Origin of the sequence: Mycobacterium sp. NS-7484, from assembly GCF_001953975.1 — a bacterium.
Lineage (GTDB): Bacteria > Actinomycetota > Actinomycetes > Mycobacteriales > Mycobacteriaceae > Mycobacterium.
Window position 1 is genome coordinate 1 of sequence record NZ_MBEJ01000088.1, and the last position, 55802, is coordinate 55802.

Here is a 55802-nt window from a genome sequence, read left to right on the forward strand (position 1 = left end):
CGGTGGTCCTGGCCTCGGCGTCGGCGTCGGCGTGGGCCGGGGGGTGGGCTGAGAGGTGCCTGCGCCTGGCTCACTGGTTGTCATATCCGCTCCTCGTACTCCGCGCGGTCGGCCCGCGCATCTGCCGCGCGACGCGGCGCCCGATGCTGTCGCTTTGACCGCTATTCAAGCAGGTCGTCCTGTGCCGTGCCCATGGCTTTAGGCTCAATGCCCCGACAAACTCGAACGACGGCGACGGAGGCGGCGATGGATCGAGCGGATCTGGCGGTCCTGCTGGCCCTCGGTGCCGCGCTTTTCATCGCCGTCGGCGACGTCATCCACCAGCATTCCGCGCAGCGGGTCACCGAGGAACCGGTCGGTTCGGTGGGCCTGTTCGCCCGCCTGCTGCGCGACCGTCGGTGGTGGCTGGGCAGCCTGGTGGCAGCGGCCGGTTTCGGCCTGCAGGCGGCCGCGCTCGGGTTGGGATCGGTCCTGCTGGTCCAGGCGCTGCTGGTCACCTCGCTGCTGTTCGCCTTGCCGCTCAACGCGTGGCTGACGCACCGGCGGCTCACCCGGTGGGAGTGGCTGTGGGCCGCGCTGCTGGCCGGTGCCGTCGCAGTCATCGTCACCATCGGCAATCCCACGGCGGGCCATGCCCGGGCACCGCTGGAGGCCTGGGCCTTGGTGACCGCCGTGCTCGTGCCCGCCCTGATCCTGTGCCTGGCGGGCGCGCGGCGCTGGCGCGGGCCCGGCGGCGCGATGCTGCTGGCCGTGGTGTCGGGCACGTTGTGGGGTGTGTTCGCCGTCCTCACCAAAGGGGTCGTCGACCGGCTCGGCGCCGGGTTCTGGCCACTGCTGGCTTCCCCGGAGCTGTATGTGTGGGCCGCGATCGCCGTGGCCGGCACCGCGGTGCAACAGTCGTCATTCCACGCCGGGGCGCTCACCGCGTCGCTGCCCACGATGACCGTCACCGAACCGGTCGTGGCCTCGGTGCTGGGCATCGTGGTGCTCGGCGAATCCATGCGGCCCGGCGACCTCGGTTGGCTTTTCCTGATCGTCGCGGTCGCCGCGATGGCGGTGGCCACGGTGGCGCTGGCCCGCGGTGAAGCCGCCGACGACCAAGCGTTGTCCGCGGCGCACTAGTTTGGTGGCGTGCTGAGCGCCATCGCGATCGTCCCCGCCACACCGGTGCTGGTGCCCGAACTGGTAGGCGCAGCTGCTGCCGAGGTGGCCGGGTTACGCGACGCGGTCATCGCCGCGGCAGGCGCGTTACCGCCGCGCTGGCTGGCGGTCGGCGTCGGCGCCGACGACGCGGTGTACGGACCCGATCGCACCGGCACCTTCGCCGGTTACGGCGTCGACGTGCCGGTGGCCCTGGGGCCAGGTCCCGCGGGCGAGGCGGCCGAATTGCCGCTGTGCGCGCTGATGGTCGGATGGATTCGCGGGCAGGCCGCCCCCGAGGCGTCGGCCGAGGTCCACGTCTATGCCGCGTCCCACCCGGTCAGCGCGGCGTTGGCCCACGGTCGCGCGCTGCGGGCCCGGATCGACGGCACCCCGGATCCCGTCGGCGTGCTCGTCGTCGCCGACGGCCTGCACACCCTGACCGCCTCGGCGCCCGGTGGCCACGTACCCGAGTCCGTGGCCACCCAGCAGGACCTCGACGACGCGTTGGCCACGGCAGACCTCGCGGCGCTGGTCGAGTTGCCCGAGGCCGTGCTCGGCCGCGTGGCCTACCAGGTGCTGGCCGGGATGACCGGACCCGAGCCCGGCTCGGCCCGCGAGCTCTACCGCGGCGCGCCGTACGGCGTCGGCTACTTCGTCGGCGAATGGTTGCCATGATCCGGCCGATCGCGATCATCGGGCCGACCGGCACCGGGAAATCGGCGTTGGCGCTGGCGGTGGCCGAGCAGCTCGGTGGAGAGATCGTGAACGCCGACGCGATGCAGCTCTACCGCGGCATGGACATCGGCACCGCGAAGCTGCCCGTCGCCGAGCGCCGCGGCATCCCGCATCATCAGCTCGATGTCCTGGAGGTCACCGAAACCGCCACGGTGGCCCGCTATCAGCAGGACGCTGCGGCCGATGTGGAGGCCATCGCGGCCCGAGGCGCGGTGCCGCTGATCGTCGGCGGGTCCATGCTCTACATCCAATCTCTGCTCGACGACTGGATGTTCCCGGCCACAGATCCCACGGTGCGAGCCCGCTGGGAAGCCCGGCTGGCCGAGGTGGGCGTCGCGGCCTTGCACGCCGAGTTGAGCCGGGTGGACCCGGCTGCCGGGGCGTCGATCCTGCCCAGCGACGGTCGGCGGATCGTGCGGGCGCTGGAGGTCGTGGAGCTCACCGGTCAACCGTTCGCAGCCAGCGCGCCGAGCATCGGCACACCGCGCTGGGACACCGCCATCATCGGATTGGATTGGGAGACCGCCGTTCTCGATGACCGTCTGCAACGTCGCACCGATCTGATGTTCGACGACGGACTGGTGGACGAGGTACGCACGCTGATCGGGCGGGGGCTTCGCGACGGGGTCACCGCGGCCCGGGCGCTGGGCTATGCGCAGGTGCTCGCCGACCTGGACGCCGGGGGAGATGGCGCCGCAGCGCGCGAACCCACATTCATCGGCACCCGGCGCTATGTCCGCAGGCAGCGGTCCTGGTTCCGCCGCGACCATCGGGTGGTGTGGCTGGACGGCGCGGCGCCCGACCTGGTGGACGACGTGCTGCGGGTGTGGCGGCACGTATCCTGATCAGGTGATCTCCGGGGTTGCCTTCGTCAAAGGGCATGGCACGCAGAACGACTTCGTGGTGTTGCCCGACCTCGACGCCGCGCTGTCGCTGACGCCCTCCGCAGTGGCCGCGTTGTGCGACCGCCGTCGCGGGCTCGGCGCCGACGGCGTGCTGCGGGTGACCACCGCCGGCGCCGCACAGGCCGCCGGGGTGTTCGACCGGTTGCCCGACGGTGTCGCGGCCGGGGACTGGTACATGGACTACCGCAACGCCGACGGGTCCCTCGCGCAGATGTGCGGCAACGGCGTCCGCGTGTTCGCGCACTACCTGCGCGCCGCGGGGCTGGAATCGGCCGACGAGTTCGTGGTCGGCTCGCTGGCCGGGCCACGTCCGGTGGTGCTGCACAGCGCCGACGCCACGACGGCGGACGTCACCGTCGAAATGGGCAAGGCCAACCGGTTCGGCACGGGGACGGCGGTGGTCGGCGGCCGCAGCTTCAGCGGTGTCGCCGTGGACGTGGGCAATCCTCATCTCGCCTGCGTCGGGCTCGGTGAATCCGAGCTGGCTGCCCTCGATGTCGCGGCACCGGTGTCCTTCGACGCGCAGCTGTTTCCCGACGGGGTCAACGTGGAGATCCTGACCGCTCCGGTCGACGGGACGGTGTCGATGCGGGTGCACGAGCGTGGGGTCGGTGAAACCCGCTCCTGCGGCACGGGCACCGTCGCGGCCACGCTGGCGGCGCTCGCCCATGACGGCGCCGATACCGGGACGCTGCGGGTGCGGATCCCCGGCGGGGAGGTCACCGTCACGATCACCGAGTCCACCAGCTACCTGCGGGGTCCGTCGGTGCTGGTGGCCCGAGGGGAGCTGGCCGAGCCGTGGTGGAACGCTGTTCACAGCTAAATGGGATGCGCGCGGCGCAATCCACGTGACAACCTGTATGTACATATGACTCATCCAGAACATCCCGTCACCCCCAGCACCGGTGAGCTGGCGCTGGAAGACCGCGCCTCACTGCGCCGCGTGGCCGGCCTGTCCACCGAACTCACCGACGTCACCGAGGTCGAATACCGGCAGCTGAGGCTGGAACGGGTGGTTCTGGTCGGGGTGTGGACCGAAGGCAGCGCGGCCGATGCCGATGCCAGCTTGGCCGAGCTCGCGGCCCTGGCCGAGACGGCGGGCTCGGAAGTGCTCGAAGGGCTCATCCAACGCCGTGACAAGCCGGACCCGTCCACCTACATCGGCTCGGGCAAGGCGGCCGAACTGCGGGAGATCGTGCTGGCCACCGGCGCCGACACCGTCATCTGTGACGGTGAACTCTCGCCCGCGCAGCTCAACTCGCTGGAGAAAGTGGTCAAGGTCAAGGTCATCGACCGCACCGCGCTGATCCTGGACATCTTCGCCCAGCATGCAACCAGCCGGGAGGGCAAGGCGCAGGTGTCGCTGGCCCAGATGGAGTACATGCTGCCCCGGCTGCGCGGCTGGGGTGAATCGATGTCACGTCAGGCCGGTGGCCGTGCCGGTGGGGCCGGCGGAGGTGTGGGCACCCGCGGCCCCGGCGAGACCAAGATCGAAACCGACCGTCGCCGTATTCGTGAGCGGATGGCCAAGCTGCGCCGCGAGATCCGTGACATGAAGAAGATCCGCGACACCCAGCGCAGCCGGCGGCTGTCCTCGGATGCCGCGTCGATCGCCATCGTCGGCTACACCAATGCCGGCAAGTCGAGCCTGCTCAACGCGCTGACCGGGGCCGGGGTCCTGGTGGAGAACGCACTGTTCGCCACCCTCGAACCCACCACTCGCCGTGGGGAATTCGACGACGGGCGGCCGTTCGTCCTGACCGACACGGTCGGTTTCGTGCGGCACCTGCCCACCCAGCTGGTTGAGGCGTTCCGCTCCACCCTCGAAGAGGTGGTCGACGCCGACCTGCTGGTCCACGTGGTGGACGGCTCCGACAGCCAACCGCTGGCCCAGATCAATGCGGTCCGTGAGGTGGTCAACGAGGTGGTCGCCGAGTACGGCATCGCGCCGCCACCAGAGTTGTTGGTGGTCAACAAGATCGACGCGGCCACCGATGTCGGGTTGGCCGCACTGCGGCGTGCGCTGCCGGATGCGGTGTTCGTCTCCGCCCAGACCGGTGAGGGCCTGGACCGGTTGCGCGCCAAGATGAGCGAGATGATCGCCCCCACCGACGCCACGGTCGATGTGACGATCCCCTACGACCGGGGCGATCTGGTCGCGCGGATACACGCCGACGGCCGGGTGGACGCCACCGAGCACACCGCCGACGGCACCCGGATCAAGGCGCGAGTACCCCTGGCGCTGGCGGCCAGCCTGCGCGAGTTCACCACGTTCTCCAGCGCGTAGGGTCTCCTGCCGATCACGCGGCAGACTTGGACTCCTTTTTCTTCTGGTGTTTCGTGCTGGTGTCCTTCGCGGAGACCTTTGAAGTGTCCTTCGACGTGTCCTTCGCGGTGCCCGTACCGGTGTCCTGCCCCAACGCCTTGCGGACGTTCGTGCCGATCGACCTGGCGAAGTCGCGGACCGGATGGGCCTTGAGGCCCGACGTCTTCGGTAGCGACGGGCGTTGCGGCTCGGCCGAACCGTCTTTCGGCTCGATGGTCGAGGTCAGCCGCGGGCGCTGGCGTTCCGGTGCCGGCGTGAGGGAGTCGTCCTGCACCGAGGCGATCGTCACGTCCTGGCGCTCCGGCAACCGGGCGGTGCCGGCGGAATCGCCGGACTGGGTCGGGTCGGTCCATCCGGGCAGCGGGTCCAGGCCCGGGTTCAGCGCCGCCTTGACCCCTTCGGGGATGTCGTTGACGAGGTCACCGACCAGCTTGACAGGATTGACCTTGGGCAGCAGTTGAAACGGCGTCGGCTTGCTGTAATCGGTTCGGGTGTAACCCGTTTCGATCAGCGTCTGCGCCAGCGGTGAGACCAGGTCGACGAGCGGGATCACCACGGCTGACGTGCCGGTCGCTGCACCGAGGTCCAGCAACGGTTGCATGATCGGCAGTGTCTTGGCCGGCAGCGTGATGTAGTACGTGTCGCTGCCGTCGACTTTCTGACAATGGGTCGCGGCGGTGCAGTCCGCCTCGGCGTTCGCGATCGCGGCCTGTACCTGTTCGGGGGTATAGCCGTAGGGGGTTGCCGTTTCCGGGTCGTCGCCGCGGGGATCCAGGTAGGTGCCGTGCACGTACTCGAAACCGGCCAGCGCGTTCGCCAAGGCCAGTGGATTGAGCACCCACGACGGCGCGTCGGCGACGCCGTCGTATTGAAGAGCGATGTCGTGGGTCTCGATACCCGTGTCGGTCGGCGTCGGTTGGCCGAACGTCGCATCGAGGATGGGGACGGTGCCCAGGATCGCCAACCGCTCGAAGAGGCCGCCATCGGGCCGGTTGGGGTTACCGATCAACACGAAGCTCAGATTCTGCTTCTGCTCGTCGGTCAGGTCGGCCAGGTTGGCTTTGACGATGCCGGCCACCGTGGCGCCTTGCGAGTAGCCGAAGACGGTCACCGGATGGGCTGCACTCGGGTTGTTGTCGCCGACGAGTTCGCTGGTCAGCCGGGTGACCCCACTGGCGACCGAGACGTTCCACTTGGCGCCCTCAAGCCCTCCCCAGCCTTCGAACGGAAACGGCCAGAACTGGGCGATGTAAGGGATCGGTACCGCAGCGGCACAGCCCTCGACGCCACAGCTCCCGCTCGGTTGGACGTAGTAGTCCACCGCGTTGGCCAGGTAATTGGTGGAGTCCTGCGGGTTCGGGGTTCCGGTCCCCGGCACGACCAGCGGTGTCGTCGCGACGACCAAGCCCAGTGCGGCTGTTCCCACCGGCGTCAGGCCGATGGCTACGGTTCCGGACAGGGCCACGGCGCCGACCAGCAGGGTCCTGGCAGCTGAACGGGGTGAGAATCGCATCGAGCCCGGGTCTCCTTCTGCTGACGACACCGTCAGCGCTGAAGGGATCTTTGCACCGGCACCCAAAAATTCACCGTGAAACAGCGAAAGTGGTTGCCGTGCAGCGAGTTATCGCACGATGATGACCGGCGGGTCATGAGCCCGGATCGGGGGCAGGGATTCGTCGAACTTCTCGATCTGCACCAGGACATGCGCGCCCGTGCAGCCGCGCGCCAGCGCAGACGTGCCGATGTCCTCGGTGAGCACGTTGGGGTTGCCGTGCACACACATCGCGTCGGGGTCGGCCGGATCGGCCGGGTCGAACCACGCCCCGGTGGACAGTTGCACGACAGCCGGGCGCAGCCGGTCGTCGATCACCACTCCGGCCAGGCACGCCCCGCGATCGTTGAACACCCGCACCACGTCGCCATCGGAGAGCTCGCGCGCCGATGCGTCGTCGGGGTGGATGCGGATCGGTTCGCGGCCTTGCACTTTCGACGACTGGCTGGTGGCACCGCCGTCGAGTTGGCCGTGTAAGCGGCTGGCGGGTTGATTGGCCAGCAGATGCAGGGGATAGTGAGCGGCCCGCGAGCCGCCCAACCATTCCGTCGGTTCGTACCACCGGGGGTGGCCGACGCAGTCGGGATAACCGAAACCGTCGATGTCGGCCGAGAAGATCTGGATGCGCCCGCTCGGCGTACCGAGCCGGTGCCCGACCGGGTCGGCGCGGAAATCGGCGAGCAGGGTCAATCCGGGTTCGGTGGGCAGCCGCACCTGTCCGGTGGTCCAGAACTCCTCGAAGGCAGGGACGTCGAAATCCAGACTGGCGGCCCATTTCTCATACATGTGCACCAGCCACTCGCGGGCGGTGCGGCCCTCGGTGAACCGCTCTCCGAAGCCGAGTCGCTCGGCCAGGGCCGAGAACGTGGTGTAGTCGTCGCGGGAATCGGCATACGGTTGGGCCAGCGCCCGCATGGCCACCAGCAGTGGGTCGTTGCGCGAACCCGAATAGTCCTCGCGCTCGTAGGCAGTGGTCGAGGGCACCACGATGTCGGCGTGTTTGGCCATCGCCGTCCAGTACGGGTCGTGCACCACGATGGTGTCCACCCGCGACAGGGCGCGGCGCAGCCTCGGGATGTTCTGGTGATGGTGGAACGGGTTGCCGCCGGCCCAGTACACGCACTTGATGTCCGGATACCGCAGCTGCAGGCCGTTGTAGTCGAACGGCTCACCCGGGTGCAGCAACATATCGCTGACCGCTGCGACCGGGATGAACGTCTGGACCGGGTTGGGCCCCTGCGGCAGGACCGGCAGGCGGCACCGCAGCGGCGCGAGCCCCGGCTCGTTCATCGATCCGTAGCCGTGCCCGAAACCGCCTCCGGGCAGGCCGATCTGGCCGAGCATCGCGGCCAGGGTCAGGCCCATCCAGGGCGCCTGCTCGCCGTGGCGCACCCGTTGCAGCGACCAGCTGACCGTGACCAGGGTGCGCGAGGCGGCCATCTGCCGGGCCAGCGACCTCAGCTGTTCGGCCGGCAGACCGCTGAGCGCCGATGCCCATTGCGGGGTCTTGGCGATGCCATCGTCGCGGCCCAGCACATAGCGCTCGAACCGCGGATAGCCGGTGCAGTACGTGTCCAGGAAATCGAGGTCGGCCAAGCCCTCGGTGACCAACACGTAGGCCAGCGCGAGCATCACCGCCACATCGGTGCCCGGAATCGGCGCCAGCCATCGGCAATCGCCGTCGACATCGTCGCGCAGCGGGCTCAACGACACGATCTGTCCGCCGCGGGCACGAAACCGGTGCAGCGCATCGCGAGCCGGATGCGCCGTGGTGCCACCGTGGTTGATGCCGGTGTTCTTCAGGGCCAGGCCGCCGAAACACACCAGCAGATCCGTGTGTTCGGCGATGACATCCCAGGCCGTGGAGCGTTTGAACAGGTCGTCATGGGTGCCGACCACCCGCGGCATGATCACCTCGGTGGCGCCCAAGCTGTAGGAGTGGCGTGAGGACGTATAGCCGCCGAGCATCTTCAGAAAGCGATGCACCTGGCTCTGGGCGTGGTGGAACCGGCCGGCACTGGCCCAGCCGTACGAACCGCCGTAGATCGCCTCGTTGCCGTAGGTGTCCACGACGCGGCGCAGTTCGTCGGCCAGCAACTCGGTCAGCTCGTCCCAGGACAGTGCGACGTATTCGTCGGCGCCCCGTTCGGTGCTGGGCCCCGGACCGTCGCGCAGCCACCCGCGTCGCACCGCCGGCCCGGCTATGCGCGAGCGGTGTCGGATCGAGCCCGACAGATTTCCCAGAAGGGGCGAGGGATCCGCGTCGCCGGGCATCGGCGTGACCCCGACGATGTCGCCGTCGGCGACGTCCGCGGTGAAGGCGCCCCAGTGCGCAAGGCTCGTGGGGGACTGGGGCATGGCCAGAGTTTACGGGCGGTCTTGCCCCTCCCCGGACAGCCCAACCATCCGGTTGGTATAGGTTGACCCCGACCACGTAACCGGTACCGGAGGTATCACCCCATGGGCAGTGTTGTGAAGTACGACCGTACGTTGTTCGAGCCCGAGCACGAGCTGTTCCGCGAGTCGTACCGGGCATTCCTGGAACGCCACGTCGCGCCGTTCCACGACCAGTGGGAGAAGGACAAGATCGTCGATCGTGGGGTCTGGCTGGAGGCCGGCAAGCAGGGCTTTCTCGGCATGGCGGTAGCCGAGGAGTACGGCGGTGGCGGCAACGCCGACTTCCGGTACAACACGATCGTCTGCGAGGAGACCGTGGCCGGGCGTTACAGCGGCATCGGCTTCAGTCTGCACAACGACGTCGTCGCGCCCTACCTGCTCCGGCTGGCCAACGAGGAGCAGAAGCAGCGCTGGCTGCCCAAGTTCTGCACGGGTGAATTGATCACGGCGATCGCAATGACCGAGCCCGGTACCGGCAGCGACCTGCAAGGCATCAAGACCCGCGCGGTCCGCGACGGCGACCACTACGTGCTCAACGGCTCGAAGACGTTCATCACCAACGGCATCCACTCCGACCTGGTGATCGTCGTGGCCCAAACCGACCCCGACAAAGGCGCGCTGGGTTTCTCGTTGCTCGTCGTCGAGCGCGGTATGGAGGGCTTCGAACGGGGCCGCCACCTGGACAAGATCGGCCTGGACGCCCAGGACACGGCCGAGTTGTCGTTCGTCGACGTCAAGGTGCCCGTGGAGAACCTGCTCGGTGAGGAGGGGCAGGGTTTCGTCTACCTGATGCAGAACCTGCCGCAGGAACGCATCTCGATCGCGATCATGGCCGCCGCGGCGATGGAGTCGGTGCTGGAGCAGACGGTGCAGTACACCAAGGAGCGCAAGGCGTTCGGCAAGCCCATCGGCAGCTTCCAGAACAGCCGGTTCCTGCTCGCCGAGTTGGCCACCGAGGCCACCGTGGTCCGGATGATGGTCGACGAATTCATCCGGCTGCATCTCGATGAGAAGCTCACCGTGGAGCAGGCCGCGATGGCCAAGTGGTACTCCACCGAGAAGCAGGTCGACCTCATCGACCGCTGCCTCCAGCTGCACGGTGGTTACGGCTACATGCGTGAATACCCGGTGGCCCGGGCTTACCTCGATGCGCGGGTGCAGACGATTTATGGCGGCACCACCGAGATCATGAAGGAGATCATCGGACGCAGCCTGGGGGTGTGAAAATCGACGGTCAGCCCCGCGCAAGGCCCCAAAACGCTCGATTTCGGGGTATTTGACCCAGATATTGCGGCTTTTTTGCCTGAGCTCGGCCACGTCCCTTGGTTATCGTCACGTGCTGAAGCAGAGTTGTCGGGCGGGACATTTCCAAGGAAACTTTGCCGAACGAGCGGGGAGGGCGCATGACTAGGCCGGGAGCGAGGCTGAACGCGGCCGTATGGCGGCTGGCGGTCAGCCTGCTCGCATTCATAGTCGCTGGTTTGATGGTGCCCGCGGTGGCGTCGGCCACCCCGGAGTCGGATGCCGACGCCGCGATCACCGCCGCCTGGGAGGCCACCGGTGGCGACGGCGGCCCGCTCGGGCCACGGCAGGGCGACGTGGTTGCGGCGGGTTCGGGCTTCGCGCAGAACTTCTCCGGGGGCAAGATGTTCTTCACCCCGGCGACCGGCGCCCACTTCATGCAGGGCGCGATCCTGGAGAAATACGAATCGCTGGGCGGCGCGGCCGACAGCGACCTGGGATTCCCCACCATCGACGAGGGCCCCGGGCGGGCTGCGGACAGCCGCAACTCGACATTCAGCGCACCTGACAACCCGGTGATCTTCTGGACTCCGGCCACCGGCGCCCACGTGGTGCGCGGTGCCATCAACGCCGCGTGGGACAAGCTCGGCGGCTCGGCCGGGGTCCTCGGCGTTCCTGCCGAGGACGAGTCTTTCGACGGCGATGTCAACGCGCAGAAGTTCACCGGCGGGGAGATCTCCTGGAACCGCAAGACCAAGGCCTTCACCACGGTGCCGCCCGAGCTGGCGGATCAACTCGGTGGTCTGGACGTGCCCGCGGATCCGGCCTCGGCGATCGCGATGGCGCGCCGGGCCGCCGGTGGTGCGATGGGACCGCTGGGCGCCAAGGACGGTGACCAATACCCGATCGGCGACGGTGGCGTCGGTCAGAACTTCGCCGGGGGCAAGATCTTCTACAGCCCCGCCACCGGGGCCAACGCCATCACCGGTCAGCTTCTGGAGAAGTACGAGAGCGTCGGCGGCCCGGAGGGCGATCTGGGCTTCCCGACCGCAAGCGAGGCCGAAGGCGGCCTGGGGCCGAACAGCCGGATCAGTACCTTCGCCGCAGCCGACAACCCGGTGATCTTCTGGACCCCCGACTACGGTGCGGTGATCGTCCGGGGCGCGATGAAGGCGGCGTGGGACAAGCTCGGCGGAGCCACGGGCGAGCTCGGTGCCCCGATGGCCGACCAAACCGAGGACGGCACCGTCGTCACCCAGCGATTCAGCGGCGGAGCCATCTCCTGGGATCGCGCCACCAACAAGTTCACCACCGAACCCTCGAATCTTGCCGCCGAATTGAGCGGGCTGCAGGTGCCCGGCCTCGAACAGCCGGCCGGGGCTCCGCCGGCGGCGGCCGCGGATTCGGACAAGCCGTTCAGCTGGCATTGGAGCTGGTGGTGGCTGATCGCCGTGGTTCCGGTTCTGCTGCTGGCCGCGCTGATCGTCGGGGCGGCGCTGTGGCATCGGCGACGGGCCGGTGGCGACGACGAATTCGACCACGATCCGTTCGAAGACGAGTACGACGACGGCCACGGCGGAGGACCGTACGACGAGGACCGTTACGGCGCCCGGCGCTATGACTCGCGTGGATACGACGACGACGACTACCGCGACGATCGCAGCGACGCCTATGGCGGTGAGGCTGCGACGGCGAGATTCACCGGGCCGGTCGATGAATCGACTAGTACCGCGGCGTCTCCCTACGATGGTCCGACCGATATCGCGATGCCGGTCAGCCAGATGCCGGTCAGCCAATGGGCTGCACCGGAGTCGTCGTCGGGATACGGCCCACCGGATGACGAGGAGGAACCGCCGGAGGATTCCTCGCAACTGGCCGGCCCGGAGCCGGGCTTTGACGACTACCGCGACGTCGACGATTTCGACGACGACTTCGAGGACGAGGACTTCGACGACGACGATTTCGATGACGAGGACTTCCACGGCGAGGACCTCGATGACGAGAACGCGCCCATCGACGCCGAGTTCGAGGAGGTCGCCGAAGGTGACGCCGAGGACGATGTAGAGGCCGAACTCGACGACGAGGATCTGGTGGACACCGGTGCATTCGCCGGCCCGATCGACGGTCTGCGTGCACCGGTAGGTCTCGCGGTTCCCGCGGATCTCGGGCTGTCCGGCGATCAAGACAATGTGGATACCGCGCCGACCCGGGTGATCACCCATGCCGAGGCCTACAGCGGCGAGGCCCACAGTGGGCGTCACGCCGCCATCGAACTCGACGAGGTACCGGCCGTCACGGCGATCCACCTGCCGTTGGACGACCCCAACCGGGCACCCGAGGGCTACCCGATCAAGGCGGATACCAAGTCTGGCCAGTACTGGTCACCCGACAGCAGTGAGTACGACGACGCGGTGGCCGAGATCTGGTTCGCCAGTGAGGAGTTCGCTCGCACGAACGGATTCGTGCGAGCGGACTGAGCTCAGATCTTGCGGATCACGGTGACGACCTTGCCGAGCACGGCCGCGTCGTTACCCGGGATCGGGTCGTACGCCGGATTGTGCGGCATGAGCCACACCTGACCACGAGTCCGCTTGAACGTCTTGACGGTGGCTTCACCGTCGATCATCGCGGCCACGATGTCACCGTTGTCGGCCACACTCTGCTGGCGCACGACCACCCAGTCGCCGTCGCAGATGGCCGCGTCCACCATCGAGTCGCCGACGACCTTCAGCAGGAACAGCGAGCCCTCGCCGACGAGTTCGCGGGGGAGCGGGAAGACGTCTTCGACCGCCTGCTCGGCCAGGATGGGGCCGCCCGCGGCGATGCGCCCGAGCACCGGGACAAAGGTCGGTTCGGGTAGCGCATCCGTGCCGGCCACATCCGTGGAGACGAGCGGGGTTGCCGCCGGATCGTCGGCGGCGCGGACGTCGACCGCACGCGGACGGTTCGGGTCGCGGCGCAGGTAGCCCTTGCGTTCCAGGGTGCGCAATTGATGGGCGACCGAGGATGTCGAGGTGAGCCCTACCGCATCTCCGATCTCGCGGATGCTGGGCGGATAGCCCCGACTGGTCACCGATGCGCGGATGACGTCGAGGATGGTCCGTTGCCGTTCGGTGAGGCCGCTGTCAGCGGCGCGGCGTGCACTCGCCCCCTCGGATCCCGCCGGGGTGTCGGTGCTGCCGTCCCTGCTCAGGTCGTCGCTCATGAGGGCGAATGTAGTCCTTGTTCGAACATTAATCAAACATGTGTTCGACGCGTGTCGTCTGCGGAGCCTGGCGGCCGAAACATGTCGGTGGTCCGTTCTATCGTTTCGCAACAGTTCGATCACACGTTCTATCCATCGAACATGTGAGCGACTATATTCGAACACAAGAGCGAACGTCCCACCGAAAGGCAGTCAGATGGCGATCATCGATATCCCCGCCGAAAGCCGTTCCCGCGCTGTCCGTGTGGCCCGGGGCGCGTCCCAGGCGCAACCGTCTCGGGGTCGCGCCCAGTTCGGTGCCGCGGAGCCTCGGCCGCTGCGCCGGGTCCAGCGGCAGGCGCCGACCCGGCCGGCCGGCGGCGCGGTCCGTTACCGGGGAACCGGCGTTCTCATGTCGCGGGCCTCGCACCGCAGCCGTCCGATCACGCCGGTCACCACCGTGTTGCTGGCGCTGGTCGCCGCCGGTATCACGGTCTGGCTGGGGCTGGTGGCGCAATTCGGCGGTGTGATGGGCACCGAGGCGCCGGAGCCGGCCGAACTCGCGGTGGTCCAGGTCAAAACGGGTGAGACGCTGCAGCAGGTGGCCCGGCGCGTCGCCCCGGACGCTCCGGTCTCGCGCGTGGTCGAGCAGATCCGTGATCTCAACCAACTCGAATCGTCGGCGCTCGACGCCGGGCAGACCCTGCTCGCCCCGGTTGGTTGAGCAGTGCGATGTCCGCTGAAACATCCTGGCAGGCAGCCACACTGGCCTGCCCCGGCGTGATCTCTTACACACCACTGGACCCGGCGGTGAACCTGCCGAGGGCGGCGCGGGTACGCTCAAGGGCGCTCGAACTAATTGTCCGGCGGCATGACGAAGGAGCGGTAATGCATTGTCCGTTCTGTCGTCATCCTGACTCGCGCGTGGTCGATTCCCGCGAGACGGACGAGGGCCAGGCGATCCGGCGGCGGCGGTCCTGCCCGGAGTGCGGCCGTCGATTCACCACCGTCGAGACGGCGGTGCTGGCGGTGGTCAAGCGCAGTGGCGTGACCGAGCCGTTCAGCCGTGAGAAGGTCATCCGCGGTGTACGCCGGTCCTGCCAGGGCCGTCAGGTCGACGACGACGCACTCAACGTGTTGGCGCAGAAGGTCGAAGATGCTGTCCGCGGTCTCGGCACACCTGAGATTCCCAGCCATGAAGTCGGCTTGGCGATCCTGGGGCCGTTGCGTGAACTCGACGAGGTCGCCTATTTGCGGTTCGCGTCGGTGTACCGGTCGTTTTCCTCAGCCGAAGACTTCGAACGAGAGATCGAGGCCCTGCGGGCCCACCGCGCCGAGGCGTAACGCGGCCGGCATCAGCCCAGCCGGGTGGTGCCGTCGTTGACGACCCGGCCGGCCACGCGCACCCAGCCCTCCGGGTGCCACCGCGTCTCGATCACCGAACCCTTTCCCTGGACGATCGTCAGGTCGCGGCTGAGGTAGTCGGTCATGCGGACCGCCGCCGAACCGGTGGCCTCGTCTTCGGCAATACCGAGGTGCGCGGCGAACATCCGTGACCGCAGTACTCCTCGGTCCCGATCCAGCCAGGTCCACAGATAGTTCTCGACGTCATCGCCGTAATCGCCGGGCTCGGCGGCGAACAACTCGTCGGTGGAGGTCAGGTCGTGGATGGCGAATTCCGGTGCCCACTCCGAACGCGCACTGACCGCGGCCAGCTCCCCGTCGTACGCGACCTGAACGATTCCGGCGGGCACCTGCAGGGTGTTGACGGGCCGCCCGAGTTCGCGCAGCCACCAGGAGGCGCCCACGGTTGGGTGACCGGCGAACGGCATTTCGGCGACCGGTGTGAAGATGTGGGCTTGGGCGGTGTTCACGCCAGGTCGGGGCAGATCGACGAATATGGTTTCGCTGTAACCCAATTCGGCGGCGATACGCTGACGGTCGGTGGGCGCAACCGTGCTGTTGTCGATCACGCCGAGCGGATTGCCGTACTTGCCTTCGGAGTCGGTGAACACGCGCAACACGGTGACGTCGATGGCCATGGACCCGATGCTACGTGGCCGTGCCGGTCCTCAGGAGGAACCAGGGCGGCGTCACCGGTGGGCCGTCAGGGCGCCAAGCAACCGTCTCACGTCGCACTGCGCTCGTCTGCGCCCATCGCGTCGAGTACCGCGACCTGAGTGTCGAACGGCCCGCTGATCGCCGATTCACTCAGCCCGCTGCGCAGCAGGTGGCGTAGCCGATCCTGGTCGTAGACCGAGGGTTCGGTGGAATCGATGAAGCGTTCGACCACTTCGACGAAGCGGTCGGGGTCGTCGTGGAACGGAAAATGTCCGGAGCCACTGAAGATCTCCAACTGAGAACCGGGCATTGCGGCGTGCGCCATCTCGGCATGGCTGACCGGGATGACCGAATCGCACTCACCCCAGATCAACTGGACCGGAACCGATTCGGTCAGGTAACAGCGGTCGAGCATGGTGACCACCTGGCCCCGCCAATCCACCACGGCGCGAAGCGTCCGCGCGAAGGCCGAGGAGGCCGTCGGCTCCGGCAGGTCGGCCAGGATGCGCAGCATGTCGGGGATGTCGCGGCCAAGACCGGTGGAGCCCAGCACCGATCCCGCGGCGCGGCCCACCAATTGCAGGGCCGGCAGCACCAGTGGCAGGCGCAGCAGGGCCAGGGCTTCACTGCCCATCGGCAGCGAGGCAACCCGCAAGGCCACATTCACGTCCTTGGTCACCCCGCCGGAACCCACCAGGATGAGCCGGTCCACCAACTGCGGGAACTGATAGGCGAACTGCATGGCGACACCACCGCCCAGTGAGTGGCCGACGACGGTCACCCGGTCGATGTCGAGCACGCTGAGCAGATCACGCATGCCGTTGGCATAGGCGGCCACCGAGTAGTCCGCACGGGGTTTGTCCGAGGCGCCGTGGCCGAGCAGGTCTGGTGCGATCACGGTGAATCGCTGCGCCAACGTCGACTGCACCGAATGCCACGTGGTGGAGTTGTCACCGATGCCGTGGATCAACAGGATCGCCGGCCCGGAGCCGGCCACCCGGAACGCTCGCCGGTACCCGTGGATCGTGCGGTATTCGAGAGTCGGGGTGAGCTCGCGAACGGGACGCAGATTCGGTTTGCGCTCGGTCATAATGGTCAACCTTGCTCTCGGGCCGCGATCGGGCTCCTAGGAGTGGGTGTCGCCGTTCGGGAATCCCTCGCCGAAGCCGTCTCGTCCGTCCTTGTATTTGTCCTCTTTGTCCTTGTCCCCGGCCTGCTGGGCAAGGAAGCGTTCGAACTCCGCTCCGAGCTCGTCGCCGCTGGGCAGTTCCTCGTCACGCGCCAGCAGAGACCGATTCTCCTGTGCGGCAACGAAGGCATCGTACTGGCGCTCCAACCCCGTCACCACTTGAGCGACTTCGTCGCTGGCCTCCACCTGCTCGTTGATCTTGCTGTACACCTCGGCGCCGGCCTCGGACAGTTTCTCCAGCGGCAGTTGTAGCGAACCGGTGCGCGCGACTTCGGCGAGCAGCGCCTCGGCAGCCGGCGGATAGGCGGTCTGCGCCAGGTAGTGCGGCACATGCACGGTGTAGCCCACCACCTCGTGGCCGTGCTGAGCCATCCGATACTCGAGCAGATTGGAAACGCTTGCCGGGACCTGGATTTCACCGACCCACGGGGTGTGGTCGGTGATCAGCTCCTTGTTGTTGGCATGTGCGGTCAGCATGACCGGACGCGTGTGCGGCACCGCCATCGGAATCGTGCCCAGACCGATCACCTGCCGCACTCCCAGTTGCTCGGCGAGCAGCCGGACGGCGGTGATGAAGCGCTCCCAGCGCAGGTCCGGCTCCAGGCCGGCCAGCAACAGAAACGGCGTGCCCACCCCGTCGTGGAGCGCGTACAGATTGAGCTCGGGTTCGTCGTAGTTGGTGAAATGGTCGGTCTTGAAGGTCATCAGCGGCCGGCGCGACCGGTAGTCGAGCAACTCGTCGATGGCAAAAGACGCCACGAGTTCGGTGTCGAGGGTTTCCTTGAGGTGTTCGGCGGCGAGCCGGATCGCGTGCCCGGCGTCGGAGAATCCCTCCAGGGCGTGGATGAGTACCGGCCCGCGGCCGTCGGAAGACGACAGCTGCGGCGCCGGGAACTCAAGCTCGTACATGCCGCTCTGATCGGGCTGGTAGTGCTGTTCGGGGGTGTCGCTGCTGTCGGTCATCTCGCTTCGTCTCCTCGTTGCGGTAACACGCTGTGGCGGGCTACCACCGTGCCATCCAGTGTCTCGCATACCCACCTTGCGGGTTTGATCCGCCCCGCCTGTGCGTTCGAACGCGCCGGGCGGTGTGCGGCATTCCGACGGGCCTGCCCACAATCAGGCAAGATTGCGGTGATGCGCGTGACCTGGATGGCAAAGCTCACAGTCGGCGCGGCTGTGCTGGCCGCCGGGGTCTCGGCGTGCGCCGTGTCGGGCAGCAGAACGGTGGGGGCCGGGTCCACCGGCCCCATGGCTGCGCCGAGTCATCCACCGGCGGCGGCGGACCCGTTGTCACACGCCGGGGCCGAGACGGTGACGCCGGATCGACGGGTGGGCGCGCTGTTCCTCGGCGACACCACGATGCACACCTGCAGCGCCTCGGTGCTGGACAGCACCACCGGCGATCTCATCCTCACCGCGGCACACTGCCTCCTCGACGGCGCCGACACGACGTTCGTGCCCGGCTACGGCGAGGGCGGCGGGGACACGTGGCACGTCAGCACCGTCTATCTGGATCCACGTTGGACCGACGGGCAGGACCCACAGGCCGACTACGCCATCGTGCGGGTGACCGGCCGTTCCGGCTCCAGCCTGCTGGCCGACGCCGGCGGCGGACTGACGCTGGGTTCGGCGCCGGCGGCGGGCACCGCGGTCACGGTGACCGGTTACCCCATGGGTGAAGGCGGCAGTCCACTGGCCTGTCGCGGCGCGACTGAGTGGTCGCCGCAGGGATTTCCGGCTTTGGCCTGCGCCGGCCTCACCGACGGATTCAGCGGTGCACCGTGGGTTTCCGGGTCGACGGTGACGGGATTGGTCGGCGGGCTCGACGGCGGCGGCTGCGACGACGACGTCTCTTATTCACCGCGATTCGACGGGCGGATCGCAGCTCTGCTGGCCCGGGCCGAGGCCGGCGGCGACGGCGATTCCGCGCCGGCCGCGTTCGATTCGGACTGCTAGACCGGAAGTGCGCGCGGCTTATCCCCAGCGCAGGATTCATCCCCAGCCACCGGCCGAGGCGCCCGCGGAGTCGCGGTTTGACGGTGCCGGTTGACACGGTCGGTCCATGACAACACCATCGTCCGCCCCGCAATTCGACTACCACCTCAACCGGCCGGGTGCGCTGATCGCCGCATTACCGGCGGTTCTGGGCTTCGTGCCACAGCAGAGCCTCGTCGTCGTCACCGTCAGCCGCGGTGAATTGGGTTGCGTCATGCGCGCCGACCTGAGCACTGACATGACCGACATGGCCGAGCGCATCGAGCATCTGGTCGAACTGGCGGACGCGGCAGGCGCGGACGCGGTGATCGCGGTCATCGTGGACGCGGGATGTGAGCACAGTGCGGACTGCCAGACCTGTGATGACCGCTACCGCGATCAGGCACTGATGTTGGACCGGGACCTGGCAGCCGTCGGCATCGAACTCTATGCCGCGCATGTCGTGGACCGAGTGGCCGCGGGTGGCCGCTGGCGCTGCGCCGACGGCTGTGGCGAAGCGGGATATGTCGATGATCCGGATGCCTCCCCGCTGGCGGCCGCCGCGGTGCTGGACGGTCGGCGGCTCTACGCCAGCCGCGACGAACTGCTGCAGGTGATCGAGCCCGATCCGGTCGCTGCGGCGTCGATGAAGCGTTCGTTGGCGTTCGCGACGCAACGGCCCGGGTGTCCGGAGGCCCGTCCCGATGCCGATGTGCGCGGCGACGTCGAGGCCGTGATGGCCGCGGCCTTGCAGGTGGCCGACGGGCAGGTGCCCGCTCATGCCGAGGTGGCGCGATTGGCACTCGGGCTGGCCGATCCCAGGGTCCGCGACACGCTCTACGCGTTGGCGGTCGGGGAGTGCGCGGAGCAGGCCGAAGCCCTGTGGGGCATGCTGGCCCGCAATCTGCCGGAACCGTGGCGTGTGGAAGCGCTTGTTCTCCTGGCATTTTCGGCGTACGCGCGCGGCGACGGCCCACTGGCCGGGGTATCGCTGGATGCTGCCCTACAGGCCAGACCGACCCATCGGATGGCCGGAATGCTCGACACCGCACTGCAATCGGGGATGCGACCCGAACGCATCCGGGAGTTGGCGATCACCGGGTATCGGATGGCCGAGCAACTCGGCGTGCAGTTGCCGCCACGCCGGACGTGGGGCCGACGGGCCGGTTGAGGTTGAGGTGTCAGACCTTTTCGACGCGGACCGCGTGCGCCATGTGATGGGGCAGTTCCACCTGCTGGTGCCCGGGAATCACGATCATCACACCGCCGTGGTCGGTGGCCTCCACGGTGACCCTGGCATTGGGCACCACACCGGCATCCTTGAGCCGGCCGATGAGCTCGGTGTCGCCCTGGACGTGTTCGGTGAGCTGGCGCACCACCACGGCCACCGGCAATCCGACCGGAAGCTCGGTGAGCCGCACGAGGCTGACATCGTCGATACCGATCGTGCCGACACCCAGGTCGGCGAGGCCGGGGATGGGGTTGCCGAACGGTGAGGTGGTCGGGTTGTCGAGCACCTGGACCAGCCGGCGCTCGACATCCTCACTCATCACGTGTTCCCAGCGGCAGGCCTCAGCGTGCACGTCCTCCCACGGCAATCCGATCACGTCGACCAACAGTCGTTCGGCGAGCCGGTGCTTACGCATCACGGCCACAGCGAGGGCGCGGCCCTTCTCGGTCAGCTCCAAGTGGCGGTCGCCCGCGACGTGCAGCAGGCCATCGCGTTCCATCCGCGACACCGTCTGACTGACCGTCGGTCCGCTTTGATCGAGGCGCTCGGCAATACGCGCACGCAGCGGCACCACGCCCTCTTCCTCGAGGTCGTAGATAGTCCGGAGGTACATCTCTGTGGTGTCGACCAGATCGTTCATGCGCGCCTTCCCAGCCCAAACGTCAACCGACAGTCTACCGTTCTCGGCGGTCTATCTGCGGTGCATCACCGGGGCGTCGGGCCATCCATCCCGGCCGGGGAAACGCCAGGACACGCCCGCAAAAACGACATGCCCCGCCGGAAACCGGCGGGGCATGCCATGGGGGGACTAGCTGGCGTAGGAGCGGAGCCGATCCGCCCGCTCGCCGTTGCGCAGCTTGGCCATCACCTCGCGCTCGATCTGTCGGACCCGTTCACGCGACAGGCCGAACAGCTTGCCGATCTGGTCGAGTGTGCGGGGCTGGCCGTCGTCGAGACCGAACCGCAACCGGATGACCTGCTGTTCACGCTCATCGAGGGTGGCCAGCACGTGGCGGATGTCGGTGTGCAGAAGCTCGGAGATGACGGCGTTCTCGGCCGACATCGCCTCGGAGTCCTCGATGAAGTCGCCCAGCGGGGCTTCCTCGTCGGTACCCACCGGCATGTCCAGGCTCACCGGGTCGCGGCTGTGCTCCAGCAGGTCGTTGATCTTCTCGACCGGGATGCCGGACTCCTCGGCCAGTTCCTCGTCGGTGGCCTCGCGACCGAGGTTCTGGTGCATCTCGCGCTTGATCCGGGCCAGTTTGTTGACCTGCTCGACGAGGTGGACGGGGAGCCGGATGGTGCGGCTCTGATCGGCCATCCCGCGGGTGATCGCCTGCCGGATCCACCAGGTGGCGTACGTGGAGAACTTGAAGCCCTTGGTGTAGTCGAACTTCTCCATCGCACGGATCAGACCCAGGTTCCCCTCCTGGATCAGGTCCAGCAGCGGCATGCCGCGGCCGGTGTAGCGCTTGGCCAGAGAGACCACCAGACGCAGGTTGGCCTCCAGCAGGTGTCGACGGGCAGCCTCACCATCACGGACCACAGTGGCCAAGTCACGCTTGCGGTTCTCACCGAGGCGCTTTTTCGTGTCCAGCACGTGCTGGGCGTACAGGCCCGCTTCGATCCGCTTGGCCAGCTCAACTTCATCGGCGGCATTGAGCAACGCCGTTTTACCGATGCCGTTCAGATACACGCGCACGAGGTCGGCGGCAGGGCTCTGGGCGTCCAGATCACTGTCGACGCGGCTTGTGGTGGCATTTGCCATGACGGCCTCCTGATCGGCTCGAACTGTCATGACCTACAACGTCGTAGGCCCCTTGAGAGTTCCCGCCGATGGCCGGTTTCATGCCCGTTGAGCTGCAGTTTTTCCGGACCGACCTGAGAATGTCCTGAGAATAGCTAAAGAAGCCGCTCAGCTGGGGTCATCGTCGTCGGATCGATCCCGGTCCGGTTGCGGCGCCACATATCCGTCGCTCTGCAGGGCCGGCCGCTGGGCGGTGGGAAACAGCGGAATCCGGTTCCCGTGGCCGGCGTAGCGGCGTGGCTCTTCGGCTCGGCGCGGCGGTCGATCGTTGGCGATCAGTACTGCCATCCACGGCAACGGAATCGAGACAAGGATGATCCCCAGAGAGATCAGTCCGTTCTGCCAGATGTTGTAGGCGACCGCGGCCAGGATGAGTGCCGGGATGCGGAAGGCCATCAATGTCAGGTACTTGCGCACGCGCTGACGGTGCTGCACTTCGTAGGCGGGTGCGGCCTGGGTGATGAGGATCGGGCGGGCTTCCTCGCCGAAATCGTCGCCGAAATCGTCGTCGAAACTCAGCTCGTGGCTTTGTTTCATACCTCTACTGTTCCACACCTCGCCCGGGTGGCGACAGGTGGATTTCGGTGCGCGTCCCAGCCAGGCAGAATAAGGACATGCAGACCCAAACCATCGAGCGCCCGGACACCGACGAACGCGTCGACGACGGGACCGACGACGACAGCCCGAAGTTCTTCCATTACGTCAAGAAGGACAAGATCGCCGAAAGTGCCGTCATGGGTACACACGTGGTTGCGCTGTGCGGCGAGGTCTTTCCGGTGACGAAGGCGGCCAAGCCCGGCTCGCCGGTGTGCCCGGATTGCAAGAAGATCTACGAATCCCTCAAGAAGTAGGCGGGTCAGTGCGCTCGGGCCCCGGTGTTCCGACCGGTGCCTGAGCGCCACCGTTGAGCGCCCTGACCTCCAGCCACTCCCGCAAGCGCCTGGCATGCGTATCCGCGGCGGGCCATTCTTCCTGTATCGCGGCGTTGAGTTCGGCGCCCAGCATGATGGCGAACCCCAGGAAGAATGCGAACAACAGGAATGCGATCGGCGTGGCCAGCGCCCCGTACGTGTAGCCGGTACTGGTGATCCACGTCAGGTAGATCCGCAGGCCGAATGTGGCCACAAGGAAGACCACGGTGGCCAGCACCGCGCCCAGCACCAGGCGGTGCGTCGGAATCGGGTCGGGCAATGACACCCGGTACAGGACCGTCACGCCGACGAAGATCGCGAGGAACAACGCCGGGAAGTAGCCGTAACGGAGCACGTTGTCGAGGGTGTCGGGGATGTGCTCGGAGATCGCCCGGGGCCCCAGCGCCACCACCGGTGCCGCCGCGATCGCGAACAGCAGCATGATCACGTACAGGCCGAGCGCGTAGAACCGCTGCCGCACCGGATGGCGCAGCGGCGTCTGACCGTGGGCCTCCACGATGGAATCCACGAATGCCGACACCGCCGACGACCCGGCCCACAGCGAGATCACGAAGCCGATCGACACCACCTCGCCGCGGGCACCCTTGACGATGTCGCGGATCGTCGGCTCGATGATCTCGTTGACGACGTTGGGGGAGAAGAAGCTGTTCGCCGCGTTGATCAGCTGATCCTGGATCGTCGGCAACGTATCCGGCCCGAACAGCGGCGCGATGTACGCCAGGCTGCCCAGCATCCCCAGCAGGAGGGGAGGCAGGGACAACGCGCACCAGAACGCCGCCTGTGCCGACTCCGAAAAGATGGAATCGTCCCAGCTCTTCGACAACGTGCGTCGAGTGAGATGCCAGATGTGGTGGCGTGATGGTGGTACTGGTAGCGGCTGGCCAGTCATGACCAGTCAAGCATTACTGACGAAACGTGCTCCTGCCCAGGCGGGTGGTGTCGGAGATGGCAGCTGATGGCCGTCAGGCGTCTGCGGCGCTGGTCTCCAGCACCGCGGCCAACTCGACCAGCTTGGCTTCGTGTTCGTTCGCGTGGTGCTGGCAGAAGAGCAACTCGGCTCCTGAGGGTAGCTTCGCGCGCACCCGTGCGGCAGCGCCGCAACGATCGCAGCGATCGGCTCTGGTTAGCTCCGGACTTGTCAGAGTTGCGTTCATGGCTCCTCCGTCTTCTGCTCTGCGCGTCCCGGCAAAGGCGCCGAGACTGCGTATGTCTACTCTGTCAGACGTTTTGGCTTCCGGTGTTGTTCCCCAGGGGTACACCGGTGTGTCGTGTCTCACTTGGCCGGCGCGTTGCTGACCGGGCAGGCTGAGGATATGCATCGATTGCCGCGTGTCCTGGTTCACTTGTGCGGCGCCGATGATTGGCGGCGGGCCCAGGGTGGCAGTGAGTACCGGCCGGACTCCTTGATCACGCAGGGCTTCATCCACCTCTCGGCCCCCGAACAGGTGCATCTGCCCGCCAACCGGCTCTACTTCGGGCGCCGCGACCTGGTGCTGCTGCACATCGACCCGGCCAAGTTGGCGGATCCGGTGCGCTGGGAGCCCGGAGTGCCAACGGACCCCGAGGCCATGGTGTTCCCGCACCTGTACGGCCCGCTTCCGGTGGCCGCTGTGATGTCCACCACGCGCTATGCGCCCGATGCCGACGGGCGATTCGCGCCGCTGGCCGGCGACGCGCCGTCGCCGTAGCTCCCAGGCGGCTGCCCCGACGGGGCGGCCGATCTTCTCTGGCTGTCGGGGACTCAGTCCAGGTAGTCGCGCAGCACCTGGGAGCGGCTCGGGTGACGCAGCTTGCTCATGGTCTTCGACTCGATCTGGCGGATGCGCTCACGGGTGACGCCGTAGACCTGACCGATCTCGTCGAGGGTGCGCGGCTGGCCGTCGGTCAGGCCGAACCGCAGCCGCACCACGCCGGCCTCGCGCTCCGACAGCGTCTCCAGCACGGACTGCAGCTGATCCTGCAGCAGGGTGAAGGACACCGCGTCGACGGCCACCACGGCCTCGGAGTCCTCGATGAAGTCACCGAGTTGGCTGTCACCCTCGTCGCCGATGGTCTGGTCCAGCGAGATGGGTTCACGCGCGTACTGCTGGATCTCCAGCACCTTCTCCGGCGTGATGTCCATTTCTTTGGCCAGCTCTTCGGGCGTGGGCTCGCGGCCCAGGTCCTGCAGCAGCTCACGCTGGATGCGGCCGAGCTTGTTGATCACCTCGACCATGTGCACCGGGATACGGATGGTGCGGGCCTGGTCGGCCATGGCACGGGTGATGGCCTGGCGGATCCACCAGGTGGCGTAGGTGGAGAACTTGTAACCCTTGGTGTAGTCGAACTTCTCGACCGCGCGGATCAGGCCGAGGTTGCCCTCCTGGATGAGATCCAGGAACGCCATGCCGCGGCCGGTGTAGCGCTTGGCCAGTGAGACCACGAGGCGCAGGTTGGCTTCCAGCAGGTGGTTCTTGGCACGGTCGCCGTCGCGGCAGATCCACTGCATGTCGCGGCGCTGCTGCACGGGCAGCTTCTCGCCCTTTTCCACCAGCTCGGCGAGCTTCTGTGTGGCGAACAGGCCGGCCTCGATGCGCTTGGCGAGCTCGACCTCTTCTTCGGCGTTGAGCAGCGCCACCTTGCCGATCTGCTTCAGGTAGGCGCGGACCGAGTCGGCCGATGCCGTGAGCTCGGCGTCCTTGCGGGCCTGCCGCAGGGCCTCGGATTCTTCTTCGTCCCAGACGAAGTCGCCGGAGGCCTTGTCCTTCTCCGATGGCTCGGGATGCTCGTCATCTCCCTCGGCGGGCTTGGCGGCCGGTGTGGCCGCCTTGGCATCCTTGCCGTCCTCGGCGTCGTCTTCGTCCTCGTCGTCGTCGGAATCCTCGACGTCGTCATCGGTGTCGAGATCGTCGTCGAGCTCGAGGTCGGTGTCGTCGACGTCGAGATCCTCGCCGGGCTCGGCCTCCAGATCGTCGGTGGTCTCGAGATCGTCGTTGACGTCTTCCGGCTTGGCCGCGGCCTTGGCGGCCCGCTTGGCCGGAGCCTTTTTGGCTGCCGCGCGTGGCTTGGTGGCGGTGCCGCCCTCGGCCTTGGCTGCGGTGCTCTTGGCTGCCCGCTTGGCTGGGGCCTTCTTGGCGGGAGTCTTGGTAGCGGTGCGCTTCACCGGCTCGTCGGTCGCCGGGCTTGCCTTTGTCGCTGCCACGTACACCCTTTCGGTCTCGCGTATTTTTCAGTGGGCATGGGCATACTCCACCGAAAGCGTCTGCTGTCGAATGTCGGCGTTCTTATCGTCTGGGATATTCACCGCTATTCGGTAGGCGGCCGCCGAAGACCATTGTAACGACAGTGTGGGTGTACACCGCGCCGAGCGGCAAATTTCGACAGCTCATCGCGGCGAAGCGGCAAAGTTACCCCACGGTAGCTTGTGGCCCGAGAATTACTGCGGGTTCCTGACTGGCCATGGCGGCACCCACGATGCCCGCAGTGTTGAGCAACGCCGCGGGCACGATCGGGGTACGGATCTTCAACAGCGGCAGCCATTTGTCGGCCTTGCGGCTGATGCCGCCACCGGCGATGAACAGGTCCGGCCAGATCGCATTCTCGATGGCCACCAGAACCTTGTTCACCTCTTCGGTCCAGCGCGCGTAACTCCAGTCCTTGCGTTCCTTGACCGAGGATGCGGCCCGGTGTTCGGCCTCCTTGCCGCCTACCTCCAGATGGCCAAACTCGGTGTTGGGCAACAACACACCGTTGTGGATCACCGCCGAGCCGATACCGGTGCCGAACGTCAGCAGGACCACGACACCGGAGTTGTCCTTGCCTGCCCCGTAGTGCTCCTCGGCGAGCCCGGCCGCATCGGCGTCGTTGAGCACGCGCACCGGTTGACCGCCGAGTGCTGCGCTGATCACCTCGGCGGCGTTGACGCCGATCCAACCCTTGTCGACATTGGCGGCGGTGCGCACGATGCCGTCGGTGACGACGCCCGGGTAGGTGACACCCACCCGTCCGGTCCAGCCGAACTCGGCAACCACCGCAGCCACCGTTTTCGCCACCGCGTCAGGGGTCGCCGGCTGCGGCGTGTCGAGCTTGAACCGCTCGCCGATCAACTGGCCGGTGTCGAGGTCGACCATCCCTCCCTTGATTCCGCTGCCGCCGACGTCGACACCGAATCCGCGGCGGCCCGACTCGCCGGTGGGCCCTGAACCTGGTGCGGACGTGTCGGGTGCGGTCATGGGTGCTCCTTTGCGGACAGGCGGAGGGACAAACCAAGGCAGCGCCCCCACCCTAATCGCTGAACGGCGCGGCGGTTGCACCTTGCGATCGAACGCTGGGCGCCCCGTGCTGTCATCCACGCCGAGGCGACTTTTCGGCCGGAAGATGTTGCGATAGAGCGGTGACAGACAACAGATTCGATGCTCCGGCCCTGCGGGTGGTCGCCGAGCAACTGGCCACCGAAGCCGCCGAGTTCGTCCTGCGCCGCCGTGCCGAGGTGTTCGGTACCGCGGCGCACTCCGACGGGGCGCGGGGACGTGACGACGTCCGGACTGTCAGATCTAAGAGCACGCCGACGGACCCCGTCACGATCGTCGATACCGAGACCGAACGGTGGTTGCGCGAGCGGCTGGCGGTGTTACGCCCAGGGGAGGCGATCCTGGGGGAGGAGGAAGGCGGCCGCCACGACGGGCGTCACGGGCTGAGTTGGGTGATCGACCCGATCGACGGCACGGTGAACTTCGTCTACGGAATCCCCGCCTATGCCGTGTCGGTGGCCGTGCAATACGACGGACGGTCGGTGGCCGGCGCCGTGGCCGATGTGGCCGCCGGTGAGGTGTATTCGGCAGCGCTCGGCCATGGGGCCGAGGTGGTTCGGTCCGGGGCTCGAATCCCGCTGAGGTGCAGCGGCGCCGAGGACCTGTCCATGGCGTTGTTGGGCACGGGATTCGCCTACGACACGGTCCGACGCGCCCGGCAGGCCGGCGTGTTGGCCCACATCCTGCCCGCGGTGCGCGACATCCGCCGCATCGGTTCGTGCGCGCTCGATCTGTGCATGGTGGCCGCGGGCCGGTTGGACGCCTACTACGAAGAGGGCGTTCAGGTCTGGGACTGGGCCGCGGCGGCGCTGATCGCCGCCGAGTCCGGAGCCACGGTGTGGGTGCCGAACTCCTCCGATATCGAGCGGGTGGCCGCGTCGGCGCCGGGTATCGCCGACGCCCTACACGACGCGCTAGCAGGCGCCGGTATGGATCTTTGACAGCAGTTCGGGGTCGGACGGCGCGGTGGCGTCCGGGCGCAGGCTGGCCAGCACCGCGTTGATGTTGTCACTGCTGGCCAGTTCGCTGAACTCGGTGCCCAAGGCGAGATCGACTGTGGCGTCCGGCCTTTCGTCCTGGAACAACTCGGTGCAAGGGGCCACCAGCCACAGCGCCGCGGCGGCGCCGCGGCCGGATGGACCGAACCGGATCTGGCCCTGGCATTCCAGCCGGGTGGCGGAGTAGATCGGATCGTTGGCCGCCTCCGGTTGGGCGAAGCCCAGATCGCGCAGCGCCCCGGCCACCTCGCTGGCCTGACCGCCCTGCCCGCTGGCATTGAGCACCCTGATCTTGGTTTCGGCCAGCGGCGCGGGGGTGACCTCCGTCATCGCCGAGCGGGCCACCTGTTCGCCCAGTTTCGGAGTTGCCGGGTCGGCCGCAGGCGGTGGGTCGTTGCAGACCGCGGCCTCGTGGACATCGGTGGGTTGGTTGAGCGCGATGATCCAGACGATCAGCGTCACCAGCGCAAGTGCGACGAACAGCACGATGCCGGGAACGATACTGCGCCGACGGAACGGGCGACCATGCCGGTCGAAGGCGGTGCCATCGGTGATTTGCGCGACCACACCTGCACTCTAAGGGCAACCGCGGCCGCAGATGCAGCAGAGCTCAGACCCCACTGTGACGTAAATCACAGTGGAACGTGTGGCAATACGGGCACGAATCATTTGGGGAATGCGTTCGACGCTGGTACAAACCTCTGCTGCAAGGTAAGGGAGGGGACACAGACGATGGCTACCGACTACGACGCCCCGCGGCGATCCGAAGCTGACGAGGTTTCCGAGGACTCGCTGGAAGAGCTCAAGGCGCGGCGCAACGAGGCGCAATCAGCCGTGGTGGATGTCGACGAATCGGAAACCGCCGAGTCGTTCGAGTTGCCCGGCGCAGACCTGTCCGGCGAAGAGCTGTCGGTGCGGGTGGTGCCGAAGCAGGCCGACGAGTTCACTTGCTCCAGCTGCTTTCTGGTGCATCACCGGAGCCGGCTGGCCAGTGAGAAGAACGGCGTGATGATCTGCACCGACTGCGCGGCCTGACAGCGGCTCAGCCGCTCAAGCCGGATTCGCGGCTCCGCCGCTGCAGTTTGATTCGCGGCTCAGCCGCTCACGCTGTATTCGCGGCTCCGCCGCGGAGCGCCGCCAGGACCCGATCCGGGCGCCGCGAACTGATCAACCAGTACGGCGTGGGGTCATCCGGATCGTCGAGGACGACCAGCACCAACGGGCCGATCCAGGCCCGGTGCACGACATAAGCGGCCGGATCGAGTTGACGCCCCAGCGCCGCCGATTTCGCCGACCGCGGCACCTCGGCGGTGCGCGAGATGACATCGGTCGGCAGATGCGCGTCACCGATCCACAACTCGGTGTCCCCGCCGGGGTGGCCCACCACCTTCAGCTCGGTCTTGCTGAACCACATCAGCACCGCCGCCGCCACGCCGAACAGCAGCACGTAGGGCAGCCATGCCGGAATGGCCGGCGCCGCCAGGCCGATCTCGAACGCAATCACCGCTGCCAGCACGGCAGCGGGCAGCGACCACCACCACGGCACCCACAAACGCTCGCGATAGTGAACGCTTTGGGTGGTTGCACGCGTGTCTGACACGCGGCTCAGAGTAATCTGTGACGTCGTGTCCACCTCTCTGGCGGTCGTCCGATTGGACCGCGAACTCCCGATGCCCAGCCGGGCGCACGATGGTGATGCGGGCGTAGACCTCTACAGCGCGCAGGATGTCGAACTGGCCCCCGGCCAGCGGGCGCTGGTACCCACCGGGATCGCCGTTGCCATCCCGCACGGCATGGTTGGGCTGGTCCATCCGCGGTCGGGTTTGGCTGCCCGCGTGGGCCTTTCGATCGTCAACAGCCCGGGCACCATCGACGCCGGCTACCGCGGCGAGATCAAGATCTCGCTGATCAACCTCGACCCCGACACGCCGATCGTGGTCAACCGCGGTGACCGGATTGCCCAGCTGTTGGTTCAGCGGGTAGAACTGCCCGAGTTGGTTGAGGTGACCTCGTTCGACGAGGCCGGCCTGGCCGACACCACCCGTGGCGACGGCGGCCACGGCTCCTCCGGCGGACATGCGAGTTTGTGATGGCATTCGGAAAACGCAAGAGCAACGCTTCGGCTGAAGACGCCGTTGACCGGCAGGAAGGTCAGCCGGTGGCTGATCCGTCCGCCTCGGCGGACGTCACCGACGACATCGATCAGGGGCCGTTCGACGTCGAGGACTTCGACGATCCGGCGGTTGCCGTGCAGGGTCGCCTCGACCTCGGCTCGGTACTGATCCCCATGCCCGACGGCGGGCAGGTCCAGGTCGAGCTCAACGAGGCCGGGGCACCCAGCGCGGTATGGGTGGTGACGCCCAACGGACGTTTCACCATCGCGGCCTACGCCGCGCCCAAGAGTGCGGGCTTGTGGCGTGAGGTGGCCGGTGAGCTCGCCGACTCGCTGCGCAAGGACGCGACCTCGGTCAGCATCCAGGACGGCCCGTGGGGACGCGAGGTCGTCGGCGTGGGCAACGGTGGCGTGGTGCGCTTCATCGGCGTCGACGGATACCGCTGGATGGTGCGCTGCGTGGTCAACGGTTCGCCGGAAACCATCGACGCGCTGGCCGACGAGGCTCGGACGTCGTTGGCCGACAGTGTGATTCGTCGGGGTGACACGCCGCTCCCGGTGCGCACGCCGCTGGCGGTGCAGCTGCCCGAGCCGATGGCGGCCCAACTGCGCGCCGCAGCACAACAGGCGGCGATGCAGCAAGCTGCCCAGCAGATGGCCGCCGCTCAGCCGCAGCCGTCGGAGCAGCCGCCGGCCGAACCGGCCGCGCGGCGCAGCGTCCAGGGATCGGCGATGCAGCAGCTTCGCACCATCACCGGCGGATAACCGGCGGAAAGCAGCTCCCTCAGCCGGCGACGGGCGCGTCGACCGCGTCCTGCAACGCCGCGACACAGGCGGCACCCAGCGCGCCGGTGTCGAGGCCCATCTGTTCGAGCGTGACGGAGCGCAAGGCTGCCTGCGGCGCTGCGGCCACCCACTCGTAGCCGACTTCGGCCGGATGCACAGGATCGTCGGTGGCCACCGCGACACCCATCGGCACCTTGAGCAGTTCGAGTTCGGCGCAGTCCGGCGCGCGGTAGCCGGCCGCTTCCTCCATCGCCGCGGGCAGCGTCGGCCACTGGCCCACCCAGGACCGGGCCAGCTCGTCGGCCAGCCACGGCATGCTGGCGGCCCGCATCTGTGTGATCGCGGACGCCAGGCCGTCCCGACGCAACAGATCGGCTGACTGCCGGGCCAGCAGGGCGGCCGGGGCGTGCTGGGACGAACCCGTCCACGGCGGCAGGGCGGCCAGCACCGCCACTGTCCGAGTGGGATGGTCGAGTGCCCATCTGGCCGCGACCACTGCGCCGATCGACACGCCGCCGACCGCGATCGGGCCCGAGCGCGCCGCGTCGTCGAGTGCGTGCAGATAGCCCTCGATGAGCCGCTCCGGCGTCGGCGGCGGCGTCACCACAAGCGCGTCGAGGTCGTGCAGTGCCCCGGAAAACGCCCGGTAGACATAGTTGTCGTCGGACCCGGTCCCAGGCAGCAGAACGGTTGGGACACCGCGCAGAATGACGCTCATCACATGATCGTGCCTGCCCCGTCAAATCGTCGGCGCGCCGACCCGTACCCCACGTGGCATTCGTCGAATAAGAGGTCTACCGTGGCGTTGGTTGGGCGGATTCACAGTGGATCCGCAGAAGGTCAGGAGAGGCCATGGCTACGGCCGAAGGGTATCTGCGCCGGCTCACGCGACGCCTGACGGAAGACCCCGAACAGCTTGATGTCGAAGTGCTCAGCGATGAAGCCGCGAACACCGGCGCGCTGAAGGCGATCGACGTTCAGCGCGGCCAGGAAGTGACGATGGTCGGCACCCTGCGCAGCGTCGAATGTAACGGCAAGGGGTGTTCTGGCGGCATCAAAGCCGAACTGTTCGACGGCACCGACTCGGTGCTGCTGGTGTGGTTGGGGCAGCGCCGCATTCCGGGTATCGAATCCGGGTGCACGCTGCGGGTCCACGGCCGCGTCGGCAAGCTGGAGAACGGCACCAAAGCGATCTACAACCCACGCTACGAAATCCAGAAGTGAGCCAGGCCGAGAACACAGGCACCGAGAACACAGGCAACGCACCTCAACCCCCCGAGAGCGAGCCGGCGCTGACTCCTGCCCATGGCGGCGGACGGGCCGTGCTGGATCAGATGGGCGGGGTCAGCGGTCTCATCTATTCGTCGCTGCCCGTGGTGGTGTTCGTCCCGGTGTCCACGGCGTTCGGGCTCGGGCCCGCGATCGCCGCAGCGCTCGGTGTGGCGACCCTCATTTTGATCTGGCGGCTGATCCGCCGCGAATCCGCGCAGCCCGCGGTGTCGGGTTTCTTCGCCGTAGGCGTCAGCGCGCTCATCGCGTATCTGGTCGGGGAGTCGAAAGGGTACTTCCTGCTTGGCATTTGGACATCACTGCTGTGGGCCGTGGTGTTCGGGGTCTCGGTGCTGATCCGCCGCCCGGTGGTCGGCTACATCTGGGGCTGGGTGAACACCCACGACCGGGAGTGGCGCAGTGTGCGTGGGGCCGTGGTGGCCTTCGACATCGCCACGCTGACCTGGGTCGCGGTGTTCGGGTCGCGGTTTTTGGTGCAGGAGTACCTCTATGACGCCGACGAGACCGGTTGGCTGGGTTTCGCTCGGATCGCGATGGGCTGGCCGCTGACCGCCGTCGCAGCACTGGTGACCTATCTGGCCATCCGGGCCGCACAGCGTGCGGTGCACGCCGCCGATGCGACACCCGGCGTCGACTCCGATTAACGCGGCGCCGGACGCAGCAGCAGCTCGCGCAGTTCGTCCTCGGATTCGGTGACCGCGACGAACAGCAGTTCATCGCCGCCCTCCAGCGGCTCGTCGGACTCGGGCACGATCACCCGGGCGCCGCGCAGGATGGTCACCAGCGCGGTGTCGCGGGGTAGATCGAGGCGCTTGACTGGTTTGCCGCCCCAAGGCGTGTCGTCGGGCAGCGTGATCTCGACCAGGTTGGCCTGCCCCTTGCGGAACTCCATCAACCGGACCAGATCACCGACCGCCACGGCCTCCTCGACCAGTGAGGCCAGCATGCGCGGCGTCGACACCGCCACGTCGACGCCCCAGTTCTCGTCGAACAGCCACTCGTTGCGCGGATCGTTGACCCGGGCGACCACCCGGGGCACCGCGAACTCGGTCTTGGCCAGCAGGCTGACCACGACGTTGGCCTTGTCGTCACCCGTCGCCGCGATCACCACGTCGAATTCCTCGAGCTTGATCGACTCCATCATGGTGAGCTCGCAGGCATCGCCCAGCCGCCAGTGCGCGGCCGGGATGGCGTCCTCGTCGATGTGGTCGGGGTTGCGTTCGAGCAGGGTGACGTCGTGGTTGCTCTCCAGCAACTCGCGGGCGATGGAACGACCTACAGCCCCCGCTCCGGCGATGGCAACTTTCATCAGTGGGACTCCAAGTCCTCGCTCGGCGGCAGCGCCGCGATCGCCAGCGCCTCGGCGATGTGGCCCGACACCGCGGCGACGTACACCTGGTCGCCGGCTTGGATCACGGTCTTCGGCTCGGGTAGATAACCGCTGCCGAACCGGATCATGAAGGCGACCCGGCCGCCGGTCGCTGCCTCCAGCTCGGTGACCAGATGCCCGGCCCAGTCCTGGTGCAACGGGAGTTCGGCCACGCCCACGTTGCCCGAGGGGTCGCGCCATTTTGTGGTCTCGGTCTCTCTGGTCAGCACGTTGAGCAGGCGATCGGTGGTCCACGGCACCGTGGCCACGGTCGGGATGCCCAGCCGTTCGTAGACCGCGGCGCGTTTGGCGTCGTAGATCCGGGCCACCACGCGCTCGACACCGAACGTCTCGCGGGCCACCCGCGCCGAGATGATGTTGGAGTTGTCACCGGAGGAGACGGCGGCGAACGCACCGGCCTCTTCGATTCCGGCGCGTAGCAGGACATCGCGGTCGAAACCCATACCGAGCACACGTTCCCCGGCGAACTCCGGCGAAAGCCGATGGAACGCGGCGCTGTCGCGGTCGATCACCGCAACCTCGTGGCCGATGCGGGCCAGGCTGTCCGCGAGGGACGCGCCCACTCGACCGCACCCCATGACGACTACACGCACCCGACGGTCCTTTCCGGTCGCAGAGAAGTGCTGTTGCTCTATCCGTGTCCTCGAACGCTACAGCTTTGTGACGACTTTTCGTGTTCGGGCTTAGTCTTGGCTCTCGTGTCCAAGCTTTCGACGGCAGCGCGCCGGTTGGTACTGGGGCGGCCGTTCCGCAGCGACAAGCTCTCGCACACCCTGTTGCCCAAGCGGATCGCCCTGCCGGTGTTCGCCTCCGATGCCCTGTCCTCGGTGGCCTACGCGCCCGAGGAAGTCTTCCTGGTGCTGTCGGTGGCCGGCCTGACGGCTTACTCGCTCACCCCGTGGATCGGGTTGGCGGTGGCCGCCGTCATGCTGATCGTGATCGCCAGCTACCGGCAGAACGTGCATGCCTACCCGTCCGGTGGTGGTGATTACGAGGTCGTCACCACCAACCTCGGGCCCACCGCCGGTCTGACGGTGGCCAGCGCACTCATGGTGGATTACGTGCTGACGGTGGCGGTCTCCATGTCGTCGGCGATGTCGAACATCGGCTCGGCGGTGCCGTTCGTCGCGCAGCACAAGGTGTTGTTCGCGGTGGTGGCGATCCTGTTGCTGGCCTCGATGAACCTGCGCGGGCTGCGAGAGTCCGGGACCGCGTTCGCGATTCCCACCTACGCGTTCATGGTCGGCATGTTCGTCATGTTGGGTTGGGGGTTGTTCCAGATCTATGTTCTGGGTCACCCCTTGCGTGCGGAATCCGCCGGCTTCGAGATGCATCCCGAACACGGCGAGGTGTTGGGCTTCGCACTCGTGTTCCTGGTGGCGCGCGCGTTCTCGTCGGGTTCGGCGGCGCTGACCGGGGTCGAGGCGATCAGCAACGGCGTGCCGGCCTTCCGGAAACCCAAGTCGCGTAACGCGGCAACCACCCTGCTGCTGCTCGGCGTGATCTCGGTGACACTGCTGATGGGCATCATCCTGCTGGCCAAGGCCACCGGGGTGAAGATCGCCGAGCGTCCGCACGAGCAGCTGATCGGTGCGCCTGCCGATTACCACCAGAAGACCTTGATCGCCCAGCTCGCCGATGCGGTGTTCCACGATTTCCCGGTCGGTCTGTATCTGATCGCCGGGGTGACCGCGCTGATCCTGATGTTGGCGGCCAACACCGCGTTCAACGGGTTCCCGGTCCTCGGTTCGATTTTGGCGCAGGACCGCTACCTGCCGCGGCAGCTGCACACCCGCGGTGATCGGCTGGCGTTCTCCAACGGCATCCTGTTCCTGGCGCTTGCGGCCATGGCGTTCGTGGTCGCGTTCCGGGCCGAGGTGACTGCGCTGATCCAGCTCTACATCGTCGGGGTGTTCGTCTCGTTCACGCTCAGCCAGATCGGCATGGTGCGGCACTGGACCCGGTTGTTGCGCACCGAGACCGATCCGGCGGTGCGCCGGAAGATGATGCGGTCGCGCATCATCAACGCCGTCGGGCTCACCGCCACGGGCGCGGTGCTGGTGGTCGTGGTGGTGACGAAGTTCGCCGCCGGCGCGTGGATCGCGATCTTGGCGATGAGTGCGCTGTTCGTGATCATGAAGCTGATCCACAAGCACTACGACACCGTCGCCCGCGAGCTCGACGCGCAGGACGAGAGCGAGGGCGGCGACATCGTGTTGCCGAGCCGCAACCATGCGGTGGTCCTGGTGTCCAAACTGCATCTGCCCACCAAGCGCGCGCTGGCGTATGCCCGGGCCACCCGGCCGGACGTGCTCGAGGCGATCACGGTGAGCGTGGACGACGCCGAGACCCGCGCCCTGGTGCACCAGTGGGAGGACAGCGACATCAGCGTGCCGCTGAAGGTGATCGCCTCGCCCTACCGCGAAATCACGCGCCCGGTACTCGATTACGTCAAACGGGTGACGAAGGAATCGCCGCGGACCGTGGTGACGGTGTTCATCCCCGAATACGTCGTCGGTCACTGGTGGGAGCAGGTGCTGCACAACCAGAGTGCGTTGCGGCTCAAGGGCCGGCTGCTGTTCATGCCGAACGTGATGGTGACCTCGGTTCCGTGGCAATTGAATTCGTCGGAGCGGTTGAAGGCGCTGCAGCCGCGTGCCACCCCCGGTGATGCCCGCAGAGGGTTCCTGGAGTGACCGAGCTCATCCTGACCACGGAGTCGGCAGCCAATGGTGGCAGCTGCGTGGCGCGTCACGAGGGGCGGGTGGTCTTCGTCCGGTATGCGATCCCCGGTGAGACGGTGCGGGTCAACGTCTTCGACGAACGCGGATCGTATTGGCACGCCGAGGTGGTCGAGGTCTTGGAACCGTCCCCGGACCGCGTCGATCCGCTGTGTCCGATCGCCGGGGTGCACGGCGCGGGCTGCTGCGATCTGGCGTTCGTCGAGCCCCGGGCGGCGCGCCGCCTCAAGGGTTCGGTGGTGGCCAATCAACTTTCTCGGCTCGGTGGGTTCACCTGGCGCGACGAGCAGACGGCTGTCGCCGAGGCGGTCGGCGACGGCGCCGCGCGGGGCTGGCGGACCCGTGTGCGGTTGGACACCACATCCGACGGCCGGGCCGGTTTTCACCGCTACCACAGCGCCGAGCTGGTCACCGACCTCGAATGTGGGCAACTGCCTGCCGAGTTGACCGCCGGCCTGGAGACGACGCGTTGGACTCCGGGCGCGCACTTGCACGCGGTGTTGGACGCCGACGGTCGTCGACACGTCGTGCAGTCCGGCCCGAAGACCAGCCGCACAGGTCGCCGTGCGGCCGGTCCGAAGAATGCGACGCGGGTCGTCGAGGGGGACTACGAGGCGGTGCAGCGGGTCGGTGGCCGAGAGTGGATGCTGCCGGTGACCGCGTTCTGGCAGGCCCACCGTGACGCGGCCGCCCTCTACAGCCGGCTGATCGCCGAGTGGGCCGAACTGCAACCGGGCATGACCGCGTGGGATCTCTACGGCGGTGCCGGGGTCTTCGCTGCCGCGCTGGCACAGCAGGTTGGGCCGAGCGGTCGGATCCTGACCGTGGACACGTCGCGTGCGGCGTCGCGCACCGCCCGCAGTGCGCTGGGCGACCTGCCGTGGGTCTCGGTGGTCACCGATTCGGTGCGTCGCGCACTGTCGGCCGAGTCGGGACGCCCGGACGTCGCGGTGCTCGATCCGCCCCGCACCGGGGCCGGGCGCGAGGTGCTGGACGCCCTGGCCGCGACCGAGGTGCCCCGGATCATCCACATCGGTTGTGAGGCAGCATCTTTCGCCCGGGACGTCGGGATGTATCTGCGACACGGTTACACCGTGGAGGACCTGCGGGTGTTCGACTCCTTCCCGCTGACGCACCACGTGGAATGCATCGCGGTGCTGACCCGCTGACGGTTCTCGGCAGCGTTCACTCGGTGCGGTCGTCGGGCCCGATCGACGGGGTGGGGAAGTGCGCGTAGGTGGCTCGATTGCCACCCTCGGCCTTCGACTGGTTCATCGCGGTGACGGCCAGGGCCACCAGGGCGTCGACGATCTGCTCGGTGGGCAGCTCGGTCAGTGGCCGCAGTTGGCTGCACGCGGTGCCGATGCTGGCGGTCAGACGCATGGGCGTCGTGGTGATCGCCATGCGGATCCGGTTCACCAGCGGGGAGGGGTCGTTGGTCTTGAACACGTCGGCGATCAGGAATTCGCTGTCGGACACATGGGCCAGTGGCACCTTGTGCCGCACCGTCTCGCGCATCGCCTGCGCCACGGCGACGCGGGCGTGCAGCGTGCTGTGGCTGCCGTCCATGTCGCTCAGCAGCGCCATGTCGTCGATACCGACCGCCACGACCACCAGGTACTGATCGTCGTGGCGACTGTGGGACCCCAGCATCGTCGCGGTGTGCATGTCGAACGCCTCGCGGTTGAGCAGACCGGTCAGCGGGTCGATCTCGGCGGGGTGCTGGACGCGGTCGGGTTCGATCAGCTCGACGGCGATCCGCACCAGGGCCGAGGTGCTCAGGATCACCAGCAGCGACACGAGCGCGCCGGCGATACCGAGCCAGACGTCGGTCAGCCCCACCCGCACGCCGAGGCAGATCACCACCGCGGCCGAGGCCAGCCAGGTCAGGTGCAGCACCCGCCGACTGTGCAGAAAGGCTGCGTAGCCGGTGATCAGGCTCAACGAGCTGGACCCGAGCAGGCCGACCGTCGGATCCACCAGCAGGATGCAGGTGGCCCCGATGCAGACCGTGCCGATACACACGACGATCCAGGACTGGGTGCGGCTGGGCCACTGGCGCCGCCACCACCACTGCGCCAGCGTCAGCCCTCCGACACCGACGCCCACGGCCACGTATTGCAGTGCACCGTGCGGACCTTTCGGGCTGATCAGGACCAACAGCGGGATCAGGCTCAACCCGATGATCGTGACGCCGACGGTGCGTTGCATCAGGGTGCGCTTGCCCTGCGCAGCAAGAAGGGCGGTACGCGCGTAATAGTGATCGAATGGACTCAACCAGCACCCCGGACTAATCGACTTCGCCTCCACTTTACGTAATCACGGCAGTGGCGGGTTTGTCGTGGAATTGACGCGCAGGTCGTCCTGTTAGCGTGAACCGCAGGTGTGCCGGGAAGTCTGGTCGGCGATCGTTGAATGCTGACCTCAGGAGCCCGGATGACTGACCGCCGTGACGGCCGCGGCCGACGCCTGCTGGCGCGTGGATCATGGCCGGAATGGCAGCGGGTCTCGGACCTGCTGCGCACTGAGACCGTCGGCGGGGCGCTGCTGCTGGCCGCGGCGGGCGCAGCGCTCGTGTGGGCCAATTCGCCATGGTCGTCCAGCTACCACCGGCTCTCGGAATTCGTCATCGGCCCGCAGTCGCTGCAGCTCGATCTGTCCCTGTCGTCCTGGGCCGCCGACGGTCTGCTGGCCATCTTCTTCTTCGTCGTCGGCGTGGAGCTCAAGCGGGAGTTCGTCGCGGGAGACCTGCGGGACCCGGCCCGGGCCGCGCTGCCGATCGCGGCGGCCGTCGGCGGCATGGTGGTGCCTGCGCTGATCTTCGTCGGGATCAACGTGTTTTCGGGCCACCCGGAGACACTCGACGGGTGGGCGGTGCCGATCGCCACCGACATCGCCTTCGCGCTGGCGGTGCTGGCGGTGGTGTCCACCCACCTGCCCGCGGCGCTGCGGATCTTCCTGTTGACGCTGGCGGTGGTCGACGATCTGCTGGCCATCACCGTGATCGCGCTCTTCTACACCGACCATGTGGCGCCCGCACCGCTGCTGGGGGCGCTGGTGCCGATCGGGCTGTACGCGCTCGCGGTGCAGCGCGGCGCCCGGCAGTGGTGGATCCTGCTGCCGCCGGCGGTGTTGGCCTGGGCGCTCGTGCATGCCAGTGGCGTACATGCCACGGTGGCCGGGGTGGTGTTGGGTTTCACCGTGCCGGTGCTGGGCCGTCACGCGTCGGCCAAACACTTCGAACACCTGGTGCGACCACTGTCGGCCGGGTTCGCCGTCCCGGTGTTCGCGTTCTTCGCCGCAGGCGTGACCGTCGGCGGCTGGTCGGGCTTCTCCACGGCGTTGACGCACCCGGTGACCATCGGCGTGATCGCCGGCCTGGTGCTCGGCAAACCGATCGGCGTGCTGGGCACCACATATCTGCTGGCCCGCTTCACCCACGCGAGCCTCGACGAGGATCTCGCGTGGCGCGACGTCCTGGGTGTCGCCTTGCTGGCCGGTATCGGGTTCACGGTCTCGCTGTTGATCGGCGAACTCGCGTTCGGACACGCCAGTGTGGCCGACGACGACGTCAAGATCGCGGTGGCCACCGGATCGGTGGTTGCCGGTCTGCTCGCATCGGTGGTTCTGGTCTCGCGCAATGCCGTATACCGGCGAATCCACCGGTTGGAAACCCTCGATGCCGACCACGACGGGGTGCCCGATGTCTATCAGCCTCGACAGGACTGATTTCTGATGCGTGCGTACACTGGCGGAATGCTTGAACAGGTCCGCGGTCCCGCTGATCTGCAGCACCTGTCGCAGTCACAATTGAGTGATCTGGCGGTCGAGATCCGGCAATTTCTGATCCACAAGGTGGCTGCAACCGGCGGACATCTTGGCCCCAATCTGGGTGTCGTCGAGCTCACCCTGGCGCTGCACCGTGTGTTCGATTCGCCACACGATCCGATCATCTTCGACACGGGTCATCAGGCCTACGTGCACAAGATGCTGACCGGGCGCGCACAGGATTTCGACACCTTGCGTTCCAAGAACGGTTTGTCGGGATACCCGTCGCGCAGCGAGAGCGAGCACGACTGGGTGGAGTCGAGCCACGCCAGTACCGCGCTGTCCTATGCCGACGGTCTGGCCAAGGCGTTCGAGCTGACCGGGCACCGCAATCGGCACGTGGTGGCGGTGGTCGGCGACGGTGCGCTGACCGGCGGGATGTGCTGGGAGGCGCTGAACAACATCGCCACCGGTGGTCGGCCGGTGGTCATCGTCGTCAACGACAACGGCCGCAGCTATGCGCCCACCATCGGTGGGTTCGCCGAGCACCTCGCGGGCCTGCGGCTGCAGCCCGGCTACGAACGGCTACTGGAGGAGGGCCGCAAGGCCGTGCGCGGCCTGCCTGTCGTCGGCGAGTTCTGCTACCAGTGCATGCACAGCATCAAGGCCGGCATCAAGGACGCGATCGCCCCGCAGGTGATGTTCACCGACCTCGGTCTCAAGTACGTCGGCCCGATCGACGGTCACGATGAGCACGCGGTGGAGAACGCGCTGCGTTACGCCCGTGGTTTCAAGGCCCCGGTGATCGTGCACGTGGTGACCCGTAAGGGCATGGGCTACGCGCACGCCGAGAACGACGAGGCCGACCAGATGCACGCCTGCGGCGTCATCGATCCGGAGACGGGGCTGCCGACGAAGGCCTCGGGTCCAGGGTGGACCTCGGTGTTCTCCGACGAACTCGTCAAGATCGGCGCCAAACGCCGGGACGTGGTGGCGATCACCGCGGCGATGCCGGGGCCGACCGGTCTGAGTGCGTTCCGGGATCGGTTCCCGGACCGGTTCTTTGACGTCGGAATTGCCGAACAGCACGCGATGACCTCGGCGGCCGGGCTGGCCATGGGCGGCCTGCATCCGGTGGTGGCGATCTACTCGACATTCCTCAACCGGGCGTTCGACCAGCTGATGATGGACGTCGCGCTGCACAAGCTGCCCGTCACCATGGTGCTCGACCGCGCCGGGGTGACCGGGCCGGATGGCGCCAGCCACAACGGGGTCTGGGACCTGTCGATCCTGGGCATCATCCCGGGTCTGCGCGCAGCCGCGCCGCGCGACGGCGCGCGCCTGCGGGAGGAGCTCGCCGAGGCGCTGGCGGTCAACGACGGCCCGACCGCGCTCCGCTTCCCGAAAGGCGATGTGGGCGAGGACATTCCGGCGATCGAGCGGCGTGGGGGAGTCGACGTGCTCGCGGTTCCGGCCGCCGGTCTGACCGACGACGTGCTGTTGGTGGCAGTGGGATCGTTCGCGTCGATGGCGCTGGCGGTGGCCGAGCGGCTGCGCAACCAGGGCATCGGGGTCACGGTGGTGGATCCCCGCTGGGTGCTGCCGGTTCCCGAGGTCATCGGTGAACTGGCCCGGGTGCACAAACTGGTGGTCACCGTGGAGGACAACGGTGTGCACGGCGGCATCGGCTCGTCGGTGTCCGCGGCGCTGCGTCACGCCGAGATCGACGTGCCGTGCCGGGATCTCGGTGTCCCGCAGGTGTTCCAGGACCATGCCTCCCGCGGCGAGGTGCTCGCCGAGATCGGCCTGACCGATCAGCACATCGCGCGCCAGATCACCGGATGGATCGCCGCGATCGGGGCGCCGGTGGATGAGGAAGTCGGCCACCAGGTCGACTGACGCCGGGGTCAGTCGCTGCTGAGCGCCTTGGTCAGCACCGGGATCGTCAACTCCCGCTGCCAGGGCCGGACGTTGGCCTCGACGAGGAACTCCGATATCGCGGTGGCGACGTCGCCGGTGGGGTTCCAGTCCCAGCACAGCCGGCGCACCACCTCGGGGGTGATGAGGTTCTCGGCGGGCACCGACACCCGTTGCGACAGTTCGGCCAGACCGGCACGGGCGGCTTCCAGTCGGGCAGCGGCCTCCGGTTTGCGCCTGGCCCAGCGTGCCGCCGGCGGCGGACCGTTCTGGGCTTCGTTGGCCTCGGGCGGGTCGGTGGTCTCGCGGGCCCGATTCAGGGCGTCCAACCAGACCTTGGCGCTCTTGCGCTGTTTGGAGCCGCCGAAGACCGGCAGGGCGACGAGCTCGTCGACCGTCTTGGGATCGGCGGTGGCGGCGTTGATGATCGCCGAGTCGGGCAGGATCCGTCCGGGGGCGATGTCGCGCCCGCGGGCGATGGTGTCGCGCGTGGTCCACAGCTCGCGGACCGCGGCCAGCGCGCGCGGGTTGCGCACCTTGTGGATACCGGAGGTGCGCCGCCAACGGTCACGCCGGGTGGGTTGTGCCACATAGGCCCGCAGATACTCGAATTCCTGTGCGGCCCAGTCGGTTTTGCCCTGTTCTTCGAGGACGGCCGCGATCGCGTGACGCAGTTCCAGCAGTACCTCGACGTCCAGCGCGGCGTAGTTGAGCCACTCCGCCGGCAGGGGGCGCTTGGACCAGTCGGCCGCGCCGTGGCCTTTCATCAGCTGCAGGCCGAGCAGGCGTTGCACCATGGCAGCCAGGTTGACGCGTTCGAAACCGGCCAGCCGGCCCGCCAACTCGGTGTCGTAGAGCTTGCCGGGCCGCAGACCGATCTCCGACAGGCACGGCAGGTCCTGGTCGGCGGCGTGGAGCACCCATTCGTCGGCGGCCAGGGCGTCGGCCACCGGCGCCATGGCGTCGATGGGGGAGCCGCCGTGGTTGACCGGATCGATCAGCGCGGTTCCCGATCCGGAGCGGCGGATCTGCACCAGGTAGGCGCGATTGGAGTAGCGGAAGCCCGACGCACGTTCGGCGTCGATCGCGAAGGGGCCGCTGCCTTTCGCCAAAGATTTTGCCGCAGAGGATATTTCTTCAGCCGTCACACAGACGTCCGGAACGCCCTCGGCGGGCTGTAGCAATGGGGTCGCATCGGCCTCGGCGGGCTCGCCGGCTCCTGGGGCTGCTGAGAGTTGGGGGTCCTGGTCCATCATGTCAAGCGCGGGTGCGGGAACTCAGATCGGTGACACCGGCCGGCGGCAAGCCGGCAGCGTGCTCGAGGACTTCACAGAACGCCTCGACGTGCGGGCCCAACTCCAGATCGGTGGCGGTCCAGGAGGCCCGCAGCTCGAGCTGATGGGCGCGCGGCGGGCCGGAGATGTCGCCGTAGCGCACCGAGGTGGTGGCCGTGACGGTGCCGCCCAGCGCCGTGACGTGCTCGGCGCGGGATCCCAGCGCATCCACCAGCCAGCTCCAGGCCACCTCGGGCAGGAGCGGGTCGACGGCCTCACTGGAATCGAGGTCGGCCTGGATGTAGGCGACCAGACGCATCGTGCCGTCCCAGGCCTCGGCCCCGTCGGGGTCGTGCAGCAGGATCAGCCGGCCGAATGCGTCGCCCTCGGAACGCTCCGGGACCACCGCGGTCTCGGGATGTCGAACCTCGGCGCCCAGTGCATAGCTGTACGGTGCCAACCGCTGTGGCGGGCGTATCGGACCCAGCTCGATTTCCGGCCGCACGGTGGTGGCACTCATGGCCGCCACCGCCGTCCGGAACTGGGCCGGTTCGGCAGAGGTCACGGCGTTTGACGCTAGCGGATGAGGCCAGGACAGGTTGCAGGCGCGCCGTAGCAGGACCGTCACGAACCGGCAACGGTCCGCGTGGGCGGGCTCGTGGCACCATAGGAGCCGATGAACACCCGCCGGGAGCTGCCCGATTCCCCGTATCTTGCCGCCGCGAGCGGCCGCACTCCGCACCGTGTGCCGGTGTGGTTCATGCGGCAGGCCGGCCGCTCGTTGCCCGAATACCGCGCGTTGCGCGCCCAGCACCGCATGCTGGAGGCCTGCTTCGATCCCGAACTGGTCTGTGAGATCACGCTGCAGCCGGTGCGCAGGCATGGTGTCGACGCCGCGATCCTGTTCTCCGACATCGTGGTGCCGCTGAAGGCCTCGGGGATCGGGTTGGACATCGTGCCGGACGTGGGCCCGGTGATCGAACACCCGATCCGCACCTCGGCCGACGTCGAGGCCATGAAACCGCTTGATCGAGAGCAGGTCTCGGCGGTTTCGCAGGCCATCTCGATGTTGGTGCGTGAGCTGGGCGAGGTGCCGCTGATCGGCTTCGCCGGTGCCCCGTTCACCCTGGCCTCCTACCTGGTCGAGGGCGGTCCCAGCCGTCACCACGAGCGCACCAAGGCGATGATGCTCGGTGAGTCGGCCACTTGGCACGCCCTGATGACCGCACTGACCGACGTGACCATCGCCTTCCTGCAGGCCCAGGTCGATGCGGGCGTGGACGCGCTGCAGGTGTTCGATTCCTGGGCCGGGACGCTGTCGCTGGCCGACTACCGCACGTATGTGCTTCCGCACACCACCCGGGTGTTCGCCACCATGGCCGCCGCGGGTGTGCCGATGACGCATTTCGGCGTCGGCACCGCCGAGCTGCTGGGAGCGATGTCAGAGGCATTGGGCTCAGCGCCGGCCACCATGGTGGGCGTGGACTGGCGCACGTCACTGATCGACGCCGCGGCCCGGGTAAAGCCGGGCACTGCGCTGCAGGGCAACCTCGATCCGGTGGTGCTGCTGGCGGGCTGGCCGGTGGCCGAGCAGGCTGTGCGCCGCGTGGTCGACGACGGCCGTGCCGCGGTGGCGGCGGGGGCGGCCGGTCACGTCTTCAATCTGGGCCACGGTGTGCTGCCGGCGACCGATCCCGGCATCATCACCGAGGCGGTGACGCTGGTGCACTCGTTGTGAGTGCGTCGTATTGCGTTGTCGGCGGGGGCATCTCGGGCCTTGTCGCGGCGTACCGATTGAGGTTGGCCGCCGGGCCGCGCGCAGAGATCACGTTGCTCGATCCGGCCGACCGGCTCGGCGGGGTGCTGCGCACCGAACGGATCGGTGGGCAACCGTTCGACGTCGGGGCCGAGGCGTTCGTGGTGCGCCGGCCCGAGATGCTGGACCTCCTCGATGAGCTGGGCCTGACCGGCCGGCGGCTCAGCCCCACCGGCGCCCGCCCACTGATCTACAGCGGGGCCCGGTTGCATCAGTTACCACAGGGCACGCTGCAAGGTATCCCGGCCCAGGCGTCGTCGATGCTCGGTCTCGTCGACGACGAGACCGTGGCGCGCATCCTCGATGAACCCAACCGGCCGCTGCGCTGGAGCCGCGGCGCGGATCCGTCGGTCGCCGACCTGGTCGGTGACCGCTTCGGCCCGCAGGTGCTGACCCGGTCGGTCGACCCGCTGCTCAGCGGGGTGTATGCCGGGTCGTCGGCCACGATCGGTCTGCGTTCGGCCGTTCCGCCGCTGGCCGCAGCGCTGGACCGCGGGGCCCGCAGCCTGACCGAGGCGGTCCGGGCGGCCCTGCCCCCGCCGTCGGACGGCCCGGTGTTCGGGGCGGTCGACGGCGGCTACACCGTGTTGCTGGATGAGTTGCGCCGCCGCGCCGACGTGCGGTGGGTTCAGGTCGCCGCGGTGCGGGTGGACCGCCAGGTCCGCGGATGGGCGGTGCTCGACGACGAAGGCGCGCGGTGGCACGCCGACGCCGTGCTGTTGGCGGTCCCCGCGCCACATCTGCCCGCCCTGGTCGAACACGTCGCGCCGCGTACCGCCGCGGCGGCCCGCCGCATCCGGGTGGCCTCGGCGGCAGTCGTGGCCCTGGCCCTGCCGGGTGGCACCCCGCTGCCGCAGCAGTCGGGTGTGCTCGTCGCTGCGGGTGAACGCCTCAACGCCAAGGCGGTCACGATGTCCTCGCGTAAGTGGGGCCGGCGCGGGAACGTCGAGCTGGTGCGGCTGTCCTTCGGCCGCTACGGCGACGCCGCGGAATCCAGCGTGGCGCGCAGTACCGGCGACGAGGACCTGTTGACCTGGTCGGCGCGGGATCTGCACACGCTGTTCGGGGTCACCGTGGATCCGGTGGACAGCCACGTGCACCGCTGGATCGACGCGATGCCGCAGTACGGTCCGGGGCACCGCGATCTGGTGGCCGAACTGCGGGCCGGGTTGCCGCCAACGTTGGCGGTGGCCGGCGGTTATCTCGACGGGATCGGGGTGCCGGCGTGTGTGGGCACCGCCACCCGGGCGGCCGCGGAACTGGTGAACGCCCGCGTGGCACGATAGGCGTATGGCCAAGCTGGACTACGACGAACTCAACTCCACCATCCGCTACCTGATGTTCTCGGTGTTCGCCGTGAGCCCGGGTGAGCTGGGTGAGGACCGCGCCGAGGTGACCGACGAGGCGGCGGCGTTCTTCAAGACCACCGAAGAGCGTGGCGTGGTGGTGCGCGGTCTGTACGACGTGGCCGGCCTACGCGCCGACGCCGACTTCATGATCTGGACGCACGCCGACAACATCGAGGCGCTGCAGGCCACCTACTCCGACTTCCGTCGCACAACCGCATTGGGCCGGATCAGCGACCCGGTGTGGAGCAGCGTGGCGCTGCACCGGCCGGCCGAGTTCAACAAGAGCCACGTCCCGGCCTTCATCGCCGGTGAAGACCCGGGCAACTACATCTGCGTCTACCCGTTCGTGCGGTCCTACGAGTGGTACCTGCTGCCCGACGAGGAGCGTCGTCGCATGCTCTCCGAGCACGGCATGGCCGCCCGCGGGTACAAGGATGTGCGGGCCAACACGGTACCGGCGTTCGCGCTCGGCGACTACGAGTGGATCCTGGCCTTCGAGGCGCCCGAACTGCACCGCATCGTGGACCTGATGCGCGATCTGCGGGCCACCGACGCGCGTCGTCACACCCGCGAGGAGACGCCGTTCTTCACCGGGCCGCGGGTCAGCGTCGAGGATCTGGTCGCCAAGCTGCCCTAGTTTTTCTGTACGCGAACAGACGCAGATGTCCCCGTCCGCCCGGCGTGTCCGGGACATCTGGGTCTGCTCGTGGACATGACCTGGGCTTTCAGTTCGCGGGTCTACCCTCGCGGACATGACTGCTCCGCAAGAATCCGATCGATTCGAAGAGATGTATCGCGACGAGCGGACATCGCACGGACTGCCCGCCGCGACGCCATGGGATATCGGTGGGCCGCAGCCCGTCGTGCAGCAGCTGGTCGCGCTGGGCGCCGTCAAGGGCGAGGTGCTCGATCCCGGCACGGGGCCCGGGCATCACGCCATCCACTACGCGTCAAAGGGGTTGTCGGCCACAGGTATTGATGCCTCACCGGCCGCCATCGAGCGAGCCCGGCAGAACGCGCGGCGGGCCGGGGTGACCGTCGATTTCCAGGTGGCCGACGCCACGAAGCTGGAGGGGCTGGAAGGCCGGTTCGACACCGTCGTCGACACCGCCTTCTATCACGTGTTCACCGATGAGCCCGAACTGCAGAAGTCGTATGTGCGGGCCTTGCACCGAGCCACCAAACCCGGTGCGCGGCTGTACATGTACGAATTCGGTGACCACAACGTCAACGGCTTCCGGATGCCGCGGTCGATGTCGGCCGACGATTTCCGCGGGGTACTCCCGGACGCCGGCTGGGAGATCACCTACCTCGGGACGACGACCTACCAGGGCAACGTCAGCGTCGAGGCGTTCGAGACCATGGCGGGCGCGTAACCCCGACATGGCCGATCAGATGGGCCCGGTGTTGGAGCGACTGCGGGCGATCGAACCCTGGCTGGTCGACGGCCGCGTGCACATGCCGTTCTGGGAGGTGCACGCCACCCGGGTCGAGTAGCGCCCCCGGCGTCAGGCGGGCTTGGGCACCAGCTTCAGTGAAATGGAGTTGATGCAGTACCGCTGATCGGTCGGGGTGGGGTAGCCCTCACCCTCGAACACGTGCCCGAGGTGGCTGTGGCAGTTGGCGCACAGCACCTCGACGCGACGCATCCCCAGCGAGTCGTCGGAGCGCAGGATCACCGCAGCGGAATCGGCCGGATCGAAGAACGACGGCCACCCGCAATGGGATTCGAACTTCTCGGTGCTGCGGAACAGCTCGGCGCCGCAGGCCCGGCACTCGTAGACGCCCTCGGTCTTGGTGTCGGTGTACTCCCCGGTGAAGGGACGCTCGGTGCCCGCGCGACGTAGCACCGCAAACTCTTGCGGGGTGAGCTTCTCGCGCCACTCGTCGTCGGTCAGCGCCACCTTGGGGCCCTCGGTTGTCATAGCACCCAAATTACGTGTTGTGCGCCGACGTGCGCCAGGCTGCGGCGGCCTGACGCGATAGCCTGCGGTTGCTCGCTGCACAGGACTCGACACCCAGACGACAGGAGCCCCGCATGCCGGCGATGTCACAGATCGAGCGCGCCTTCTGCAAGACCGCGCTGTGGCGAACAGGAACGGGGCAGGCGGTGCTCGGCAGCCTCCCGGTTGACCGGTTGGGCCGCGAGGTGCTCGAAATCGGCTCTGGCAGTGGCGATATCGCGGCGCGGTTGCGACAGGCCAATCCGGATCTGGCGATCACCGCGACCGACTTCGACCCGGCGATGGTGCGCGCCGCAGCCCGGCGGCTGCAAGCGTTCCCGGACGTGACCGTGCGCGCCGCCGACGCCACGGATCTGCCGTTCGCCGACGATTCCTTCGATTCGGTGGTCAGTTGCCTGATGTTGCACCACATCGTGGACTGGGAGTCGGCGGTCGCCGAGATTGCCCGGGTGTTGCGCCCCGGCGGTGTGTTCACCGGCTACGACCTCACCCGGACCCCGATGGCCACGGCGATCCACCGGCTCGACCGCTCGCCGTTCCGGCTGGTCAACCCCGACGAACTCGACGAGGTCTGCGCCCGGCACGGGTTGGCGATGCAGACCAGGACCCGGTTGGCGGGTCAGGTCATGCAATTCAGCTCAGAGTGATTCGGGTTCGCGAGTTCGATTCATCCACGGCGGGTCGATGCCCTCGTCGAGCCTGCCGTCGGATTTGGCGTCGAGGTAGCGGAAGTACAGCACGCAGAACACCACCACCACCAAGAGCGACCAGCCGTAGGTGATCTTCATGTATTCGAGGAAGCGCCCGGTGGTGGGCCAGCGCCACATCAGCCAGCGGTCCATCGTCATGAACCCGTAGACCGCCAGCCAGGCCGGCCAGTTGCGCAACACCGAGTTCGGCAGGACCACCGTCATCAGGAACGGGAACAGCATCATCGAGTAGTAGCCCTGGGCCAGTCCGAGGACCAGCCACGAGGTGACCAGCAGGACACCCGAGGAGGTCAGCATCCAGAACAGCTGGTCGCGTTCGCGGTAGTAGCGGTACAGCAGCCACAGGCTGATCGCGGCGAGTACTGCGATCGCCACCCGCAGCGCGATGATCAGCCACATCGGCAGGCCGTAGTAGATGCCGTTGCCCAAGATGGCGGAGTTGAAGTAGTCGCGGGTCTCCATGATGTAGGGCAGGGTGTTGCGCACGAAGCCCATCGGGTCCGACGACAGTGGCCACGCCACGGCGTTGAACACGATCGGCACGGCGAACGCCGTCACCAACGCGCGCCACTGCCGGTTGAGCAGCGGCAACAGGAGCAGCACGGCCAGCACGGGTTTGACCACGAGGGTCAGCCCGATCGCCGCGCCGGCCCACCACTGATGGCTCACCTTGCCCGACAGCAGCCAGGTGAAGAACAGCACCTCGCCCAGCAGGATGCAGCCGTTGATGTTGGTGAACACCAGGGTGTTGGTCACTGATTCGGTGCAGTACATGGCCAGCAGCAGGGCCGGCAGCGCCACCGAGGTCAGCGAGAACTTGAACAGCCGTACCAGAAGGCAGGCCGCGATGACGACGGCCACCGAGTTGATCGCCACGAACCAGAAGCGGGAGGCGAACTCAGGCAGGAAACCGAAGGGCGCCAGCAGCAGGGTGCCGCCCGGCGGATACAGGTAGTGCGGATCGACGAAGTTGAAATGCTCGTTGTAGATGTCCCAGTGCCGACGGAAGTTCGACACCGCGCGGTACACCGGGCCGAAGTCGTCGGTGATGTAGCCGTTGGTCGAAAGCACGTAGCTGCGGTGGATGATCGACAGGATGGCGATCGGCCACAGTGCCGAGCGCAGCACCGTGGCGGTGCTCGGCGGGGAAGTGCGGGGACGGAATGCGTTCAGGACGCCGGAAATGATGGAATCTGCTGCCGCCACCAGCGAACCGTACACCGACGCCGTTCGGGCCCGCCGTCAGGCGGGACAGTACGTGTCGGTCTCGGGCAGGTTGCCGCTTTCGAGGTAACCGGCCACCGGTGGCAGCGCGCACGCCGTGTAGATGCTCGCCCCGTGACCGATGCCCTGCCACATCACCCGCCGGTTGTTGGCGCCGGCGTTGATGACGGTCGCCGCGACGGCGGCGACCCCTTCGTTGCCGACGATCGGGTCGTTGTGGACGCCGAGCAGCAGCACCGGAATCTTGAGATCGTGGGGGTCCTTCGGCGCCGAGCCGCTGGGCCAGTTGAGGCACTTCACCAGGTCGAGTGCGCCCACGGCACCGAATTGCGGATAGAGCTTGCCCCAGGCGACGACGAGTTCGCGGACCCGGTCGGGGGTGGGCCGGTTGAGCGCGTCGCTGCAGGAGTTGACGAAATGCCCGTCGGACTGGCGCAGGTTGTCGCTCTGGGTGATCAGCGTCGAGATCGGACCGGCGTCGCCGGCCCGGGCGGCGGCCAGGGCCGCGGCCAGATTGTTGGTCGCGGCCACCCGGTCACCTTGGGGGAAACCCATGCCGGTGGCGATCGCGTGGGTCAGGGTGGCCACCGAGGCCCCGCCGGGGCCGCGTCCGGCGCGGGCCTCGTTCAGCAGGGCATCGACTGCGGCCTTCGGGTCCGGCGCCAGCGGGCAGTTGGTGGCGACGCACTGCGCGGCGAACGCGTCGAGGGCGGCTTGTTGTCCTTTGACTCGCTGCTCGGCGGCGGCCTCCGCGGCGATGCCCAGCGGTAGCGGTGAATCGAGGATCAGTCGGGACACCTTGTTGGGATGCGAGCCGGCGTAGGCCAGCGCCACCTGGGCTCCGTTGCCGACGCCGAGCAGGGCCAGTGTGGGCACATCCCAGGTGCTGCGCAGCCGCTCCAGATCCTCGGCGGCGTGGGCGTTGTCGTAGGCCGAGTCGCCCGGGGCGATCGTGTCGGTGCAACTGGTGGTGGCGGTCATGGTCACTGCGCCCAGGTTGGCCACCGGATCGTCGCCGGCCTGGAACTGCGTCTGGTCCAGCATCTCCTGACGGTCGTAGAGGTCACGGCAGTCCAATGCGCCGGACATGCCGATGCCGCGCCGGTCCACGGCGACGATGGGGTGGGTTTTGAGGATGTCGGTTCCCGAGCGGGCCAACCACGTCGGCAATTGCACCGAGGTGGGGATGTCGGACCCGGTGGTCATCACGAGCGGGCCGGCATCGGCCGGTGTCTGTGTGGATTTGGCGCGTACCACGCCGATGCTGAGGGTGCCGGTGGCCCCGCTGATCGGGTCCAGATCGGCGTCGTAGGTTGCGCACTCCAGGGTGACGTCGGGCGGCGGCTGGATGCCGGCGTCGCCGAAGACGCGGGGCGTGCAGTCCCGCCAGGACAGGTCGTTCTTCGGTGCTTCGATGCCGGGCGGTCCGGGCGGGGCCGCGACGGTGGTCTGCGGCTGCCCCTCCGGGTGCTCGCCGTGGTCGGTGGCATAGCGCGGATCAGCGGCCAGCAGTGGCGAACAGGCGGTGAGCAGGAGTGACAGGACGGGCGCCGCGACTGCCGACCTCCGCAGGGCTTTCACCAGCTGATGACGCATGTTGACCACAGTAGCGACATGGTCATCGAACGTAGCGCGTGTACAGGTAGCCCTCGTCGTCGGTGAGCAGATGGGCCGGCCGCATCCGGGTGTGTGCCTGGCCCGGTCCGGTGGCGATGCGCCTGGCCACCCCGCCCACCAGGATGGGCGCCACGGTCAGGCACAACTCATCGAGCAGGTCCTCTTCGATCAACGTGCTCAGCAGCTGCGGGCCGCCCTCGGTCAGCACCCGGAACAGCTTGCGCTCGGCGAGAATTCGCAATGCCACCGCGGAATCGACCAGGGTCGGGTCAGCGCCCGATGCGTCGATCACCTCGGCCACCCCGCCCAACCGGCGGCGCGCGTCGGCCACGTTTCGGCTCCCGGTCAGGATCAGCGGCGGCACGTCGGTACGGGTGAAGAACTTGGCGTGGGGGTCGAGGTCGGCCGACGCGGTGACGACGGCGATCGGCGGTACCTCGGCCTGTCCGCGGCGCTGACGCTCCTGGCGTTGCGTGACCGAAAGCTGTACCCCGGAATAGTTCTCGATGCGCACGGTCGCCGCGCCCATCAGGATCACGTCGGCGGCCTGTCGCATGAGATTGAACACAGCGCGGTCACCCCGGTTGCCCAGTCCACCGGTCTTGCCGTCTTCGGTGGCGCCCCCGTCCAGGCTGCTGATCATGTTGCCCCGAACCCAGCATTTTTGCAGGTCATCGGGGTAGGCGTAGAAAGCCTCCAGCTGTGCGTCGGCGACAGCGTCGACGTTTCCCAGCACGGTCAGGGCGAATCCGGCGGTGTCATCGGACATGAACTGAATTGGAGCACGTGGCTACGCTGCCTGCATGCACGGGTCCAGCGGCGTCGCTCATCTCGCCGATCGTCATCCCACCGTCACACCGGAGAGGTTGGTCGCACAGCTGATCCCGCCACCGACGTTCGCCGAGGTCAGCTTCGACAGTTACCGCCCGGATCCGGCCGAGCCGTCACAGGCCGCCGCGGTGCAATCCTGCCGCGATTTCTGCGAGCAGGCAGCCGCCCGGCGGGCGGGAAAGAAGAAGCTGTTCGGTAAGCGCGAGGTGCTGCCCGGGGTCGGGTTGTATCTGGACGGCGGCTTCGGCGTCGGCAAGACCCACCTGCTGGCGTCGACGTATTACACCCTGTCGGGGGGCGAGGCTCCCACGGCATTCGCCACCTTCGGTGAGTTGACCCAGCTGGCCGGGGTGTTCGGCTACAACGAGTGCATCGACTTGCTCTCGGAGTACGTGGTGGTGTGCATCGACGAGTTCGAACTCGACGATCCCGGCAACACCACGCTGATCTCCCGGCTGCTGTCGGCTCTGGTGGAGCGCGGCGTGTCGATCGCGGCCACCTCCAACACCCTGCCCGAGCAGCTGGGTGAGGGCCGGTTCGCCGCCCAGGACTTCCTGCGGGAGATCAACACACTGGCCCAGATCTTCACCACCGTCCGGATCGAGGGGCCGGACTACCGGCACCGCGATCTGCCGCCGGCTCCCGAGCCGCTGTCCGACGGAGAGGTCGCCCAGCGGGCCGAGGCAGTCACCGGGGCAACCCTCGACGACTTCGATGCGCTGTGCGCGCACCTGGCCACCATGCACCCGTCGCGGTATCACGCATTGATCGAGGGCGTCACCGAGGTGTTCATCACCGGCGTGCATCCGATCGAGGATCAGAGCGTCGCGCTGCGTCTGGTGGCGTTGACCGACCGGCTCTACGACGCGGGCATCCCGGTGCTCGCGTCGGGCACCAAGTTGGACACGATCTTCAGCCCGGAGATGGTGGCCGGCGGCTTCCGCAAGAAATACCTGCGGGCCACTTCGCGCCTCCTGGCACTCACGGCTGCGGCGCAGAAGACCGCCTAAACCGGCCGAACCATCACGTAGTCGTTCTCGACCCCGGCGCCGAGCCGGAAGGTCTTGGTACCGCTGACCGTGAAACCGCTCTTGGTGTAGAAGCGTTGCGCCCGTTCGTTTTCCTGGTTCACGCCGAGCCAGACGCAGCGGGCACCGGCGTCGGCCGCGGCGTCCAGGGTCGCGGCCATCAAGGCGGTCGCGACACCGCCGCCGTGGCGATCGGGTAGCACGTAGATCTTGGACAACTCCAGCGCGGGCCGCTGCGGCACGGCCCGCTGGACATCGGGGTCGTCGGGGACACCGTGAATCAGCATGGCGTAGCCGGTGATCCCCGGGCTTCGCGCGACGAGCACGATGCGGCCCGGGTCGGTGAGGTACGCGGCGAAGCGTTCCTCGGAGAGCGTCTCGGCGATGAATGCGGCGATGTTGTCGTCAGTTGCCGACGGGGGACAGGCCAGCGGAAAGGTGGCGGCCGCGACGGCGGCGAGTTCGGGGAGGTCAGCAGCCTGCGCCCGGTTGACGATCAAGGCAGTGGGGTGCCCGGCTGCCACAGATTCCACTGCGCCAGGTGCTTGCCCGAGCGGGTGTCGACCAATACCACGTTGGTGACCAGGGCGCGGTACACATCCCAGTAGACGTCGCCGTTGACCGTGGCGCCGGGAGGCGCGTTGCGCAGCGCCGCCTCAAGACGATTCGGCGCGTCGGTGTGCTTGGGCACGTACGCGTCGGCGTACGGAGTGACGCCGTTGAACGTGAAATCCAGAGCCATCTGGTACGGGTTGGGCGCCGCGATGGTGGTCACGGTGACCGGGGCGCGCCAGGGACTGCCCTGGGCGCGCCAGCGCGGTGAGCCGTTCCAGCCCCAGCCGGGCGGGACGTCGCTGGCGAGCACGTCGTGCACGGTGACATCGGCGACGAGGCCGTCGTTCTCGACGCGAAGCGTTTCACCGATCCGGCCGATGGGGGTTCCTTCGGCCGAAGCCGCCGGCGGGGCCACCACAGTGGCGACGGCCACCATCACGGCCGTGAACATGAACGCGAACCAGCGAGGCATGCCAGGCATGATCGCACAGACTGAAACGTGTTACAGCCGGTTGGTCACGACACCCAGGGACCGACGCCGCCGACCTTGTCGATCCGGATCCGGGTCAGCCACCCGGGCGGGGCGTCTTTCGGTGGAAACGGCACCCCGGGAGCGGCCAAGGTCTGGGCCAGCTCTTTGAGAAGTTCGGGTGCACCGCCCTCGACGACCCGGGCCGTGCCGTTGATCGCGAGGTACGGCCGCATCGCCTCGCCGACCCGGCCGGGGTCCAGGATGGTCACCGCCACCCGCGGGTCGCGACGGATGTTGCGGACCTTCTTGTGCTCGGAAAGGTGTGCGATGACGAGCTCGTCACCGTCCGGTGTGGATTGCAGCGCCACCCAGACCAGCGTGACCTGTGGACTGCCATCGGGGTTCAGCGTGACCAGAGAGGCGTCGGCGCCTGCGCCGATCAATTCGCGTGCGGCGTCATTGAGTAACACCTTTCCTTGTACAGTCGCGCGGCGTCATTCATTCCCTGGGGTCTCCTGACTTTTCGTCATGAACGGGGCCAGGGCAGCGGCCAGTTCGGTCTCGAACCGGGCGGGGTCGGCGCCGAGTCGGTGCAACGGACCGTCTTGGTCCTCGGCTTCGGCCAGCGCAAGCAGGATGTGTTCGGTGCCGACGTAGTTGTGCCCCAGCCGAAGCGCTTGGCGGAAGGTCAGTTCCAGGGCCTTCTTGGCCGCGCCGTTGAACGGGATCAGCGCCGGGACCGCGCCGGTGGGCGGCGGCAGCGTGATGACGGCGCGGGCGGCCTCGGCGGTGATGCCCTGCCCGGCAAGGAGTTTGGCGGCCAGGCCGTCCGGTTCGGCGAACAGCGCCAGAAGCAGGTGGTCGGGGGTGATCTCGGAATTGCCGGCGTCGTGGGCGGTGTTCTGGGAGACCACGACGACGTTGCGGGCCCGCGGCGTGAACCGGCCGAAACCGGCGTTGGGATCGAGGGTGGACGGATCGAAATCGGGAAC

Annotated in this window: 57 protein-coding genes and 1 pseudogene (1 of these 58 running past the window's edge); 29 read left to right on the top strand and 29 right to left on the bottom strand. The window is 67.8% G+C overall.

What is annotated here, in order from left to right; translation table 11 throughout:
• Positions 1-246: 246 nt before the first annotated feature.
• From A5733_RS15480 to hflX, 5 genes are read left to right on the top strand one after another with little or no spacing between them, the layout of a single operon-like run.
• Positions 247-1122 (top strand): DMT family transporter, encoded by an 876-nt coding sequence (locus A5733_RS15480; protein WP_076240744.1) that lies wholly within the window; start codon positions 247-249, stop codon positions 1120-1122.
• A gap of 9 nt (positions 1123-1131) precedes the next feature.
• On the top strand, positions 1132-1818 hold the full coding sequence (locus A5733_RS15485; RefSeq protein ID WP_076240745.1) for a hypothetical protein: 687 nt from the start codon (positions 1132-1134) through the stop codon (positions 1816-1818).
• Positions 1818-2723 (top strand): tRNA (adenosine(37)-N6)-dimethylallyltransferase MiaA, encoded by a 906-nt coding sequence (gene miaA, locus A5733_RS15490; RefSeq protein WP_198938833.1) that lies wholly within the window; start codon positions 1818-1820, stop codon positions 2721-2723. Before A5733_RS15485 ends, miaA begins: the two co-directional genes overlap by 1 nt.
• A 7-nt stretch (positions 2724-2730) precedes the next feature.
• Positions 2731-3606, top strand: coding sequence for a diaminopimelate epimerase (gene dapF / locus A5733_RS15495; protein ID WP_076240785.1), 876 nt, complete (start codon positions 2731-2733; stop codon positions 3604-3606).
• Positions 3607-3651: 45 nt separating this feature from the next.
• Positions 3652-5070 (top strand): GTPase HflX, encoded by a 1419-nt coding sequence (gene hflX, locus A5733_RS15500; protein WP_076240747.1) that lies wholly within the window; start codon positions 3652-3654, stop codon positions 5068-5070.
• Positions 5071-5083: 13 nt separating this feature from the next.
• Here hflX and A5733_RS15505 read toward each other — a convergent pair whose 3' ends face one another.
• Together A5733_RS15505 and A5733_RS15510 are read right to left on the bottom strand one after the other, a co-directional pair.
• Positions 5084-6622 carry a PE-PPE domain-containing protein gene (locus tag A5733_RS15505; protein WP_076240748.1) on the bottom strand — a complete coding sequence of 513 codons (1539 nt, stop codon included), beginning with the start codon at positions 6620-6622 and terminating at the stop codon, positions 5084-5086.
• Positions 6623-6730: 108 nt separating this feature from the next.
• Positions 6731-9019: a molybdopterin guanine dinucleotide-containing S/N-oxide reductase gene (locus A5733_RS15510; RefSeq protein ID WP_076240749.1), complete on the bottom strand. Its 2289-nt coding sequence runs from the start codon at positions 9017-9019 to the stop codon at positions 6731-6733.
• A 102-nt stretch (positions 9020-9121) separates the two neighbouring features.
• Between A5733_RS15510 and A5733_RS15515 the strand changes: the two genes are divergently transcribed.
• Together A5733_RS15515 and A5733_RS15520 are read left to right on the top strand one after the other, a co-directional pair.
• Positions 9122-10282 (top strand): acyl-CoA dehydrogenase family protein, encoded by a 1161-nt coding sequence (locus A5733_RS15515; protein WP_076240750.1) that lies wholly within the window; start codon positions 9122-9124, stop codon positions 10280-10282.
• 179 nt (positions 10283-10461) lie between these two features.
• Positions 10462-12777: an LGFP repeat-containing protein gene (locus A5733_RS15520; protein ID WP_076240751.1), complete on the top strand. Its 2316-nt coding sequence runs from the start codon at positions 10462-10464 to the stop codon at positions 12775-12777.
• Between the two features lie 2 nt (positions 12778-12779).
• On the opposite strand, the gene lexA is transcribed toward A5733_RS15520, so the two are convergent.
• On the bottom strand, positions 12780-13505 hold the full coding sequence (gene lexA / locus A5733_RS15525; protein ID WP_076240752.1) for a transcriptional repressor LexA: 726 nt from the start codon (positions 13503-13505) through the stop codon (positions 12780-12782).
• A gap of 196 nt (positions 13506-13701) precedes the next feature.
• Here lexA and A5733_RS26840 point away from each other — a divergent pair, with 196 nt between their 5' ends.
• Entirely contained in the window at positions 13702-14208 is a 507-nt protein-coding gene (locus tag A5733_RS26840; RefSeq protein WP_082957571.1) for a LysM peptidoglycan-binding domain-containing protein, read from the top strand.
• 164 nt (positions 14209-14372) lie between these two features.
• Entirely contained in the window at positions 14373-14828 is a 456-nt protein-coding gene (gene nrdR, locus A5733_RS15535) for a transcriptional regulator NrdR (protein WP_019348288.1), read from the top strand.
• Between the two features lie 11 nt (positions 14829-14839).
• Here the strand turns inward: nrdR and A5733_RS15540 are convergent, their stop codons facing one another.
• The 3 genes from A5733_RS15540 to A5733_RS15550 form a co-directional block, all read right to left on the bottom strand.
• Positions 14840-15526: a PhzF family phenazine biosynthesis protein gene (locus A5733_RS15540; protein WP_076240753.1), complete on the bottom strand. Its 687-nt coding sequence runs from the start codon at positions 15524-15526 to the stop codon at positions 14840-14842.
• 86 nt (positions 15527-15612) lie between these two features.
• Complete coding sequence (locus A5733_RS15545) at positions 15613-16635, bottom strand: alpha/beta fold hydrolase (RefSeq protein ID WP_076240754.1); 1023 nt, start codon at positions 16633-16635, stop codon at positions 15613-15615.
• 36 nt (positions 16636-16671) lie between these two features.
• Positions 16672-17697 (bottom strand): proteasome assembly chaperone family protein, encoded by a 1026-nt coding sequence (locus tag A5733_RS15550; protein WP_067765930.1) that lies wholly within the window; start codon positions 17695-17697, stop codon positions 16672-16674.
• Positions 17698-17883: 186 nt separating this feature from the next.
• Between A5733_RS15550 and A5733_RS15555 the strand changes: the two genes are divergently transcribed.
• Positions 17884-18690 (top strand): serine protease, encoded by an 807-nt coding sequence (locus A5733_RS15555; RefSeq protein WP_369830943.1) that lies wholly within the window; start codon positions 17884-17886, stop codon positions 18688-18690.
• A 106-nt stretch (positions 18691-18796) separates the two neighbouring features.
• Positions 18797-19879: a DUF4192 domain-containing protein gene (locus A5733_RS15560; protein ID WP_076240756.1), complete on the top strand. Its 1083-nt coding sequence runs from the start codon at positions 18797-18799 to the stop codon at positions 19877-19879.
• Positions 19880-19889: 10 nt separating this feature from the next.
• On the opposite strand, the gene A5733_RS15565 is transcribed toward A5733_RS15560, so the two are convergent.
• From A5733_RS15565 to A5733_RS15575, 3 genes are all read right to left on the bottom strand, one after another.
• Positions 19890-20579 (bottom strand): metal-dependent transcriptional regulator, encoded by a 690-nt coding sequence (locus A5733_RS15565; protein WP_067765939.1) that lies wholly within the window; start codon positions 20577-20579, stop codon positions 19890-19892.
• 168 nt (positions 20580-20747) lie between these two features.
• Positions 20748-21737 carry a sigma-70 family RNA polymerase sigma factor gene (locus A5733_RS15570; RefSeq protein WP_255376491.1) on the bottom strand — a complete coding sequence of 330 codons (990 nt, stop codon included), beginning with the start codon at positions 21735-21737 and terminating at the stop codon, positions 20748-20750.
• A 117-nt stretch (positions 21738-21854) separates the two neighbouring features.
• Positions 21855-22283 (bottom strand): DUF3099 domain-containing protein, encoded by a 429-nt coding sequence (locus tag A5733_RS15575; protein ID WP_067765942.1) that lies wholly within the window; start codon positions 22281-22283, stop codon positions 21855-21857.
• Positions 22284-22360: 77 nt separating this feature from the next.
• Between A5733_RS15575 and A5733_RS15580 the strand changes: the two genes are divergently transcribed.
• On the top strand, positions 22361-22597 hold the full coding sequence (locus A5733_RS15580) for a DUF3039 domain-containing protein (protein ID WP_067765945.1): 237 nt from the start codon (positions 22361-22363) through the stop codon (positions 22595-22597).
• On the opposite strand, the gene A5733_RS15585 is transcribed toward A5733_RS15580, so the two are convergent.
• Together A5733_RS15585 and A5733_RS15590 are read right to left on the bottom strand one after the other, a co-directional pair.
• Positions 22587-23567, bottom strand: a complete 981-nt coding sequence (locus tag A5733_RS15585; protein WP_076240757.1) for a YihY/virulence factor BrkB family protein — start codon at positions 23565-23567, stop codon at positions 22587-22589. The two genes, A5733_RS15580 and A5733_RS15585, sit on opposite strands and share 11 nt — an antisense overlap.
• A gap of 73 nt (positions 23568-23640) precedes the next feature.
• Positions 23641-23832 (bottom strand): hypothetical protein, encoded by a 192-nt coding sequence (locus tag A5733_RS15590; protein ID WP_055113266.1) that lies wholly within the window; start codon positions 23830-23832, stop codon positions 23641-23643.
• Between the two features lie 159 nt (positions 23833-23991).
• Between A5733_RS15590 and A5733_RS15595 the strand changes: the two genes are divergently transcribed.
• Positions 23992-24366 (top strand): DUF952 domain-containing protein, encoded by a 375-nt coding sequence (locus tag A5733_RS15595; protein ID WP_076240787.1) that lies wholly within the window; start codon positions 23992-23994, stop codon positions 24364-24366.
• Positions 24367-24419: 53 nt separating this feature from the next.
• Here the strand turns inward: A5733_RS15595 and A5733_RS15600 are convergent, their stop codons facing one another.
• Complete coding sequence (locus A5733_RS15600) at positions 24420-25859, bottom strand: RNA polymerase sigma factor (RefSeq protein WP_076240788.1); 1440 nt, start codon at positions 25857-25859, stop codon at positions 24420-24422.
• A 205-nt stretch (positions 25860-26064) separates the two neighbouring features.
• Positions 26065-26889: a polyphosphate--glucose phosphotransferase gene (gene ppgK / locus A5733_RS15605; RefSeq protein WP_076240758.1), complete on the bottom strand. Its 825-nt coding sequence runs from the start codon at positions 26887-26889 to the stop codon at positions 26065-26067.
• Between the two features lie 161 nt (positions 26890-27050).
• Between ppgK and A5733_RS15610 the strand changes: the two genes are divergently transcribed.
• Positions 27051-27908 (top strand): inositol monophosphatase family protein, encoded by an 858-nt coding sequence (locus A5733_RS15610; RefSeq protein WP_076240759.1) that lies wholly within the window; start codon positions 27051-27053, stop codon positions 27906-27908.
• Here the strand turns inward: A5733_RS15610 and cei are convergent.
• Positions 27882-28532, bottom strand: a complete 651-nt coding sequence (gene cei / locus A5733_RS15615; RefSeq protein ID WP_076240760.1) for an envelope integrity protein Cei — start codon at positions 28530-28532, stop codon at positions 27882-27884. The genes A5733_RS15610 and cei overlap by 27 nt on opposite strands.
• 165 nt (positions 28533-28697) lie before the next feature.
• Here cei and A5733_RS15620 point away from each other — a divergent pair, with 165 nt between their 5' ends.
• Positions 28698-29000 (top strand): DUF4193 domain-containing protein, encoded by a 303-nt coding sequence (locus tag A5733_RS15620; protein ID WP_003880601.1) that lies wholly within the window; start codon positions 28698-28700, stop codon positions 28998-29000.
• Positions 29001-29067: 67 nt separating this feature from the next.
• On the opposite strand, the gene A5733_RS15625 is transcribed toward A5733_RS15620, so the two are convergent.
• A complete protein-coding gene (locus tag A5733_RS15625; protein WP_076240761.1) occupies positions 29068-29565 on the bottom strand; it encodes a DUF3093 domain-containing protein in 498 nt (165 codons plus the stop codon).
• 25 nt (positions 29566-29590) lie between these two features.
• Between A5733_RS15625 and dut the strand changes: the two genes are divergently transcribed.
• Positions 29591-30055, top strand: a complete 465-nt coding sequence (gene dut / locus A5733_RS15630) for a dUTP diphosphatase (protein WP_067776704.1) — start codon at positions 29591-29593, stop codon at positions 30053-30055.
• Positions 30055-30843, top strand: a complete 789-nt coding sequence (locus A5733_RS15635; RefSeq protein ID WP_076240762.1) for a DUF3710 domain-containing protein — start codon at positions 30055-30057, stop codon at positions 30841-30843. The genes dut and A5733_RS15635 overlap by 1 nt, the downstream gene beginning before the upstream one ends.
• Before the next feature lie 19 nt (positions 30844-30862).
• Here A5733_RS15635 and A5733_RS15640 read toward each other — a convergent pair whose 3' ends face one another.
• Positions 30863-31582: an alpha/beta fold hydrolase gene (locus tag A5733_RS15640; RefSeq protein ID WP_076240763.1), complete on the bottom strand. Its 720-nt coding sequence runs from the start codon at positions 31580-31582 to the stop codon at positions 30863-30865.
• Between the two features lie 134 nt (positions 31583-31716).
• Between A5733_RS15640 and A5733_RS15645 the strand changes: the two genes are divergently transcribed.
• Both A5733_RS15645 and A5733_RS15650 read left to right on the top strand, forming a co-directional pair.
• On the top strand, positions 31717-32088 hold the full coding sequence (locus A5733_RS15645) for an OB-fold nucleic acid binding domain-containing protein (RefSeq protein ID WP_067776695.1): 372 nt from the start codon (positions 31717-31719) through the stop codon (positions 32086-32088).
• A 110-nt stretch (positions 32089-32198) separates the two neighbouring features.
• Entirely contained in the window at positions 32199-32798 is a 600-nt protein-coding gene (locus tag A5733_RS15650; RefSeq protein WP_142254024.1) for a DUF3159 domain-containing protein, read from the top strand.
• On the opposite strand, the gene A5733_RS15655 is transcribed toward A5733_RS15650, so the two are convergent.
• Both A5733_RS15655 and A5733_RS15660 read right to left on the bottom strand, forming a co-directional pair.
• Positions 32795-33463, bottom strand: a complete 669-nt coding sequence (locus A5733_RS15655; protein WP_067776689.1) for a TrkA family potassium uptake protein — start codon at positions 33461-33463, stop codon at positions 32795-32797. The two genes, A5733_RS15650 and A5733_RS15655, sit on opposite strands and share 4 nt — an antisense overlap.
• Positions 33463-34137 carry a TrkA family potassium uptake protein gene (locus tag A5733_RS15660; protein WP_142254020.1) on the bottom strand — a complete coding sequence of 225 codons (675 nt, stop codon included), beginning with the start codon at positions 34135-34137 and terminating at the stop codon, positions 33463-33465. Before A5733_RS15660 ends, A5733_RS15655 begins: the two co-directional genes overlap by 1 nt.
• 105 nt (positions 34138-34242) lie before the next feature.
• Between A5733_RS15660 and A5733_RS15665 the strand changes: the two genes are divergently transcribed.
• Both A5733_RS15665 and A5733_RS15670 read left to right on the top strand, forming a co-directional pair.
• Entirely contained in the window at positions 34243-36240 is a 1998-nt protein-coding gene (locus tag A5733_RS15665) for an APC family permease (RefSeq protein ID WP_076240766.1), read from the top strand.
• Positions 36237-37454 carry a class I SAM-dependent RNA methyltransferase gene (locus tag A5733_RS15670; protein WP_076240767.1) on the top strand — a complete coding sequence of 406 codons (1218 nt, stop codon included), beginning with the start codon at positions 36237-36239 and terminating at the stop codon, positions 37452-37454. Before A5733_RS15665 ends, A5733_RS15670 begins: the two co-directional genes overlap by 4 nt.
• A gap of 16 nt (positions 37455-37470) precedes the next feature.
• Here A5733_RS15670 and A5733_RS15675 read toward each other — a convergent pair whose 3' ends face one another.
• The gene (locus tag A5733_RS15675; protein WP_067770462.1) at positions 37471-38562 is read right to left on the bottom strand and encodes a GGDEF domain-containing protein; all 1092 of its coding nucleotides are present in this window, start codon (positions 38560-38562) and stop codon (positions 37471-37473) included.
• A 159-nt stretch (positions 38563-38721) separates the two neighbouring features.
• Here A5733_RS15675 and nhaA point away from each other — a divergent pair, with 159 nt between their 5' ends.
• Positions 38722-40014, top strand: coding sequence for a Na+/H+ antiporter NhaA (nhaA, locus tag A5733_RS15680; RefSeq protein ID WP_076240768.1), 1293 nt, complete (start codon positions 38722-38724; stop codon positions 40012-40014).
• Positions 40015-40041: 27 nt separating this feature from the next.
• Positions 40042-41952 carry a 1-deoxy-D-xylulose-5-phosphate synthase gene (gene dxs, locus A5733_RS15685; RefSeq protein ID WP_076240769.1) on the top strand — a complete coding sequence of 637 codons (1911 nt, stop codon included), beginning with the start codon at positions 40042-40044 and terminating at the stop codon, positions 41950-41952.
• An 8-nt stretch (positions 41953-41960) separates the two neighbouring features.
• Here dxs and A5733_RS15690 read toward each other — a convergent pair whose 3' ends face one another.
• Positions 41961-43223: a ribonuclease D gene (locus A5733_RS15690; RefSeq protein ID WP_076240789.1), complete on the bottom strand. Its 1263-nt coding sequence runs from the start codon at positions 43221-43223 to the stop codon at positions 41961-41963.
• Positions 43224-43227: 4 nt separating this feature from the next.
• Positions 43228-43809 (bottom strand): DUF3000 domain-containing protein, encoded by a 582-nt coding sequence (locus A5733_RS15695; protein ID WP_067770456.1) that lies wholly within the window; start codon positions 43807-43809, stop codon positions 43228-43230.
• A 111-nt stretch (positions 43810-43920) separates the two neighbouring features.
• Here A5733_RS15695 and hemE point away from each other — a divergent pair, with 111 nt between their 5' ends.
• The 4 genes and pseudogenes from hemE to A5733_RS15715 all read left to right on the top strand — a co-directional run bounded on the left by hemE (position 43921) and on the right by A5733_RS15715 (position 47906).
• Positions 43921-44982 carry a uroporphyrinogen decarboxylase gene (hemE, locus tag A5733_RS15700; protein WP_076240770.1) on the top strand — a complete coding sequence of 354 codons (1062 nt, stop codon included), beginning with the start codon at positions 43921-43923 and terminating at the stop codon, positions 44980-44982.
• On the top strand, positions 44979-46346 hold the full coding sequence (locus A5733_RS15705; protein ID WP_067770452.1) for a protoporphyrinogen oxidase: 1368 nt from the start codon (positions 44979-44981) through the stop codon (positions 46344-46346). The genes hemE and A5733_RS15705 overlap by 4 nt, the downstream gene beginning before the upstream one ends.
• Before the next feature lie 4 nt (positions 46347-46350).
• A complete protein-coding gene (hemQ, locus tag A5733_RS15710; protein ID WP_067770450.1) occupies positions 46351-47046 on the top strand; it encodes a hydrogen peroxide-dependent heme synthase in 696 nt (231 codons plus the stop codon).
• Positions 47047-47161: 115 nt separating this feature from the next.
• Positions 47162-47906, top strand: a pseudogene (locus A5733_RS15715) (class I SAM-dependent methyltransferase).
• 11 nt (positions 47907-47917) lie between these two features.
• Here A5733_RS15715 and msrB read toward each other — a convergent pair.
• Positions 47918-48334, bottom strand: coding sequence for a peptide-methionine (R)-S-oxide reductase MsrB (gene msrB / locus A5733_RS15720; protein WP_076240771.1), 417 nt, complete (start codon positions 48332-48334; stop codon positions 47918-47920).
• A gap of 113 nt (positions 48335-48447) precedes the next feature.
• Between msrB and A5733_RS15725 the strand changes: the two genes are divergently transcribed.
• Positions 48448-49020: a class I SAM-dependent methyltransferase gene (locus tag A5733_RS15725; RefSeq protein WP_076240772.1), complete on the top strand. Its 573-nt coding sequence runs from the start codon at positions 48448-48450 to the stop codon at positions 49018-49020.
• On the opposite strand, the gene aftC is transcribed toward A5733_RS15725, so the two are convergent.
• From aftC to A5733_RS15740, 3 genes are read right to left on the bottom strand one after another with little or no spacing between them, the layout of a single operon-like run.
• Positions 49012-50304, bottom strand: coding sequence for an arabinofuranan 3-O-arabinosyltransferase (gene aftC / locus A5733_RS15730; RefSeq protein WP_076240773.1), 1293 nt, complete (start codon positions 50302-50304; stop codon positions 49012-49014). The genes A5733_RS15725 and aftC overlap by 9 nt on opposite strands.
• A gap of 21 nt (positions 50305-50325) precedes the next feature.
• Positions 50326-51903 carry an alpha/beta hydrolase gene (locus A5733_RS15735; protein ID WP_076240790.1) on the bottom strand — a complete coding sequence of 526 codons (1578 nt, stop codon included), beginning with the start codon at positions 51901-51903 and terminating at the stop codon, positions 50326-50328.
• 22 nt (positions 51904-51925) lie between these two features.
• Positions 51926-52693, bottom strand: coding sequence for a pyrimidine reductase family protein (locus tag A5733_RS15740; RefSeq protein ID WP_076240774.1), 768 nt, complete (start codon positions 52691-52693; stop codon positions 51926-51928).
• 34 nt (positions 52694-52727) lie between these two features.
• Between A5733_RS15740 and zapE the strand changes: the two genes are divergently transcribed.
• A complete protein-coding gene (gene zapE, locus A5733_RS15745) occupies positions 52728-53765 on the top strand; it encodes a cell division protein ZapE (protein WP_076240775.1) in 1038 nt (345 codons plus the stop codon).
• Here zapE and A5733_RS15750 read toward each other — a convergent pair.
• The 4 genes in view from A5733_RS15750 to A5733_RS15765 are tightly spaced (at most 44 nt apart) and all read right to left on the bottom strand, a layout consistent with a single transcriptional unit that may run on beyond the window.
• Positions 53762-54316, bottom strand: coding sequence for a GNAT family N-acetyltransferase (locus A5733_RS15750; RefSeq protein WP_369830942.1), 555 nt, complete (start codon positions 54314-54316; stop codon positions 53762-53764). The genes zapE and A5733_RS15750 overlap by 4 nt on opposite strands.
• A complete protein-coding gene (locus A5733_RS15755) occupies positions 54280-54810 on the bottom strand; it encodes a hypothetical protein (protein WP_067770436.1) in 531 nt (176 codons plus the stop codon). The genes A5733_RS15750 and A5733_RS15755 overlap by 37 nt, the downstream gene beginning before the upstream one ends.
• A gap of 44 nt (positions 54811-54854) precedes the next feature.
• Positions 54855-55280, bottom strand: a complete 426-nt coding sequence (locus A5733_RS15760; protein ID WP_076240776.1) for a PPOX class F420-dependent oxidoreductase — start codon at positions 55278-55280, stop codon at positions 54855-54857.
• 24 nt (positions 55281-55304) lie between these two features.
• Positions 55305-55802, bottom strand: partial view of a Clp protease N-terminal domain-containing protein gene (locus A5733_RS15765; protein WP_067770432.1) — the 3' portion only. It continues 252 nt past the right edge of the window; 498 of the gene's 750 nt are visible here — the last part of the coding sequence; its start codon lies beyond the right edge, outside the window; it ends in the stop codon at positions 55305-55307.

What these genes read in the sequence shown, in the direction of transcription:
- A5733_RS15735 (WP_076240790.1), bottom strand. Translation starts at nt 51,903, where the DNA reads ATGCGTCATCAGCTGGTGAAAGCCCTGCGGAGGTCGGCAGTCGCGGCG.
- A5733_RS15545 (WP_076240754.1), bottom strand. Translation starts at nt 16,635, where the DNA reads ATGACCGAGCGCAAACCGAATCTGCGTCCCGTTCGCGAGCTCACCCCG.
- A5733_RS15755 (WP_067770436.1), bottom strand. Translation starts at nt 54,810, where the DNA reads ATGCCTCGCTGGTTCGCGTTCATGTTCACGGCCGTGATGGTGGCCGTC.
- A5733_RS15560 (WP_076240756.1), top strand. Translation starts at nt 18,797, where the DNA reads ATGACAACACCATCGTCCGCCCCGCAATTCGACTACCACCTCAACCGG.
- A5733_RS15740 (WP_076240774.1), bottom strand. Translation starts at nt 52,693, where the DNA reads ATGTCCGATGACACCGCCGGATTCGCCCTGACCGTGCTGGGAAACGTC.
- A5733_RS15510 (WP_076240749.1), bottom strand. Translation starts at nt 9,019, where the DNA reads ATGCCCCAGTCCCCCACGAGCCTTGCGCACTGGGGCGCCTTCACCGCG.
- lexA (WP_076240752.1), bottom strand. Translation starts at nt 13,505, where the DNA reads ATGAGCGACGACCTGAGCAGGGACGGCAGCACCGACACCCCGGCGGGA.
- hemE (WP_076240770.1), top strand. Translation starts at nt 43,921, where the DNA reads ATGAACACCCGCCGGGAGCTGCCCGATTCCCCGTATCTTGCCGCCGCG.
- A5733_RS15575 (WP_067765942.1), bottom strand. Translation starts at nt 22,283, where the DNA reads ATGAAACAAAGCCACGAGCTGAGTTTCGACGACGATTTCGGCGACGAT.
- A5733_RS15640 (WP_076240763.1), bottom strand. Translation starts at nt 31,582, where the DNA reads ATGAGCGTCATTCTGCGCGGTGTCCCAACCGTTCTGCTGCCTGGGACC.
- A5733_RS15515 (WP_076240750.1), top strand. Translation starts at nt 9,122, where the DNA reads ATGGGCAGTGTTGTGAAGTACGACCGTACGTTGTTCGAGCCCGAGCAC.
- A5733_RS15690 (WP_076240789.1), bottom strand. Translation starts at nt 43,223, where the DNA reads ATGGACCAGGACCCCCAACTCTCAGCAGCCCCAGGAGCCGGCGAGCCC.
- dxs (WP_076240769.1), top strand. Translation starts at nt 40,042, where the DNA reads ATGCTTGAACAGGTCCGCGGTCCCGCTGATCTGCAGCACCTGTCGCAG.
- zapE (WP_076240775.1), top strand. Translation starts at nt 52,728, where the DNA reads ATGCACGGGTCCAGCGGCGTCGCTCATCTCGCCGATCGTCATCCCACC.
- A5733_RS15620 (WP_003880601.1), top strand. Translation starts at nt 28,698, where the DNA reads ATGGCTACCGACTACGACGCCCCGCGGCGATCCGAAGCTGACGAGGTT.
- A5733_RS15565 (WP_067765939.1), bottom strand. Translation starts at nt 20,579, where the DNA reads ATGAACGATCTGGTCGACACCACAGAGATGTACCTCCGGACTATCTAC.
- A5733_RS15550 (WP_067765930.1), bottom strand. Translation starts at nt 17,697, where the DNA reads ATGACCGACAGCAGCGACACCCCCGAACAGCACTACCAGCCCGATCAG.
- A5733_RS15540 (WP_076240753.1), bottom strand. Translation starts at nt 15,526, where the DNA reads ATGGCCATCGACGTCACCGTGTTGCGCGTGTTCACCGACTCCGAAGGC.
- A5733_RS15595 (WP_076240787.1), top strand. Translation starts at nt 23,992, where the DNA reads ATGCATCGATTGCCGCGTGTCCTGGTTCACTTGTGCGGCGCCGATGAT.
- A5733_RS15505 (WP_076240748.1), bottom strand. Translation starts at nt 6,622, where the DNA reads ATGCGATTCTCACCCCGTTCAGCTGCCAGGACCCTGCTGGTCGGCGCC.
- A5733_RS15655 (WP_067776689.1), bottom strand. Translation starts at nt 33,463, where the DNA reads ATGAAAGTTGCCATCGCCGGAGCGGGGGCTGTAGGTCGTTCCATCGCC.
- A5733_RS15480 (WP_076240744.1), top strand. Translation starts at nt 247, where the DNA reads ATGGATCGAGCGGATCTGGCGGTCCTGCTGGCCCTCGGTGCCGCGCTT.
- A5733_RS15645 (WP_067776695.1), top strand. Translation starts at nt 31,717, where the DNA reads ATGGCTACGGCCGAAGGGTATCTGCGCCGGCTCACGCGACGCCTGACG.
- A5733_RS15635 (WP_076240762.1), top strand. Translation starts at nt 30,055, where the DNA reads ATGGCATTCGGAAAACGCAAGAGCAACGCTTCGGCTGAAGACGCCGTT.
- nrdR (WP_019348288.1), top strand. Translation starts at nt 14,373, where the DNA reads ATGCATTGTCCGTTCTGTCGTCATCCTGACTCGCGCGTGGTCGATTCC.
- msrB (WP_076240771.1), bottom strand. Translation starts at nt 48,334, where the DNA reads ATGACAACCGAGGGCCCCAAGGTGGCGCTGACCGACGACGAGTGGCGC.
- hflX (WP_076240747.1), top strand. Translation starts at nt 3,652, where the DNA reads ATGACTCATCCAGAACATCCCGTCACCCCCAGCACCGGTGAGCTGGCG.
- A5733_RS15580 (WP_067765945.1), top strand. Translation starts at nt 22,361, where the DNA reads ATGCAGACCCAAACCATCGAGCGCCCGGACACCGACGAACGCGTCGAC.
- A5733_RS15520 (WP_076240751.1), top strand. Translation starts at nt 10,462, where the DNA reads ATGACTAGGCCGGGAGCGAGGCTGAACGCGGCCGTATGGCGGCTGGCG.
- hemQ (WP_067770450.1), top strand. Translation starts at nt 46,351, where the DNA reads ATGGCCAAGCTGGACTACGACGAACTCAACTCCACCATCCGCTACCTG.
- A5733_RS15585 (WP_076240757.1), bottom strand. Translation starts at nt 23,567, where the DNA reads ATGACTGGCCAGCCGCTACCAGTACCACCATCACGCCACCACATCTGG.
- A5733_RS15725 (WP_076240772.1), top strand. Translation starts at nt 48,448, where the DNA reads ATGCCGGCGATGTCACAGATCGAGCGCGCCTTCTGCAAGACCGCGCTG.
- A5733_RS15650 (WP_142254024.1), top strand. Translation starts at nt 32,199, where the DNA reads ATGGGCGGGGTCAGCGGTCTCATCTATTCGTCGCTGCCCGTGGTGGTG.
- nhaA (WP_076240768.1), top strand. Translation starts at nt 38,722, where the DNA reads ATGACTGACCGCCGTGACGGCCGCGGCCGACGCCTGCTGGCGCGTGGA.
- A5733_RS26840 (WP_082957571.1), top strand. Translation starts at nt 13,702, where the DNA reads ATGGCGATCATCGATATCCCCGCCGAAAGCCGTTCCCGCGCTGTCCGT.
- A5733_RS15570 (WP_255376491.1), bottom strand. Translation starts at nt 21,737, where the DNA reads ATGACAGTTCGAGCCGATCAGGAGGCCGTCATGGCAAATGCCACCACA.
- ppgK (WP_076240758.1), bottom strand. Translation starts at nt 26,889, where the DNA reads ATGACCGCACCCGACACGTCCGCACCAGGTTCAGGGCCCACCGGCGAG.
- A5733_RS15590 (WP_055113266.1), bottom strand. Translation starts at nt 23,832, where the DNA reads ATGAACGCAACTCTGACAAGTCCGGAGCTAACCAGAGCCGATCGCTGC.
- A5733_RS15555 (WP_369830943.1), top strand. Translation starts at nt 17,884, where the DNA reads ATGGCAAAGCTCACAGTCGGCGCGGCTGTGCTGGCCGCCGGGGTCTCG.